The sequence below is a fragment of the Sandaracinaceae bacterium genome (assembly GCA_016706685.1).
In the GTDB taxonomy this organism is placed as follows: Bacteria; Myxococcota_A; Polyangia; order Polyangiales; family Houyiibacteriaceae; genus JADJJE01.
The window spans coordinates 172682-229011 of the sequence record JADJJE010000004.1; the positions used below are offsets into that span (position 1 = coordinate 172682).

The 56330-nt window shown below is 71.4% G+C and carries 53 protein-coding genes (2 of these 53 running past the window's edge); 32 read left to right on the forward strand and 21 right to left on the reverse strand.

Annotation, left to right across the window (positions count from 1 at the left end):
• Positions 1–824, forward strand: partial view of a SulP family inorganic anion transporter gene (locus tag IPI43_08560; GenBank protein ID MBK7774179.1) — the 3' portion only. 607 nt of this gene lie to the left of the window's left edge; 824 of the gene's 1431 nt are visible here — the last part of the coding sequence; its start codon lies beyond the left edge, outside the window; its stop codon occupies positions 822–824.
• A 72-nt stretch (positions 825–896) separates the two neighbouring features.
• On the opposite strand, the gene IPI43_08565 is transcribed toward IPI43_08560, so the two are convergent.
• Complete coding sequence (locus tag IPI43_08565; protein MBK7774180.1) at positions 897–2327, reverse strand: sigma-54-dependent Fis family transcriptional regulator; 1431 nt, start codon at positions 2325–2327, stop codon at positions 897–899.
• Between the two features lie 107 nt (positions 2328–2434).
• On the opposite strand from IPI43_08565, the gene polA reads away from it, so the two are divergent.
• On the forward strand, positions 2435–5122 hold the full coding sequence (gene polA, locus IPI43_08570; protein MBK7774181.1) for a DNA polymerase I: 2688 nt from the start codon (positions 2435–2437) through the stop codon (positions 5120–5122).
• A 479-nt stretch (positions 5123–5601) separates the two neighbouring features.
• Here polA and IPI43_08575 read toward each other — a convergent pair whose 3' ends face one another.
• Entirely contained in the window at positions 5602–6807 is a 1206-nt protein-coding gene (locus tag IPI43_08575) for a glycosyltransferase (GenBank protein ID MBK7774182.1), read from the reverse strand.
• A gap of 54 nt (positions 6808–6861) precedes the next feature.
• On the reverse strand, positions 6862–7539 hold the full coding sequence (locus IPI43_08580) for a hypothetical protein (protein ID MBK7774183.1): 678 nt from the start codon (positions 7537–7539) through the stop codon (positions 6862–6864).
• Positions 7540–7640: 101 nt separating this feature from the next.
• Between IPI43_08580 and IPI43_08585 the strand changes: the two genes are divergently transcribed.
• Positions 7641–9119 (forward strand): serine/threonine protein kinase, encoded by a 1479-nt coding sequence (locus tag IPI43_08585; protein MBK7774184.1) that lies wholly within the window; start codon positions 7641–7643, stop codon positions 9117–9119.
• Positions 9120–9123: 4 nt separating this feature from the next.
• Here IPI43_08585 and IPI43_08590 read toward each other — a convergent pair whose 3' ends face one another.
• Positions 9124–10515 (reverse strand): putative metal-binding motif-containing protein, encoded by a 1392-nt coding sequence (locus IPI43_08590; protein ID MBK7774185.1) that lies wholly within the window; start codon positions 10513–10515, stop codon positions 9124–9126.
• 23 nt (positions 10516–10538) lie between these two features.
• Positions 10539–11372, reverse strand: coding sequence for a tetratricopeptide repeat protein (locus IPI43_08595; protein MBK7774186.1), 834 nt, complete (start codon positions 11370–11372; stop codon positions 10539–10541).
• A gap of 88 nt (positions 11373–11460) precedes the next feature.
• On the opposite strand from IPI43_08595, the gene sppA reads away from it, so the two are divergent.
• The 3 genes from sppA to IPI43_08610 are packed head-to-tail and all read left to right on the forward strand — an operon-like array spanning position 11461 to position 15296.
• A complete protein-coding gene (gene sppA / locus IPI43_08600) occupies positions 11461–13956 on the forward strand; it encodes a signal peptide peptidase SppA (GenBank protein ID MBK7774187.1) in 2496 nt (831 codons plus the stop codon).
• An 11-nt stretch (positions 13957–13967) separates the two neighbouring features.
• Entirely contained in the window at positions 13968–14771 is an 804-nt protein-coding gene (locus IPI43_08605) for a methyltransferase (GenBank protein MBK7774188.1), read from the forward strand.
• Between the two features lie 51 nt (positions 14772–14822).
• Positions 14823–15296, forward strand: coding sequence for a hypothetical protein (locus tag IPI43_08610; protein MBK7774189.1), 474 nt, complete (start codon positions 14823–14825; stop codon positions 15294–15296).
• A gap of 22 nt (positions 15297–15318) precedes the next feature.
• On the opposite strand, the gene IPI43_08615 is transcribed toward IPI43_08610, so the two are convergent.
• Positions 15319–15840: a hypothetical protein gene (locus IPI43_08615; GenBank protein ID MBK7774190.1), complete on the reverse strand. Its 522-nt coding sequence runs from the start codon at positions 15838–15840 to the stop codon at positions 15319–15321.
• Positions 15841–15863: 23 nt separating this feature from the next.
• On the reverse strand, positions 15864–17168 hold the full coding sequence (locus IPI43_08620) for a TonB family protein (GenBank protein ID MBK7774191.1): 1305 nt from the start codon (positions 17166–17168) through the stop codon (positions 15864–15866).
• 69 nt (positions 17169–17237) lie between these two features.
• Between IPI43_08620 and grxD the strand changes: the two genes are divergently transcribed.
• Positions 17238–18155: a Grx4 family monothiol glutaredoxin gene (gene grxD, locus IPI43_08625; protein MBK7774192.1), complete on the forward strand. Its 918-nt coding sequence runs from the start codon at positions 17238–17240 to the stop codon at positions 18153–18155.
• On the opposite strand, the gene pilB is transcribed toward grxD, so the two are convergent.
• Positions 18156–19859, reverse strand: coding sequence for a type IV-A pilus assembly ATPase PilB (gene pilB, locus IPI43_08630; GenBank protein ID MBK7774193.1), 1704 nt, complete (start codon positions 19857–19859; stop codon positions 18156–18158).
• Between the two features lie 680 nt (positions 19860–20539).
• Here pilB and IPI43_08635 point away from each other — a divergent pair.
• The 6 genes from IPI43_08635 (at position 20540) to IPI43_08660 (ending at position 25537) form a co-directional block, all read left to right on the forward strand.
• Positions 20540–21181: an FHA domain-containing protein gene (locus IPI43_08635; protein MBK7774194.1), complete on the forward strand. Its 642-nt coding sequence runs from the start codon at positions 20540–20542 to the stop codon at positions 21179–21181.
• A 79-nt stretch (positions 21182–21260) separates the two neighbouring features.
• A complete protein-coding gene (locus IPI43_08640; protein MBK7774195.1) occupies positions 21261–22304 on the forward strand; it encodes a serine/threonine protein kinase in 1044 nt (347 codons plus the stop codon).
• Between the two features lies 1 nt (position 22305).
• Entirely contained in the window at positions 22306–22464 is a 159-nt protein-coding gene (locus tag IPI43_08645; GenBank protein MBK7774196.1) for a hypothetical protein, read from the forward strand.
• A 50-nt stretch (positions 22465–22514) separates the two neighbouring features.
• Entirely contained in the window at positions 22515–23405 is an 891-nt protein-coding gene (locus IPI43_08650; protein ID MBK7774197.1) for a hypothetical protein, read from the forward strand.
• A gap of 1 nt (position 23406) precedes the next feature.
• Complete coding sequence (prmC, locus tag IPI43_08655; GenBank protein MBK7774198.1) at positions 23407–24276, forward strand: peptide chain release factor N(5)-glutamine methyltransferase; 870 nt, start codon at positions 23407–23409, stop codon at positions 24274–24276.
• A 52-nt stretch (positions 24277–24328) separates the two neighbouring features.
• Positions 24329–25537, forward strand: a complete 1209-nt coding sequence (locus IPI43_08660) for a hypothetical protein (protein MBK7774199.1) — start codon at positions 24329–24331, stop codon at positions 25535–25537.
• Between the two features lie 10 nt (positions 25538–25547).
• On the opposite strand, the gene IPI43_08665 is transcribed toward IPI43_08660, so the two are convergent.
• The 6 genes from IPI43_08665 to IPI43_08690 form a co-directional block, all read right to left on the reverse strand.
• A complete protein-coding gene (locus IPI43_08665) occupies positions 25548–26570 on the reverse strand; it encodes a sulfotransferase (GenBank protein MBK7774200.1) in 1023 nt (340 codons plus the stop codon).
• 7 nt (positions 26571–26577) lie between these two features.
• The gene (locus IPI43_08670; GenBank protein MBK7774201.1) at positions 26578–27411 is read right to left on the reverse strand and encodes a class I SAM-dependent methyltransferase; all 834 of its coding nucleotides are present in this window, start codon (positions 27409–27411) and stop codon (positions 26578–26580) included.
• A complete protein-coding gene (locus IPI43_08675) occupies positions 27408–27962 on the reverse strand; it encodes a hypothetical protein (GenBank protein ID MBK7774202.1) in 555 nt (184 codons plus the stop codon). Before IPI43_08675 ends, IPI43_08670 begins: the two co-directional genes overlap by 4 nt.
• Positions 27963–27993: 31 nt before the next feature.
• Positions 27994–28806: an HAD-IIB family hydrolase gene (locus IPI43_08680; protein MBK7774203.1), complete on the reverse strand. Its 813-nt coding sequence runs from the start codon at positions 28804–28806 to the stop codon at positions 27994–27996.
• Complete coding sequence (locus IPI43_08685; GenBank protein MBK7774204.1) at positions 28806–29987, reverse strand: class I SAM-dependent rRNA methyltransferase; 1182 nt, start codon at positions 29985–29987, stop codon at positions 28806–28808. The genes IPI43_08680 and IPI43_08685 overlap by 1 nt, the downstream gene beginning before the upstream one ends.
• A gap of 1208 nt (positions 29988–31195) precedes the next feature.
• Positions 31196–32299: a hypothetical protein gene (locus IPI43_08690; protein MBK7774205.1), complete on the reverse strand. Its 1104-nt coding sequence runs from the start codon at positions 32297–32299 to the stop codon at positions 31196–31198.
• 361 nt (positions 32300–32660) lie between these two features.
• Here IPI43_08690 and IPI43_08695 point away from each other — a divergent pair, with 361 nt between their 5' ends.
• From IPI43_08695 to IPI43_08705, 3 genes are read left to right on the forward strand one after another with little or no spacing between them, the layout of a single operon-like run.
• Complete coding sequence (locus IPI43_08695) at positions 32661–32900, forward strand: twin-arginine translocase TatA/TatE family subunit (protein ID MBK7774206.1); 240 nt, start codon at positions 32661–32663, stop codon at positions 32898–32900.
• Between the two features lie 7 nt (positions 32901–32907).
• Positions 32908–33789, forward strand: coding sequence for a nucleotidyltransferase family protein (locus tag IPI43_08700; protein MBK7774207.1), 882 nt, complete (start codon positions 32908–32910; stop codon positions 33787–33789).
• Positions 33786–34706 (forward strand): NTP transferase domain-containing protein, encoded by a 921-nt coding sequence (locus IPI43_08705; GenBank protein ID MBK7774208.1) that lies wholly within the window; start codon positions 33786–33788, stop codon positions 34704–34706. The genes IPI43_08700 and IPI43_08705 overlap by 4 nt, the downstream gene beginning before the upstream one ends.
• A 4-nt stretch (positions 34707–34710) precedes the next feature.
• Here IPI43_08705 and IPI43_08710 read toward each other — a convergent pair whose 3' ends face one another.
• A complete protein-coding gene (locus IPI43_08710; protein MBK7774209.1) occupies positions 34711–35487 on the reverse strand; it encodes a hypothetical protein in 777 nt (258 codons plus the stop codon).
• 18 nt (positions 35488–35505) lie between these two features.
• Positions 35506–36237 (reverse strand): Stp1/IreP family PP2C-type Ser/Thr phosphatase, encoded by a 732-nt coding sequence (locus IPI43_08715; GenBank protein ID MBK7774210.1) that lies wholly within the window; start codon positions 36235–36237, stop codon positions 35506–35508.
• A gap of 240 nt (positions 36238–36477) precedes the next feature.
• Here IPI43_08715 and IPI43_08720 point away from each other — a divergent pair, with 240 nt between their 5' ends.
• The 6 genes from IPI43_08720 to IPI43_08745 all read left to right on the forward strand — a co-directional run bounded on the left by IPI43_08720 (position 36478) and on the right by IPI43_08745 (position 42513).
• A complete protein-coding gene (locus IPI43_08720) occupies positions 36478–37314 on the forward strand; it encodes a uracil-DNA glycosylase (GenBank protein MBK7774211.1) in 837 nt (278 codons plus the stop codon).
• Positions 37311–37895, forward strand: a complete 585-nt coding sequence (locus tag IPI43_08725; GenBank protein MBK7774212.1) for a hypothetical protein — start codon at positions 37311–37313, stop codon at positions 37893–37895. The genes IPI43_08720 and IPI43_08725 overlap by 4 nt, the downstream gene beginning before the upstream one ends.
• Positions 37896–38490: 595 nt before the next feature.
• Positions 38491–38871 (forward strand): hypothetical protein, encoded by a 381-nt coding sequence (locus IPI43_08730; protein ID MBK7774213.1) that lies wholly within the window; start codon positions 38491–38493, stop codon positions 38869–38871.
• 61 nt (positions 38872–38932) lie between these two features.
• On the forward strand, positions 38933–39445 hold the full coding sequence (locus tag IPI43_08735; GenBank protein ID MBK7774214.1) for a hypothetical protein: 513 nt from the start codon (positions 38933–38935) through the stop codon (positions 39443–39445).
• Between the two features lie 5 nt (positions 39446–39450).
• Positions 39451–41319, forward strand: coding sequence for a hypothetical protein (locus tag IPI43_08740; GenBank protein MBK7774215.1), 1869 nt, complete (start codon positions 39451–39453; stop codon positions 41317–41319).
• Between the two features lie 36 nt (positions 41320–41355).
• Entirely contained in the window at positions 41356–42513 is a 1158-nt protein-coding gene (locus IPI43_08745; GenBank protein ID MBK7774216.1) for a serine/threonine protein kinase, read from the forward strand.
• A 29-nt stretch (positions 42514–42542) separates the two neighbouring features.
• On the opposite strand, the gene IPI43_08750 is transcribed toward IPI43_08745, so the two are convergent.
• Together IPI43_08750 and IPI43_08755 are read right to left on the reverse strand one after the other, a co-directional pair.
• Positions 42543–43715, reverse strand: coding sequence for a hypothetical protein (locus IPI43_08750; GenBank protein MBK7774217.1), 1173 nt, complete (start codon positions 43713–43715; stop codon positions 42543–42545).
• 4 nt (positions 43716–43719) lie between these two features.
• A complete protein-coding gene (locus IPI43_08755; protein MBK7774218.1) occupies positions 43720–43956 on the reverse strand; it encodes a hypothetical protein in 237 nt (78 codons plus the stop codon).
• A 103-nt stretch (positions 43957–44059) separates the two neighbouring features.
• Between IPI43_08755 and IPI43_08760 the strand changes: the two genes are divergently transcribed.
• Positions 44060–45157, forward strand: a complete 1098-nt coding sequence (locus IPI43_08760) for a DUF697 domain-containing protein (GenBank protein ID MBK7774219.1) — start codon at positions 44060–44062, stop codon at positions 45155–45157.
• Between the two features lie 19 nt (positions 45158–45176).
• Here IPI43_08760 and IPI43_08765 read toward each other — a convergent pair whose 3' ends face one another.
• Positions 45177–45755 (reverse strand): hypothetical protein, encoded by a 579-nt coding sequence (locus IPI43_08765; GenBank protein MBK7774220.1) that lies wholly within the window; start codon positions 45753–45755, stop codon positions 45177–45179.
• A gap of 46 nt (positions 45756–45801) precedes the next feature.
• On the opposite strand from IPI43_08765, the gene IPI43_08770 reads away from it, so the two are divergent.
• Complete coding sequence (locus tag IPI43_08770; GenBank protein ID MBK7774221.1) at positions 45802–46371, forward strand: methylated-DNA--[protein]-cysteine S-methyltransferase; 570 nt, start codon at positions 45802–45804, stop codon at positions 46369–46371.
• A 3-nt stretch (positions 46372–46374) separates the two neighbouring features.
• On the opposite strand, the gene IPI43_08775 is transcribed toward IPI43_08770, so the two are convergent.
• Positions 46375–47676: a serine/threonine protein kinase gene (locus IPI43_08775; protein ID MBK7774222.1), complete on the reverse strand. Its 1302-nt coding sequence runs from the start codon at positions 47674–47676 to the stop codon at positions 46375–46377.
• A gap of 112 nt (positions 47677–47788) precedes the next feature.
• On the opposite strand from IPI43_08775, the gene IPI43_08780 reads away from it, so the two are divergent.
• The 6 genes from IPI43_08780 (at position 47789) to IPI43_08805 (ending at position 53034) form a co-directional block, all read left to right on the forward strand.
• Entirely contained in the window at positions 47789–48124 is a 336-nt protein-coding gene (locus tag IPI43_08780; protein ID MBK7774223.1) for a carboxymuconolactone decarboxylase family protein, read from the forward strand.
• Between the two features lie 2 nt (positions 48125–48126).
• The gene (arsS, locus tag IPI43_08785; GenBank protein ID MBK7774224.1) at positions 48127–49206 is read left to right on the forward strand and encodes an arsenosugar biosynthesis radical SAM protein ArsS; all 1080 of its coding nucleotides are present in this window, start codon (positions 48127–48129) and stop codon (positions 49204–49206) included.
• Positions 49207–49238: 32 nt separating this feature from the next.
• Positions 49239–49646 (forward strand): cobalamin B12-binding domain-containing protein, encoded by a 408-nt coding sequence (locus IPI43_08790; protein ID MBK7774225.1) that lies wholly within the window; start codon positions 49239–49241, stop codon positions 49644–49646.
• Positions 49647–49660: 14 nt separating this feature from the next.
• Positions 49661–50617, forward strand: coding sequence for a cupin domain-containing protein (locus IPI43_08795; protein MBK7774226.1), 957 nt, complete (start codon positions 49661–49663; stop codon positions 50615–50617).
• An 8-nt stretch (positions 50618–50625) separates the two neighbouring features.
• The gene (locus IPI43_08800; GenBank protein MBK7774227.1) at positions 50626–51561 is read left to right on the forward strand and encodes a hypothetical protein; all 936 of its coding nucleotides are present in this window, start codon (positions 50626–50628) and stop codon (positions 51559–51561) included.
• Between the two features lie 396 nt (positions 51562–51957).
• Entirely contained in the window at positions 51958–53034 is a 1077-nt protein-coding gene (locus tag IPI43_08805; protein ID MBK7774228.1) for a segregation/condensation protein A, read from the forward strand.
• An 862-nt stretch (positions 53035–53896) separates the two neighbouring features.
• Here IPI43_08805 and IPI43_08810 read toward each other — a convergent pair.
• Positions 53897–54415, reverse strand: coding sequence for a hypothetical protein (locus IPI43_08810; protein ID MBK7774229.1), 519 nt, complete (start codon positions 54413–54415; stop codon positions 53897–53899).
• A gap of 32 nt (positions 54416–54447) precedes the next feature.
• On the opposite strand from IPI43_08810, the gene IPI43_08815 reads away from it, so the two are divergent.
• Positions 54448–55377, forward strand: coding sequence for a glycine--tRNA ligase subunit alpha (locus IPI43_08815; GenBank protein MBK7774230.1), 930 nt, complete (start codon positions 54448–54450; stop codon positions 55375–55377).
• A gap of 3 nt (positions 55378–55380) precedes the next feature.
• A protein-coding gene (locus IPI43_08820; protein ID MBK7774231.1) for a glycine--tRNA ligase subunit beta crosses the window boundary here: on the forward strand, positions 55381–56330 show its start. 1114 nt of this gene lie beyond the right edge of the window; the window shows 950 of its 2064 coding nt (coding positions 1–950); the start codon lies at positions 55381–55383; the stop codon falls past the right edge of the window.

The window sequence follows — 56330 nt, forward strand, 5'->3', positions numbered from 1 at the left end:
GCGCACTCATCGCGGCGTTGCCGCGCCCTGACCTGGCAGCCCTCGGCGCGTCAGCCACCTGGGTCGCTGCGGTCACCGTCGCGGTCGTCGCGAGCATCGAGACCCTGCTGTCCATTCAGGCTGTGGACCGCATCGACACGCTGCGCCGGAAGAGCCCGCCCGACCGCGAGCTGCTCGCCCAGGGCGTCGCCAACGTCGCGTCCGGCCTCGCCGGTGGGTTGCCGGTCACGGCGGTCATCGTTCGAAGCGGCGCCAACGTGGCGGCGGGCGGACGTGAGCGCTGGTCATCCATCTTCCATGCGGTGCTCCTGATGGTCGCCGTGCTCGCGCTCGGACCGCTGCTCAACCGCATTCCGCTAGCGTGCCTCGCGGCAGTGTTGATCAAGGTCGGCTTCGGGCTCTGCAACCCGCGCTTGTTCCGTGCGCAGTACCGGCTCGGCATCGACCAGCTGCTTCCATTTGGGGTAACCATCGCTGCGATCCTGGCCACCGATCTGCTGGAAGGTGTGATCATCGGGATCATCGCCGGCGTGATCTTCGTCCTTCGCCAGAACGCGCGCGACGTCGTGCGAATGGAGCAGGTCGACGGAACATGGAATCTCACCTTTCATCGTGATGGAACCTTCGTCGCAAAGCCGGCCATCCAGAGTGCCATCGACCAGATCGGCGACGGAGACAGGGTGCGCATCGACTGCACCGGTGAGTACATCGACCCTGATGTGAAGGAGCTGCTCGCCGCGTTTCAGGTCGAAGCGGCTTCACGGAGCATCGTCGTCGAGGTGATCGGCGTCGACCTCACTCAAGTGAGTGCGAGCGCCCATTGATGTAGGCGTGCGCGCCCGCCGTGGCGAGTCGATGCCATCCCCGGAGAGGGGTGGCAGGAGGCGGGTAGAGCCTCAGCTCGCTGTCCCCGGGCGTGACGATCCACGCTCACCCTCCCACTCGAGCAGCTTGCGATACAGCGTCTTGCGGCCCATCCCGAGCACCTCGGCGGCCACGGTGCGGTTCCCGCCGCACGCGTCCAGCACGTGCAGCACGTAGCGGCGCTCGATGACCTCGAGGGGCAGGAGCGCGTCGATGTCGCGCGACACCACCACGAGGTGCCCGGGGTCGAAGTCGCGGATGCGCTCGGGCAGGTCGGCCAGCGAGATGTGGTCCGTGCGTGAGAGCGCCACCGCACGCTCGATGCAGTTCTTCAGCTCGCGCACGTTGCCCGGCCAGGTGTACTCCAGCAGGCGCTGAGCGGCGTCCGGCGAGAGGCTCAGCTCGGGGCGCTTGGCGGCGCGCGCCAACGGCTCGAGGAAGTGCTGCGCCAGCGTGAGCACGTCGCGCCCGCGTGCGCGCAGCGGTGGCGCGTGGATGTCGAGGACGTTCAGCCGGAAGTAGAGGTCCTCCCGGAAGGTACCCTCTTCCACGCGCGCGGCGAGATCCCGATGGGTGGCCGCGATGATGCGGACGTCGAAGCGCACGTCGTGCTCGCCGCCCACCGGACGCACGGACCCCTGCTCGAGCGCGCGCAGCAGCTTGGGCTGGAGGTCGAGCGGCAGCTCGCCCACCTCGTCCAGGAAGAGCGTCCCGCCGTTGGCCTGCACGAAGAGCCCGTCGTGCTTGCCATGCGCGCTGGTGAACGCCCCGCGCGCGTGCCCGAAGAGCTCGCTCTCGATGAGCGTGGCCGGGATGGCGCTCATGTTCACGGCCACGAAGGGCCCCTTCGCGCGGACGCTGTTGGCGTGGATGGACTTGGCGATGAGCTCCTTGCCCGTGCCGCTCTCGCCGAGAATGAGCACCGCGGCGTCCGAGCGAGCCACGCGGTCGAGCGTGGCGCGCAGCTTGCGCATGGGCTCGCTCTCCCCCACGAGCGTCCCGAACGCGCTTGCCCGCGCCACCGACGCGCGCAGCGCGCTGAGCTCCGACTGGATGTCGCGCAGGTTGGCGGCTCGCCGCAGCGCCAGCACCAGCTGCTCCATCTTGAACGGCTTGGTGATGAAGTCGTAGGCCCCGGCGCGCACTGCGCCCACCGCCGCGTCCAGGCTTCCGAACGCGGTGATCAGCACTACCGGCAGCGTGGCGTCCAACGCGTGCACCCGCTGACACAGCTCGATGCCGTTCACGCCGCCGAGGTTGAGGTCCGTGACCACGGCATGCACCGACTCGGCCTCCAGCTCGAGCAGGGCCGAGGCCGCGTCCGCCGCGGTGAACACCTCGAACCCCTCTTGCTGCAGCGTCTCCTCGAGGAGATCGCGCATCGCGGCGTCGTCTTCCACGACCAACACACGCTGGCCTGCGGCAGATGGCTTGCGAGCACTCGGCGACGTTCCGGTCGGCATGGCTCGTCAGTATACCGCGCCGCTTCCTGCGTGGCGCGCGCGAACGCCCTGCCACTCGGGAGGAGGTTGGGTTGACCCCGCGCGGTGCCCGCGCGATCTTCGCGCGGATGATCGACCAGGCCGCGACGCTTCCTCCCAAGGGGGACCCCAAGACCCTCTACCTGATCGACATCAGCTCCTACGTCTTCCGCGCGTACCACGCGCTGCCGCCGCTCTCGAACAGCCGTGGCGAGCCCACGCACGCCGTGCAGGGCGTGACGTCCATGTTGCTCAAGCTCATCAACGAACATGAGCCAGCGTACGTGGTGGTGGCGCACGATGCGCCCGGGCCTTCGTTCCGGAAGGCCATCTTCGCCCCCTACAAGGCCACCCGCCCGCCGGCGCCGCCGGACCTCAGCCAGCAGATGGTGCGCGTGAAGGAGGTGGCCGCCGCGTGGGGGCTTCACCCACTCGAGCTCCCCGGGTTCGAGGCGGACGACATCATCGCCAGCATCACGCGGCAGGCGCGCGAGGCAGGGCTCAGCGTGGTCATCGTCAGCGCCGACAAGGACCTGCTCCAGCTCGTGACGGAGGGCGTCACCATGTACGACACCATGCGCGAGAAGGTCTTCGGGCGCGCCGAGACCATCGAGCGCATGGGGGTACCGCCCGAGCAGGTTCGCGACCTGCTGGCGCTGATGGGCGACTCCTCCGACAACGTGCCCGGCGTGAAGGGGGTGGGCCAGAAGACCGCCGCGAAGCTGCTCGAGGACCACGGCTCGCTCGACGGGATCTATGCGGCCATCGACGAGATCAAGCAGAAGGCGCTGAAGCAGAAGCTCATCGACCACCGGGAGGAGGCCTACCTGTCCCGCGAGGTGGTGAGCCTGCGCTACGACGTGGACGTGCCGCTGCGCCTGGACGCCGCGCGCTACGACGGGGGCGACGCCCTCGCGCTCCGCAAGCTCTTCACCGAGCTGGAGTTCACCCGCATGTTGGCGCAGATGGACCCCGTGCCCAGCGTGGAGGGCCACTATCAGCTGGTCACGGAAGAAGCGGACCTCGAGCCTCTGGGCGCCGCGATTCGCGAGGCTGGGCAGCTGTCCATCCACAGCGTGGTCGCGCGCGACGACGCGCGGCGCGGTGAGCTGCTGGGGGTGGCCCTGACCGCGACCGAGGGTGTGGGTGCCTATGTCCCCGTGGCGCGGCTCGGGCACGCGGGCGTGGCCCAGCAGGCCCTCGAGGCGTTCCTCGCGCCGCTGCTGGCCAACTCGCTCCTGCCCAAGATCGGCGACGTAAAGCGCGAGCATCTGGTGTGGGGGACGCGTGGGCTCGTCCTGCGCGGCGAGCGCTTCGATCCCACCATCGCCAGCTACCTGCTGGATCCCGGGCGCCACGCGCACGGGCTCGGTGACATCGCGCGGGCGGAGCTCGACGCCGAACTGGTGTCGCTCGAGAGCGTGCTGGGGAAGGGCAAGGGCAAGGTCGCCATCGAGGACCTGACCGGCGCGGAGCTGGTGGACTACGCGGGGCAGCGTGCGGACTTCCAGCTGCGCCTCGCCAAGCTGCTGGCGCCCCGCATGGACCAGGGGGACTTCCGGCGGCTGATGTTCGACATCGAGCTGCCGCTGGCGCGCGTGCTGGCGGGCATGGAGCGCGTCGGCATCCAGCTCAACGTGGCGCCGCTCGCGGCCATGACGGAGACGGTCACGCGCGAGCTCGCCGTCCTCGAGGCGCGTTGCCACGAGCTCGCGGGGGTGCGCTTCAATGTGGGCTCACCCAAGCAGCTCGAGAACGTGCTCTTCGACGTTCTAGGGCTGCCCGTGGTCAAGAAGACCAAGACCGGGCGCAGCACGGACTCGAGCGTGCTCGAGGAGCTGGCCCCGCTGCACCCGCTGCCCGACGCCATCATGGAGCACCGCTCGCTCGCGAAGCTGCTGAGCACCTACATCGAGGCCTTGCCGCGCGAGGTCGACCCGCACACCGGCCGCGTGCATACGCACTACAACCAGGCTGTGGCGGCCACGGGGCGCATCTCGTCCAGCGACCCCAACCTGCAGAACATCCCCATTCGCACGCCCATCGGGCGCAGCATCCGGGAGTGCTTCGTGGCGGCCGACGGCTGCCTGCTCATGGCCGCGGACTACTCGCAGATCGAGCTGCGCGTGCTGGCCCACCTGAGCCAGGACCCCGAGCTGCTGGAGGCCTACCAAACGGGCAGCGACGTGCACGTGCGCACGGCCACGGCGCTCTTCGGCGTGCCGGCCGACCAAGTGACGCGCGACCAGCGCGGCCAGGCCAAGACGGTGAACTTCGCGGTCATCTACGGGCAGACCCAGTTCGCCCTGGCACGCAACCTCAAGATCGAGCGCGGCGAGGCCAAGCGCTACATCGACGCGTTCTTCGAGCGCTACGCCGGCGTGCAGCGCTACATGGAGCGGCTGGTGGAGGAGGCCCATCGCACGGGCTTCGTGACCACCGAGCTGGGCCGCAAGCGCACGCTCAACGACATCCGCAGCCGCAACCACAACCTGCGCGCCGGAGCCGAGCGCATCGCCCGCAACACCCCCATCCAGGGCACCGCCGCCGACATCATCAAGATCGCCATGGTGCGCATCGAGAGCGAGCTGCGCCGCGCCCACCTCGCCACCCGCATGCTGCTCAGCGTCCACGACGAGCTGGTGTTCGAAGTCCCGGTGGCAGAGCGTCAGGCCGCCGAGGCGTTGGTCCGCCGCTGCATGGAGGGCGCCATGACGCTCAGCGTGCCGCTGGTGGTGGACATCGGCGTGGGCGCGAACTGGGTGGTCGCTCACTGAGGCTGAGGGGCCACTGCTTCAGGCTGACGATTCCACACATATCCTGAGGGGGTGGATTCGGCCTGCTGCAAGTTCCAAAGGGCACCCCCGGCTGGAAGCCGGGGGCAGCAGACCAGGCCTGGGCGACCTGAAAGTCCGCCCTGCGGGACGGACTAAATGGCGGTGAAGTTGGGGGCCGTTCTCCCAAGGGTACTTGGACACATTCAGTCCGCCCTTTGGGCGGACTGGGTGGTCGACAATGGGGTGTGGTCTACCGAGGGTGGCCGGACGCTGTGTCTGAGTACCCTTGGTAGGGCAAACCCTGCTGCCAGCCATCTAGTCCCCGCAGGGGACTTTATGCCCATCCAAGGCTGGTTTGCTGCCCCCGGCTTCCAGCCGGGGGTGCCCATAGAACCTTGCAGCAAGGCCAATCGGCCTCCTCGCAAGATGTGTAGGATCATCAGGCTTCAGCGCTTCAGCCGTTGGAGCCTGGTGCCGATTCAGCGCGGCTGTTCGCCCGAGAAGATCCGCCGCGCCACCCGCACGGGCAGGGTGCCGTCGTCCTGGCGGAGCTGGCTGCCCTTGCCGAAGCGCAGCTTCTTGCCGCGCCAGGTCACGCTGCGGGAGAACGCGCTGTAGAACCAGACGAAGCCCATGAGCAGGTCTTTGAAGGGCGCGATGAGCAGGAAGCGCACCGGCATGGCGGTGCCGCGGCAGACGCGCACGAGGAAGGCGTCGCCCACGCCCTTGAGCACCACGGCCAAGCCGAACGCGGCCAGGGCACGACGGTCGAAGTCACTGGCCAGCACCGCGGCGGCCGACAGAAAGACGGGGTTGGCAAAGATGTCCGCCACGAACGAGCCCACGTGGATGACCACGCGCATCTTCAGCCAGCGCGAGTGCCGCGCCAGGAAGGCCTCGAGCGAGAGCACTTCGTTCACGTTCTCGACCGTGTGCGACGACAGCACCAGACGCTTGCCCGCCGCGCGGTAGGTCTCACCGAGAATGAAGTCCTCGCACAGGATGTCGCGCACCAGCTCGAGGCCCCCGAGCGCCTCGAGCTCCGAGCGGCGCAGCAGCATGGACTTGCCGATGACGCAGGTGACGCCGGCGACGTGCAGCGCCGTGCAGGTGGCCGGGGCGATCATGGCGCCCAGCTGCAGGTTCTCCATGGCGGCGGTGACGGTCTTCTCGCCCACGCCTACCACCATGCTGCTGAGCAGCGACGCGTCGTGCGAGACCAGCTCGCCCACGATGTCCCGCACGTAGGTGGGGCGCGCACGCACGTTGGCGTCCGACTGCAGCACCAGGTCGTACTGGGCGGCGTCCATGGCGCCCTTGAGGTTGGCCACCTTGGGGTTGAGGCCGAAGCTCACGTCCGAGCGCACGAAGGTGACCGGGACGTTCGGGTAGTCACGCGCCACGCGGCGGGCGAGCGCGATGCCCGGGTCGCCGTCTTCACAGCTGGCGAAGACCAGCTCGAAGGGGGCGGGGTAGTCCTGCTCGAAGAAGCTGCGCAGGTTCTGCTCGAGCGCCTCTTCGGTGCCCTTGATGGGCTTGAGCAGCGAGATGGGGGGGTACGCCGCTTCATCCGCGAGGGTGGGGATGGGCAGCGACGTGTGCCGCACGGTGGACCACACCCCCAGATAGAAGAAGGCGAGGGCGCCGGCGGCGCAGACCAGCAGGATCGTTGCGAGGATGCCCATGGGGGATACGCGCGAACTATGGCACCAACTGGGCACCCGGCCAAGTCAGCGACCTCACCCCGGCGTGAGCATCTCGCGCAGGGAGACCCGCTCCATCAGCGCCCAGCCCAGCTCGCCGCGGATGCCCGCAGGCCCGGCTGTCTGAGCCAGGAAGCGGGTGACCTCCGGTAGCGCCAGCGCGTCGAGGGCCAGCCGAACACTGGGGAAGGCCAGCACGCTCAGGGATGTGGCCTGGAGCGGGGGCGGGACCGAAGCGGTTAGCGGGTGGGGCGGGAGCGCGTTGAGCGTGGCCTCGAAAGCGCACGATCCGCCCAGGTGGGAGTGCCCTCCGAGTAGCGCGCAGAGGGCCCGGGAGCGCTCGTGGGCTTGGTCCGTGAGCACCCACGCCGCGCGCACCTCCCGCCAATCGCCGGGGGCCTGCGTGACGGACCCGAGCGAGATCTGCAGGCCCGACACCCCGCGCCGCTGGAGGGGCCCCATGGCCAGCAGCAAGGGCGAGCAGCGCAGCGCCGAGAGCGACCCTTGGCTGGGGTAGCGGGCCACCCGGACGTGGTCGAATTCGTCGGGACCGGCGATCGTCCGCAGCCTCCGGAGCGCCATCCCCAGGCGCCCCCCCACCATCACCCGCTGGCTCAGCAGGGCGGCGAAGTACAGCTGCGACGCCCCCCGGTGGGCCACCGTGGACGCCGACACCACGTAGCGTGCGCCCGAAGACGTGTCGGCCAGACTCACGCAGCGAGTCTTTCATGGGTCCGCAGGCGGTGCTACGGTCTCTGTAGCGAATGCGCATCTGCCCCACATGCGGAACATCCTTCGGCGGCGGTAGAGAGAGCGTGTGCCCACGTGACGGCACTCCTCTCGAGGACGCGCCCGGCTTTCGGGACGGCATCCCCGTGGACCTGGCCGAGGACCTCGAAGGCAAGCGCTTGGCCGACCGCTTCGACGTGGGCGAGATCGTCGCCACGGGCGGCATGGGCACGGTCTACCGCGCCACGCAGCTGGGCCTCGGGCGGGCGGTGGCGCTGAAGGTGCTGCGCCAGCACTCGGCCTGGGACCGCGACACGGTGCAGCGCTTCCACCGCGAAGCCAAGACCATGAGCCTGCTGGTGCACCCCAACACGGTGCGCGTCATCGACTTCGGCGAGACGCCCGAGGGGCTGCTGTTCCTGGCCATGGAGTACCTCGAGGGGCGCACGCTCAGCCAGGCCATCCGTGACCGTGAGCTGGGCGTGCAGGACGCCGTGGACATCACCGCCCAGATCCTGAGCTCGCTGAAAGAAGCCCACGACAAGGGCGTGATCCACCGCGACCTCAAGCCGGACAACATCTTTCTCACGGAAGACCCGGCCTCCGACGAGCCGCTGGTGAAGGTGCTGGACTTCGGCATCGCCAAGATCGTGGGCGGGGACATCAGCGTGGACGCGCTCGAGACCCAGGCCGGCACGGTCTTCGGCACCCCCAAGTACATGTCGCCAGAGCAGGCGCAGGGGCACGAGCTCGATGGGCGCAGCGACCTCTATGCCGTGGGCGCGCTGCTCTACGCCATGCTCACGGGCTCGCCGCCCTTCGACGACCCCGACGCCGTGGTGGTCATGGCGCAGCACATCCGCAAGATGCCCGTCTCGCCGCGGCAGCGCGTGCCCAGCGCGCCCATCCCGCCGGCCCTCGACCGCGTGGTCATGAAGGCCCTGGCCAAGTCTCCGGAGGATCGGTTCCGGGACGCGGGCGCCTTCCTCGAGGCGCTCAATGCCGCGAGCCCCGCCGTGCGCGCGTTCGCCTCGGCCAGTCGGGTCACGCGCGCCATCGACCGCGCGTGGCGCCAGCCCAAGGTGCGCCGCGCCGGCGTGGGAGCGCTGGCCGGGTCGCTGGCCGTGGTGGCTTTGGCGGCGCTGGTGCTCACGCTCACGTTTCGTGAGGATGCTCGGGTGACCGCGGCGGCCGTAGCCGCGGAGGCTCCGAACGTGGCAGACGCGGCGCTAGTGGGGGCCTTCGCCGACGTGAGCCAGCCCTCGCGAGCCGGCGGTACCGTTCAGGTGAACGCCACGCTCGAGACGTCTCCGCCCGGCGCCGAGGTGTGGGCGGACGGCGTGCTGATGGGCACCACGCCCATCGTGGCTCCGCTTCCGGCGGGCGCGGCGTTGGAGGTGGAGCTGCGCCTCGAAGGGCACACGCCGCAGCGTCACCTGTTCGCGGCCATCGAGGCACCACAGCGTGTGACGCTCACGCGTGCGCGTCGTCGTCCGGCGGGCCGCGAAGCGGCCTCGCCCAGCGCCATGCGCCCGGGCGCCTCTGCCTACGAGCGCTTCGACTGACACATCAACGCGGGATGCAGCGCATCTCGTAGTCGTCGCGCCCGCGGTTGACCGGCTCACACGCGAAGCCCACCGGGCACTGCGTGTCGGAGCAGCACGTGTCCGCGCACAGGCCACCGATGCAGGCGAGATCACGGCATGACCAGGCCATGGAACACGCCACGCCGGTCAGCGCACCGCCCGGGTGGAGGCGCGGCTCGCACGCCTGCACGTTGGTCTGGGCCGCGTCGGGCCCGCGCACGCTCACGCTGCCGCAGTACATGTCGCTCGGGCAGTCGGCCGACGTGTGACAGCCGCCGAGGCAGATGGACTCACCGGACTCGATGCGCAGCACGCACATCTTGGAGGCGCAGGGGGCGGACGGCGTGCAGGCCGCCCCAATCTCGCCGCCCGTGATGTCCACACACGAGAGGGCCTGTGCCGGGTCCACGTCTTCGCTGGGCAAGAGCGCGCACGAGTCGCCCCCATCGCAGTCCGCGTTGCGCCCGCAGGTCTCCCGGCAGAGCCCGTCGAGGCAGCGCGCGCTCGCGCACTCGGCCGAGGTGCTGCAGGTGGCGCCCAGCGGCGAAGTCCCCCTCGCGGACCCGATGGCGCTCGGGAGCACGCACGCCCGCGCGCCGCTCGGAGATGCCCAGCAGATGCGGCCCGCGGGACACTGTGCGTCCTCGCAGCACGCCTTCGCGCAGACGCTGCCTGCGCCGCCCGTCAACGCTCGGCTCGGGACGCACGCGCCCTCTTCGCACTGCGCCGAGACCACGCACGCCGAGTCGAGCGGCAGGGGGCGCACGCAGGACCCGGTGGCCGCATCGCACACCTCGGGGGCCATGCAGCTCTGTGGGGTGCATACGCCCGTCACGCAGGTGGGCGGCGCCGCGTCCACGTCGCACGCGTCGCCCGCGTCACACTCGAACCCGGGGTAGGTGCAGTCCGGGACCGCGCAGCCCACCCCTGCGAAGCACTGCTCGAGCGCAGCGCAGAGGCTGCCACGGTCCTCGTCCACGCTCTCGTCACAGTCGTTGTCACGCGAGTCGCACAGCTCGTCTGCCTCGGCGATGGACCGCCGCACGCTCCCGGGGTGCACGTCCGTCCGTGTATCGTCGCAGTCCGCTTCGTCGGCCAGTCCGGCGCCGCACCATGAGAAGCCGTCGCCGTCGTCGTCGTGGCCCTCGTCGAGGAACGTGTCGCAGTCGTCGTCGAGCCCGTTGCACAGCTCCGTGGCGGGCACGCACACGGGCGCGGGCACGCAGAACCCGCTGATACACACCCGGTCACGCGGGCATGGGTCGGCCTCACCGGCGACCGCCTCGCAGCGAATCGGGTCGTCCGAGACCAGGAACGCGCAGCCCGGGACGGCGAGCGCGGACGCCAGGAGCGCAGCAATCGCAACCCAAGACATCGCCACACGACCCTCGGCAGCCCTCAAAGCAGGCCCCCAAGGTGCAGCGTGGCGCCGCGCGCTGTCGGCTCGATCGTCAGCCGCAACGACCGCGCGGTCTCGTCGTGGGGGTGGCGTTCACGTAGGTAGTACAGCAGCAGCGCGCTGACCCCCGCCGCCACGCCCGTGCCCAGCAGGAGGTCTGCGCCGATGGCCATGCGCCGCGCGCTGGCCTGCGCGTTCGACCGCGCCCGCGCCGTGTGGTTGGGGCCCACCACCCAGTCGTCCGCTTCGTTGTCCCGGCGCAGCGCGTAGAGGCCCAGCACCGTGCCGCCGCCCAGCGCGCCGATGCCCGCGAAGGCGCTGGCGTAGAAGGCCGCGTCGGCCCGGCCGCGCACCCGGAGGCGGGTCTCGGTCTCGATGGTGGCCTGCTCGCGCGCCAGGCGCAGGTCTTCTTCGCGCTGCCGCGCGTCTTCGGCTTCTCGTTCGGCCTGGGCGGCCTCGTCCGCCGCGCGCTGCGTGTCGATCGCGGCCTGTGCCCCTCGCACCCGCTCTAGCGCGGCCAACGCGGAGACGTGCTGCTCGTCGCTGGGAGGGGTCATCTCGATGAGCCGGGAGTAGTAGAAGACCGCGCGCTCGAAGTCGTTCATCAGCTCGTACACGCGCGCCAGGTTGTAGGCCAGCGTGGGGGACTCCGGATCCAGTGCGTGGGCACGCTCCAGCTCTTCGGCGGCCTCGCGGTAGCGCCCGGCTTGGTAATGCTCGCGCCCGCGCTCGTAGTGGGTGAGGGCTTCGCGTGACTGGGCCGCCGCTTCGGGCGTTCCGACCCAGCTCGTACAGACGATGAGGATCGCGCAGATGACTGTGCGGGGGCGCATTCCGAGGTGAGTATAGCCCGAGGGGCCGCCTTGGCACTCAAGTACCACCGGGGCGGGATCCCTGCCGTTCCACGCGCTACTGTGCGGCATGCTCTGCACCCGTTCGCTGCTCTTCTCGGCACTCGTCATCCTTTTCTCGCCGCTCGGGTCACTGGGGGCCCCGGCCTCCGCTCGAGCGCAGACGCGGCCCGCCACGGCAGGCATCGAGGGGCCCGCGCGGCTCTGGACGGCGCCACAGGGGGCGCTGTCGGTGGGGACGCATCCCGCCGCGATGGCCTGGACCGACGGGGTGCGCGTGCGGTTCCTCCACGTGGGGAACCTGGGCGGAGCCAACCTCGACGTGGGCCGCGGCAACGGCCTCTACGCCGTGGGCGGCCTGCCCTACGGCATCGGGCTCGGGTTCTCGGCCGAACGAGTGGACGGCGTCACCCTTGCGGGCGATGACGCGGACTTCGGGCGCCTCGCCATCGGGCTCGCCTGGGCACCCGGGCGCACCTTCGCCATCGGCGGCACGCTCCACTATCTGGCTGGCGGCAGCTTCGGCGGGGTGACCGGGCTCAACCTCTCGGTGGGCATGCGGCCCAGCCGCTTCCTGGAATTCAGCCTCGTGGCGCACGACGTGCTCGGGCCGCTGGGCCTCACCACCTCCACGCGCGACGTGCCGGCCACCTTCCACTTGGCGGCTGCCCTCATCGCCGGGGACACCGGCGTACGGGTGGAGGCCGGCGTCGCTCGCTCCACGGACAACCGGCTGGGCGTGCGTGGTGCGGTGCTGGCGCGCGTGCCGCGCTTCGGGGACCTCGTGGCCCAGGTCGAGGTGGACGACCTGCGGGAGACGCGCGGACGTCAGCGAGAAGTGCGCGTCACGGGTGGTGTGGAGGCGCGCCTCGGCAACCACTCGGTCGGCGGCGGCGCCACCGGGCGCTTCAACCCGGACGGCGCAGAGGGCAGCAGCTACTTCGTCACGGGCGAGTTCGGGGGCCCCTGGGCGCGCGGGCTTCCCGAGCCACGCTACGTGGCCGAGCTCGAGATTCGGGACATGAGCGCGCGTGGGCTGGTGCGCGTGGTGCACCTCCTGGACCGTGCCCTGCACGAGCGTGAGGTCGCAGGGGTGGTGCTCCGCCCGCGCGTGAAGCTGCCGCTGGCCCACGCGCAGGAGCTGCGGCTCATGGTGGACGCGCTCATGGCCGCGGGGAAGCCCGTGGTGTGTCACCTCGAGTCGGCGTCCGCCGGCGAGTGGTATGCCTGCGCCGGCGCCGCGCGCACGTGGATAGACCCCGCGGGCTCGGTGCAGCTGATCGGGCCGTCCATGGAGATGATGTCGCTCGGCGCGCTGCTCGAGAACGCCGGGGTGCGCGCCGATTTCGTGCGCATCGGCGACTACAAATCGGCCCCCGAGCAGTTCACGCACGAGCGCATGAGCGCCCCCGCCCGCGAGCAGTACGACGCGTTCCTGGACGACGTCTACACGCGCTTCACGGCGGACCTGGCGCGCGACGCCGAGGTGTCGGTGGCCCACGTGCGCGGCTGGGTGGACAGCGGGCCCTACGTGGCCCCCGAGGCGGTCACAGGGCAGTTGGTGGACGGCGCGCTCGGCGCCGAGGACCTGCGGGAGAGCGCGCGCGAGGTGCTGGGCACCCGCAGCATTCGGCCGGGGCTGCGCACCTACCGCGACGAGGACGGGCCGCGTCAGGGCATCGGCATCGTGGTGGTGGACGGCGCCATCGTGGATGGCGAGAACGTGGACATCCCGCTCATCGACATCCACCAGAGCGGCGCGCGCACCATCATCGCCACGCTGGACGCCTACGCGCGTGACCCGAACATCGCCGCCATCGTCCTGCGCATCGACTCGCCGGGGGGCTCGGCGCTGGCATCGGAGCAGATCTGGCGTGCCATCCGGCGCGCCCGGGAGCACAAGCCCGTGATCGCGTCGCTCGGCGCGGTGGCCGCCAGTGGGGGCTACTACATCGCGTCGGCGGCGGACGAGATCTGGGCGGATCCCGCCACGCTCACCGGCTCCATCGGCATCTACTACGGCAAGGTGGACTTCCAGCAGCTGGCCGAGCGTGTGGGCGTCAACGTGGAGATCATGGGCCGCGGTCGCCGCAGCGGGGCCACCTCGCTCTTCCGCCCGTTCACGGACGACGAGCGGGCGCGGCTGCAGGAGATGATCGCGGTCATGTACCAGCTGTTCCTCACGCGCGTGGCCGAGGGCCGCGACATGACGGTGGAGGAGGTCGATGCCCTGGGGCAGGGCCGCATCTTCTCCGGCGACCGTGCCCTGCGGAACGGGCTGGTGGACCACTTGGGCGGGCTCGGCTCGGCGCTGGCGCGCGCACGCGAGCGCGGGAACGTGGCGCCAGGTTGCCGGGTGAGCGTGGCTCCGGGTCGTCCGGACGAGCTGCTGGACTACGTGCTGGGGGACGCGGCGGCCAGCGTGGAGCTCGGCCGTGGCGGGCGCGTGGATGGCGCCGCGCAGCCGGCCATGGCGAGCAGCGCGCTCGAGTGGATGGTGATGATGTCGCAGATTGGCGAGCTGGGCGCGCTGGCGCATCTCCCCGAGCTGGGCGCGGTCGAGTGAGCGAGGAGGGCGTGCCTCACCCGGTGGATGCCCCCGCGGACTGGCCGGCGGACGTCACGCACGACCGGCTGATCGGCGACGTGTTCATCTACCAGCGCAGGGGCGGTCATCGCACCGGCACGGATGATGTGCTGACGGCCTATTGGGCCACGCAGCGCACCACGCTCGCGCCGCACGATGCCTACCTGGACCTCGGCTGTGGCGTGGGATCGGTGCTGCTCATGACCGCCCACCGCGCACGTCCGGCCGAGTGCGTGGGCGTGGAGGCGCAGGCCGAGAGCGTGGCCCTGGCCAGCCGCGCCGTGCGTGAGCTGCCCGCAGGGTTCGCGCCCACCCGGGTGGTCCACAGCGACTTCCGCGAGCTCGCGCTGGGGCGGCGCTTCGCGCTGGTCACGGGGTCGCCGCCCTACTTTCCCACGAACGCTGGCGTGCTTCCGCAGGATCCGCAGCGCCTCGCGTGCCGCTTCGAGGTGCGCGGGGGCGTGGAGGCCTACTGCGAGACGGCAGCAGCGCACCTCCTGCCGCATGGGCGCTTTTTCCTGGTGCATCAGACGGCCTGCGACGCACGGGTCCTCACGGCAGCGCGCGGGGCCGGGCTGCATCTGCACAGCGTGCTGGATGCCCGCATGCGCGAAGATCGGGATGGCGCGTTCCTGAGCGTCTACGAGCTGGGGTGTGACCTCCCCGCTGGCGCCGTGGAGCGCGAGGAGCTGAGCATTCGCGGCCGCGACGGGGAGTTCACGCCGGCCTACCGAGAGGCGCGTCGGGCACTAGGAGTGGAGGCGCCCGCTTCCTTGGTTGCAGCGTTGGTGTAGTTTTACACCGCCGAGGCTTCCCTTTTGCCCGATTCTTGGACACTCTAGAGGGTGATGATCCTCCCCCAGACGAAGGCGCTCGATCTCACTCACTTTCCGCTGGTGGTGTTGGTCCTCCCGCCGACGTTGGACGGCTCTTACGCGGATGTGTTGGAAGCCGATACGCGCGCGCTGCTCGGCACGCGCGCACAGTACGTGTCCGTCTCCGATGCCACGGCCGTGTCGGGCATGAGCGATGCCAAGACCCGCAAGCGCATGGGTGAGTGGGCCAAGTCCCGGGAGGAGGACTTCAAGCGCTGGCAGGTCGCGAACGCGCTCTACGTCGGCTCCGGCATCGTGCGCGCTGGCATCTCGGCGGTGCACTGGTTCGCGCCGCCGGTGGTGCCCACGGTGGTGGAGACGGACCTGGGCATCGCCCTCGACTTCCTGCGGGGTCATGCAGCGCGCGCCGGCATCGATACCGCCGGCGTGGATGCCTACGCGCGGGAGCGCCGCGCTCGCCTCTCGGGCACGGGCGGTCGCTGACGCGGTCCCGGCCCGCTCCGGCTCAGAGGTTGCTGGCCTGGAAAACGCGCACCTCGAAGGCGCCCTGGCCGCGTGTGGCGGTCACGCGCAGGCGATAGGCCTCGGGGCGCATGGGGCAGATGGCGTCACGAATGCCTAGGGTGGCCATGCGCGACGGGTCGCGGTCCAGCAGCAGCAGCACGTCCTGGTCGTCGATGAGCTCGAGGTCCAGCTCCTCGATGGAGTCCTCGCCAGCGCCGGCAACGATGTAGCAATAGGTACCCCGCAGGGTGAGCTGGAACTCGGCGGCGCGCCCCGCGTCCAGGTGTCCGACCAGCGGCTCTAACGTGGGCTCGTGCTGCGGTGAGGTGCCCGCCACCAGCGCGGCGATGCGTTCTTCGAGCGAGTGACCCGGCGCAGCGAGCGTCTCACTGGCCTGCACCATGGGGTGCACGGGCGGCACATAGCGCGTGGGGTCGTCACAGGCAGCCAGGAGGGTGGCTGCTGCGACGAGGCCGCGGCTCAGCTGCCGAAGGACAGGACGGGGAGAGGGTGACGCTCGCATCGGATGCCGAGTGTACCCCTAATCTAGCGCACCATCGGATTGCTGAAGTTCAGGTGCATGCGCACGGGCAGCTCCGTGCGGTCCTGCATGAGCTCGCTGGGAGGCGGCGCGGTGGGCAGGGTCTCGCGGATGGCGCGCAGAGCGGCCGCGTCGATGTCTGCGTACCCGCTGCTGCGCGAGAGGCGGGGGGCGCCCACCAGGTGCCCGCTGCGGTCCACGCTGAACGTGTAGACCACCACGCCCTGGTCCATCTGCAGCTGCCGCTCGCGCGGGAACACCATGGCGCCGTACACGCGGCGACGCTGCGCCAAGAGCCAGGACTGGTAGCGCGAGTCGCGCGTGTCGAGGGCCCCTCGCCCACCGGGACCGGGGGCGTGTGGGGTGGCCTCGCCTCCTTGGGTGCGCCCGCCCCCCGAGCCAGCGGGCCCCCCGCCGCCCACGCCGCCGTTGCCCGCGGCGCGCTCGCGGGCCGTCCGTGGAGACGCGTCTACCCACGACTGCATCAGCTGGGTGGCCAGCTGCTCGGAGTCCGTGTCGTCGCGTGGCCGCTCGCGGGCGGTGGCCAGCGTGGCGGCCGGGCCCTCGTCCACCGCAGGGCGGCCCGTGGCCACGCGCGCGGCCGCGCTCTCCCGCGCGCCCTGGCCTCCCGCGATGCCGGTGCCCGGGCTGGGCTGTGCAGAGCCCAGCGGCGCTGCGGTGCTGTGGGCGTCGGCGGGAGCGGCCCCAGCCGTGCCTCCCACCGTCAGCGGGATTCTGGATTCGGCCAGCACGGAAGCCGACTCACGGCCCTCGGCGCTCCGTGCAGGCGCGCGGGGGGCGCCCTCGTTCGGCTCGAGGATGGACACGCGCCGACGCTCGCGGTGGCTGCCGGTCCCCGTGGCCAGGAACGGTTGATCGTGGGGGTTGGGGGTGGCACGGCGGTTGTCCCACGACGCACGCGAAGCGTCGGTGTGGATGCGCTGCACCTGCGCCACGCCCACCGCGTTCCACGGCGCATCTTGCAGGCGCACGTCGTCCACGTTCATGGCGAGCAGCACGCCCTCTTCCGGGGCGCGTGCTTCACCGCCACCCCCGGGCAGCCCGCGGTCCACGTTCTGGGCGCTGTCGGGGCCACCAAACTCCACCGGGATCTCGTCGGCTCGCACGTCGCCCCGGGCAGCGTCAGCGCGCACTCCGTCGGGCCCCACGCGTTCCAGGCGCGCTTCGTGCGTCATCCACGCGTGCGCATGAGCCGGGTCCGGCAGCGCACGGTCGAGCCAAGCCATGAGCCCCAGGTGCAGGCAGCCCGACACCAGCACGGACACGAGGGCGGCGACATCGCGGCGCATCGTCGAAGCATAGCCACTCGCCGCCTACGCGGCTTGCGCGAAGTGGGGTTCCCGTGCTTGCTTGGGGCCATGAGCACCCAAGAGTCCCTCCGCAAGCTCGTCCAGGACAACGAAGTCGTCCTCTTCATGAAGGGCACCCGCAGCGCCCCGCAGTGCGGCTTCAGCGCCACGGTCATCGCCATCCTCGACGACTTCCTCGACGACTACGCCACGGTCAACGTGCTGGCCGACCCGGACGTGCGCGCGGGCATCAAGGAGTTCTCCAGCTGGCCCACCATCCCGCAGCTCTACGTGAAGGGCGAGTTCATCGGCGGCTGCGACATCGTGAAGGAGCTCAACGCCTCGGGTGAGCTGGCCGGCGTGCTCGGCCGGCGCCCTGCGGAAGTGGCGCCCCCCGAAGTGGCCGTGACCGAGGCCGCCGTGACGGCCCTGCGCGAGTTCCACGACGGCCCCGGGCCGCTGTCGGTGCGCATCCAGATCAGCGGGCGCTTCGAGTACGGCATGGACTTCGACGACGAGAAGCCGGGCGACCTGGTGGTGACGGGCCCCGGGCTCCAGCTGCTGTTCGACCGCGCCAGCGCCAAGCGCGCCGACGGCATGGTCATCGACTTCGTGAAGGGCCCCAACGGCGAGGGCGGCTTCAAGATGGACAACCCCAACGAGCCCGCCAAGGTGCGTCAGGTGCCGCCGCAGGTGGTGGCGTCGTGGCAGGCCGAGGGCAAGTCCTTCGAGTTCTTCGACGTGCGCACGCCCGCAGAGCGCGAGACGGCCGCCATCGCCGGGACGCAGCTGCTGGACGACGCGGGTCGGGCGCTGCTCGAGAAGCTCGAGAAGGACACCGTGCTGGTGTTCCACTGCCACCACGGCATGCGCAGCCAGGCAGCCGCCGAGCACTGCCTGCGGCTCGGCTTCACGCAGGTCTACAACGTGGCCGGCGGCATCGCCGCCTGGTCGCGTGACGTGGACCCGTCCATCCCGCAGTACTGATCAGTTGGTGTCCGAGGTGGTGCAGCGCAGCACCTCCTCCACCGTGGTCATGCCGGCCCGCACCTTGGCGAGGCCGGCCATGCGCAGCGAGGTGATGCCGATGCGGATCATCTCCTGCTTGAGCTCGGCCGTGGAGCAGCCCTGTAGCACCAGCTCCTTCAGCTGGTCGCGGAAGGGCATGACCTCGTAGAGGGCCACGCGGCCCTTGTAGCCCGTGTCGCCGCACGTGGCGCAGCCGGTGCCCTTCATGAGCTTCAGGTCCTTGAGCTCGGCCTGCTTGAAGCCCACGTCCAGCATGGCCTGGTCGGTGTAGGTAGTGGGCTGCTTGCAGTCCGCGCAGATGCGGCGCGCCAGGCGCTGCGCCACCACGAGGTTGACCGAGGCCGTGACGAGGAAGGGCTCCACGCCCATGTTCAGGAGGCGCGTGACGGTGCTGGGCGCGTCGTTGGTGTGCAGAGTGGACAGCACCATGTGGCCGGTGAGGGCCGCCTTGATGGCGATCTCGGCCGTCTCGAAGTCGCGAATCTCGCCGACCATGATGATGTCCGGGTCCTGACGCAGGAAGCTGCGCAGCGAGGCGGCGAAGTTCAGGCCGATGTCGTCGTGCATGTTCACCTGGTTGATGCCCGCCAGGTTGAACTCGACCGGGTCCTCGGCCGTGCTGATGTTCGTGTCGATGGTGTTCAGCTCGGCCAGAGCCGAGTAGAGCGTGGTGGTCTTGCCCGAGCCGGTGGGGCCCGTGACCAGCACCATCCCGTACGGGCGGTGGATGTTGTCCTTGAAGTCCTTGAGCGGCTCGGGGTCGAAGCCCAGCTTGGTCATGTCCAGCTGCAGGTTGGACTTGTCCAAGAGGCGCATGACGATCTTCTCGCCGAACAGGGTGGGCAGCACGGACACGCGGAAGTCCATCTCGCGCCCCTTGCCCATCTTCAGCTTGATGCGTCCGTCCTGCGGCAGGCGGCGCTCGGCGATGTCCAGCGAGGACATGATCTTGATACGCGACGAGATCGCGTTCTTCATCTTGAGCGGCGGCCGCATCTCCTCGCTGAGCACGCCGTCGATGCGGTAGCGCACGCGCAGGCTCTTCTCGTACGGCTCGATGTGGATGTCGGACGCGCCCTTCTTGATGGCGTTCAGCAGGATGGCGTTGCAGAGCCGGACCACCGGCGCGTCCCCCGACGCGCGCTCGAGGTCCATGATGTTCACGTCCTCTTCGGTGCCCGTGAAGTCGATGTCCTCCTCGTCGAAGCCATCCATGATGTCGTCGTAGGAGATCTCGGGCGCGGCGTTGCCCGTCTCCAGCTTCGCGAGGATGGCGGCCTCCGAGGCGACGACCGGCTCCACGTTGTAGCCAGTGAGGAACTTGATGTCGTCGATGGCGTGGAGGTTGGACGGGTCCACCATGGCCACGATCAGCGCCGAGCCGGCGCGCGAGACGGGCACCACCTTGTGGCGGATGCAGACCTCGTGGGAGATCAGCTTCATCACGTCGGGGTCGATCTCGTAGTTGCTGAGATCGATGGACTGCACCCGGTACTGGGCGCTGAGGAACTCGGTGATCTCGTCGTCCGAGATGACACCCTGGCGCGCGAGCGCGTATCCAAGGCTGACCTTGTCGCGCCGCTGAGTCTCCTGTGCTGTGCGCAGCTGCTCGAGGCTGATGCGCTTTTCACGTACGAGAAGCTCTCCGAGGCGATTGCTCATGAACCGATGACTCCGTGGCGGGGGGAAGGAGCTGTCGTGGTGCGGACAGCCGTTCGGAGGATACCTCAAACAGCGACAGGAGCGGATCAATCCTCACGTACGGAACCTGGCCGGGCCTGCTAGGATCGCGCGCGATGAGCTTCCTGCGACGCGTCTTCGACGGGACGTACCGCCGCGCACGGCGGGCGGAGGGCCGCGGCGAGTACCGCGAGGCCGCCGAGCTGTATGCCGAGGCCGGCGCGGACGCCGAGGCGGGCGAAGCCTGGCTGTTCTACGCCGCCCGCCTCACGGGGGTGGAGGAGCGGGTGGCGGCCTACCGCGATGCGCTGCGCTGGTTCCCCGAGGGCTCCCCGAAGGCGCGTGAGGTGTGTGGCCACATCGGCATGGCGCGGCTCGAGGATGCGCAGCGCCGCGGGGTGCACACCGCCGACGAGCGCCGGGTGCTGGAAGACGCGGCGGCTCACCTCGAGCGCGCGGACCGGCCGGCGTATGCGGCCACGGCCTACGAGCTGCTGGGCATGCGCGACGCCGCCACCCGCTGCCTCGAAGCCGCCGGTGAGATCGAGCGCCTGGAGGCCCTGCTGGAGCAGGGCGCGCGCGAGGCTGCGGGCGAGCGGGAGCGGCGCTCTGCGGTGCGTGACTACGAGGTGGCCATGGTGGTGGGCCAGCGGCGCGAGGCCATGGCGGCGCTCGAGCGGGCGGTCACGGGCGCGCGGCTACGGGCGCAACAGGCGGAGTCGTCGGCCGACGCGGAGGTGCGCGATCTCATGCGACGCCTCGAGGCGCGCCGCACCGCCCCGCTGCGCTGCACGCTGCGGGTGGGTGCCGTGAGTGTGGCCCTGTTCGGGTCGCTGCCCGTCACGCTGGGGCGGGAGGCCGACGTGTGTGTGCGGGGTACGGGGGTGTCGCGCACCCACTGCCGCGTCAGCTTGGGGCCGAACGGCTTCGTCCTCGAGGACCTGGGCAGCAGCAACGGCACCCTGGTGCGGGGCGTGCCGCTCGGAGCGCCGCTTTCCCTCACCGGCCCCCTCGAGGTGGGCCTCGGCGATGATGTGTCCATTCGCATCGAGCCCAGCGAGGGGGCGCTCATCCTCCGCGTGCTGTCGGGGCTCGACTCGGGCTCCGTGGCGGTGGTGGGTCCGGGTGCGCTTCTGCTCCCCGGCGTCGCCGCGCACGTGCGCTTCGAGGCGGGCTTCGGCGTGTTGACCGGGGCCGCGGGCGGAAGCGTCCAGCTCGCAGGGCAGCGCTGCATGGCGCCCGTGGACCTGCTGCGCGAAGACGTGCTCTCGGTGGACGGGGTGCGCGTCGAGGTCACGGCGTGAGCTTCTGGCACCGCGTGCGGCGCGCCATCCGTGGCGAGGGTGAGCCAGCCGGTGAGGGCCAGCCTCCGGGCATCACGGCGTGGGAGCGGGTTCCCCGCAGGCCTCCTCGGGCGCGGCGTCACACGCAGCGCCCGCGGTCGCGCTCACCCCCGAGCAGGTGCTCCGCCAGATGGCGGACGACCCGAGGCAGATCGACGAGGCCGCGGCGGTGACCGCCCTCGAGCGCCTCGAGGCCGAGGGCAGGGCGGGCAGCGCGCTGAGCCACGCGTCGGCCGTGCTGGTGCACGGCGTGCTGCTGCCACGGCTGCGCCTGGCCATGGCCGAGACCTTGAGCGCGCGGGCAGACGACGCCGAAGCTCTCCTGGTGCTGGCTCCGCTGCTGCGGGACGTCGACTTCAGCGTGCACGCGGCGCAGCTGAGCGCCGAGATCCACGAGCGGGCAGGGCGCGACGGCGAGGCTCGTCAGCTCTACGAAGCCATCCTGGCGCGCGACGTGGGGCACGCGCGGGCGGCCACGCGCCTCGAGCGGCTGGGGCAGCGCGGCCAGGCGTCTGCCGGGGGTGCCACGTTGGTGGCCGAGGGGGCCATGGCGCGCGGGCGCTACCGTATCGAGCAAGAGCTGGGGCGCGGCGGCGCGGGCACGGTGTTCCTGGCGCGCGACACGCGGCTGAACCGGCTGGTGGCGCTCAAGGTCTACCATCGACGGGGCCGCGCCGAGTGGGAGCGCCTGCTGGTGGAAGCCCGCACGCCGGCGCAGATCGAGCACCCGCTGGTGTGCCGTGTGCTGGACCTAGAGGAGTCGCTCTTCGGGTTGGCGCTCGAGTACCTGCCGTCCGGGTCGGTGAAGGCCGTGCTCGATCGCCGGGGCTATGACGTGCCGCGCGCGCTCGGGCTCCTGGCCACCGCAGCCGAGGGCTTGCTAGCCGTCCACGCGGCGGGCTTCGTGCACCGCGACATCAAGCCCAGCAACCTGCTGCTGCGGCGCGATGGGCGCGTGGTGCTCACGGACTTCGGCATCGCGCTGCCCATCGGCGCCACCTCCTCCAGCCCCACCGCCGAGAGGGTACGCTCCAGTACATGCCCCCGAGCAGAAGGCGTCTGCGCCGGCCCAACCCGCGGCTGACGTGTTTGCTCTCGGGCGCGCGGCGAACGAGCTGCTGGCCGGCGCCGACGGGCAGGTCCCGCCCGCGCTCGCGTCGCTGCTGGGGGCGTCCACGCGCGAGGTCCCACGTCAGCGTCCCAGCATGGCCGAGCTCGCCGCGGGGCTCGCCTCCGGCGGCTGAACGGCCTCTGCCAGCTTGCCCCAAGTGTCCCTCCGGGGTAGTCCCAGCCCGTGGCAAAAAAGGGCAAGAAGCTGGAAGCCGGTAGTGAGCGCGTGGACCCCAACGAGGCGCTCCGCCAGGTGGAGCGTCCGCGCGCAAACTGGCGCGTCATTGGTCTCATCCTCCTCGGCTTCGCCGTCCTCTGGCTCTTGGCCTTCATGGCCATTCCCGTGGTCAGCTACGTCGGCGTCGTCGTGGTGGGCCTGCTCAGCGCGGCGGCCATCGGCTTCGGCGTCTACATCTGGCGGATGACCCGCCGCTCGTCGGCCATCGTGGACATCATGAAGGGGGCCACGGACGCCGAGGGTCGCGCCAGCGCCCTGGCCGCGCTCGCGGCCCAGTCCCCCGAGGGAAAAGACGCCATGAACGTCCTCGCGCAGGCGCAGATCCTCGCCCAGGACGACCCGCAGGCCGCCATCGCCAAGCTCGAGACCATCGACATCGAGAAGGCCCCGGCCATCCTGCGCAACGACATCCGCGCCCAGCTCGGGCTGATGTACCTGCTGACCAACAAGCCCAAGAACGCGCTCGACCTGGCCCGTGACATCAAGCCCGACGCGCAGCCCCAGGTGAAGCAGAAGGCGCTCTACGCCGCCGTGCGCGCCGAGGCGTTCGCCCGCAACGGCAAGCCCGAAGACGCGCGTCTGGCCCTCGAGGGCATCAAGGAAGCCGACCCGGAGATCGCCGAGGTCCGCCCGCTGGTGCTGCGCGCGCAGGTCTTCACCTTCTTCGCGCTGAAGAAGCGTGGCCTGGCCGCCGAGGCCATGGAGCGCCTGGTGCTGGTGGAGCCCAACATCGTCATGTCCATGGCGAGCAAGGGGCACCCCGAGATGAAGCAGCTGGCCATCGCCACGCTGCAGCGTGCGGGCGTGGTGCCGAAGCAGCGCGTCAGGATGCGCTAGCTTGTCTGCGGACACCTGGACCCTTCAGCAGCTGCTGACGTGGTGCACCGACGACTTCCGCAAGCGCGGCATCCCGAGCCCGCGCCTCGACGCCGAGCTGCTGGTGGGGCACGCGCTCGGCATCGATCGGGTGCGCATCTACCTGGACTTCGAGCGGCCGCTCACGCCGGAGGAGCGCGCCAGCATCCGCGCGCTGGTGGAGCGGCGCCGTCGCCGAGAGCCGGTGGCGTACATCATCGGCGAGCGCGCGTTCTACGGGCGCACGTTCGCGGTGGGGCCGGGCGTGCTGGTTCCGCGGCCAGACTCCGAGACGCTCGTCGAGCGCGCGCTCGAGCTGCTGCCCAAGGATGAAGCGCAGACGGTGCTGGACGTGGGCACGGGGAGCGGCTGTCTGGGGATCACGCTGGCTGCCGAGCGGCCGCTGGCGCAGGTCACGCTCGTGGACATCTCGGAAGACGCGCTGCGCGTGGCGCAACAGAACGCCCAGCGCCTGGGCGTGAGCGAGCGGGTCACCACGCTGCGCTCCGACCTCTTCGCGGCCGTGACCGCGCCGGCGGGGGGCTTCGACCTGATCGTGTCGAACCCACCGTACATTCCCACGGGCGACTTGGCCGGGCTGATGCCCGATGTCATCCAGCACGAGCCCCGGCTGGCGCTGGACGGTGGCCGGGACGGGCTCGACTGCGTGCGGGCGCTCGTCACGGGAGCCCGGCAGCAGCTGCGCGCGGGTGGGGCGCTGCTCATCGAGATCGGCATCGGGCAGGCGGACGCCTGTGTGGCGCTGCTCACGGCGGCGGGCTTCACCGACGCCTGCGCGCACAAGGATCTCGGCCGCATCCCGCGCGTGGTCGAGGGTCGCAAGCCCGCATAAGTTGATTCGGCGCGGTGCCCGGACGCACCATGGAGGCTCCGAGAGCCATCGAATGAGGTCCCGTCGCATCGTGTGGAGCGTGTTGGGGGCAGCCTGTGTGCTGGCCGCCGCGCTCCCACGCCCGCATGCCGCGGCCACGGAGGGTGACGCCGAGACGGCCGAGGGCGCGCCGAGCACGGCCCCCGCAGCGCCGAGCACGGAGACCCCAACGGGTGGCAGCGTCCAACCGGCGCCGGTGGTCGGCGAGCTGAGCCCAGCGGGGCGCGCTGCGCGTGGCATCTACGTGAACTCGTTCGCCATGCGGCGCATGAGCGCCCGCAGCCTGGAGCGGGATCTGCGTCAGCTGCGCATGGACGCGGTGGTCATCGACGTGAAGGACAGCAACGGGCACGTGGCCATCGACACGCGCGTTCCCGCGCTGCGCGCGCAGTCGCCCGTGCGGCGCCGTATCCGCCACCTGGGCCCCAAGCTGGCCGAGCTGAAGGCCGCGGGCGTCTACACCATCGCGCGCGTGGTGTGCTTCGCGGACAACCAGCTGCCACGCCGCCGGCCCGACCTCGCCGTGCGGCGTCAGCATGGCCGTGCGCCGTGGGTCTCGGCGGGCACGGGCGGCACCTGGCTCGACCCGCACAACGAGGAGAACCACGCCATCCTCTTGGCGCTGGCGCTCGAGGTGCAGGCGCTGGGCTTCGACGAGATCCAGCTCGACTACGTGCGCTTCCCGGTGGACGACGCCACGCGCTGGGCCGTGTTCCCGGCCGAGGGCGAGCGCTCGCGCGTGGACTCACTGGTGAGCTTGCTGCGGCGCCTGGACGCAGGCCTGCGCATCCCGCTGAGCGTGGACGTGTTCGGGCTGGCCGCGTACCGCGAGGGCGACCCGGCCGGCCTCGGCCAGGACCTGGTGCAGTGGGCGGAGCACGTGGAGGTCATCAGCCCCATGCTGTACCTCAACGCCATGCGCAGCTGGCAGGTGGGCAACCGCAACCGCGCGCAGAACCTGGTGCAGAACGGGGTGGCCGCGCTGCGCGGGCGAGTGGGCGAACAGGTGGTCATCCGCCCCTACCTGCAAGCGTTCTCCGAGGGGGCCGACGAGTTCAACCCGCGCTTCATCGCCGCGCAGATCCGCGGCGCGCGCAGTGGCGGCTCGGACGGCTTCCTGTTCTGGAACACCACCAGCCGCTACGTGATGCTGGAGCAGAGCGCCCGGCGCATCGCGGACCTGCACCCGTTCCCGCGGGCCCTCGGCCAGCCCGAGCCGTGAGCGGCGCGCGTCACTCGCGCAGCAGCACGTCGCAGTAGTACTTCATCTTGCGCACCAGCTTGCCGTGCGGGCGCGTGTCGATGTCCTTCTTGAGCGCCAGCATGACGCGGCGCTGGAAGGTGTAGCTGTTGAGCGTGCGCTTCGGCGCCTGGCTGCCGGTCTCGCGCTCGTACGGTGCCCACAGCGACTGCTCGTCGAAGCCCCACTCGGCGAGGTCCAACGGGTCGCAGCGGTCCAGCATGCGGCGCGCGAGGTCCAGCTTCTTCGGGTCGCCGCGCAGCTCCTGGGTCCACTTGCCGATGGAGCCGGTGACGGGCCGGTCGTGCTGCTGCACGCCGATCGGGTCGCCCATGCCCTTCTTCATGGCGGGGCCCTTGCCGTACTCCTCGGCGCCCTCTTCGTTCTCGAGGCCGCAGTAGGCGAACATGCGCTCGAGCGACTGCGCGGGCTCCTTCACCAGCGCCTCGTAGCGCGCATGGTAGAGCGGCACCGGGCGCTCGCGCAGCATCCGGCCGAGGGCCCCCACGTAGCGCTCCACCACCGGGTTGAACTCGTAGGCGGTCTGCCAGTCGCCGTCGAAGAAGCTGTTGGCGAAGCTCGAGAACACGGCCAGCGGGTGGCGCGTGAGCACCAGGTACTTGGCGTGCGGGTACAGCTTGGTGAGGAACGGCCACACCAGGCTGTTGGCCGGCGTCTTGTCCAGGAAGCGCGCCTTGCCGGTGGGCGCCAGCATGCGCCCGTACATGATGTCCGTGTAGGCCCGGAGCGCGTCCAGGTAGTCCTGCTCACCGCGCGGCAGCTCCGCCACGAACGACTTGAGCGCCTCAGCGGCGTTCACGTGATCGAACGCGGCCTTGTCGATGTTGTCGTAGTAGCCCAGGTGCGCGATGGGCGAGATCAGGTGCGGCTCGGGGTGCGTGTAGATCTGCGAGTGCCCGCCGATCATGCGCTGGAGCAGCGTGGAGCCAGAGCGAGGAGCCGAGAGCAGGAAGATGAGCTGGTTCTGCACCCCGATGGGATGCCCCGCGCTCACGTGGGCGTCAACTTCCGGACCGGCGGCAGACCCAGACCTGGCTCTCCGCATAGGAGCTGAGTGGCTCGTCCTCGAAGTCGCCGAAGCGCTCTACGGTCTCGAACCCCGCGTGCTGCAGCGCGGCCTCGAGCTCCATGGGGAAGTACTGGCGGTGCGTGAGCAGCTGCACGCGCACGTCGCGGGGGTCGTCCAGGTTGTGCAGCTCGATGGTGATGGCCATCACCTGGTGCACCGCGTCGTAGTCGAAGCTCTCGCGGTAGGCGTAGCGCTGTCCGTTGGGGTGACGCACCGCGCGGCCCTTGTAGACACGGGCCGGGTCGCGGGCCAGCAGCACGGGGTCCGGCAAGAGCACGTCGAAAACGAAGTGCCCGCCGGGGCGTAGGTGCCGGTGCACGCCTCGCAGGGTCTGTGCGAGCTCGTCCACCGTGTAGAGGTGCATGAGCACGTTGAAGGGCGCGATGACGGTGTCGAAGCGCTGCCTCAGGTTGAGGGCACGCAGGTCGGCCTGCTTCAGGGTCACGCGCTCGCGGGCCACGCGGGGCAGCTTGCCGAGACGCTCCTCGGCCACGTCCAGCATGGAGCGCATGCTGTCCACGCCGGTCACCGTCACCCCCGCCTGCGCGAGGGGCAGGGTGATGCGCCCGGTGCCGCAGCCCAGCTCCAGCACGCTGCCCGGGGTGCGCTCGCAGAAGGCCGTGTACCAGCGCACGTCCACCTTCCGGTGCTGGTACGTCCGCTGATAGAAGGGCGCGTCCTCGTAGTGCGTGACGGTCCCGCGCTCGAGGAACGCGCGCTCGGCCTCCTCGATGAGCTTGCGCTCGCCCTCGCTGATGGGGCTCATGGCGCCTCCGGTGTGGCCGAGAACGGGTCCTCGGCGCCAGGGAAGTCCATGGCTTCCACCTTCCACTCGCCGTCCGTGTCGCGGCGCAGCTCGAAGCGCACCGCGTTGGCGTAGTCCTGATTCAAGAAGTGCCCGCGGGCGACGGCGGCCAAGATCACGTGGTCCGCGTCGGGGGCCTCCCGCTCGCGGATCTCCAACGTCAGGCGGTGCTCGGCCATGGTGTTCCAGAGCATGGCGGCCGTCTCGCGTTCTTGCTCGCTCATGGCGCTCTCCCGGCGCCGGCGCGCCTCCACCTCGGCCGCTGCGCGCGCCACGCTGAGGGCCATGGCCACCTCGTAGTCGCGCTTGCGCCAGGCATCGAGGAAGGTCTCGGCCACCGCCTCGGGGGTGCCGCGCCGCACGTCCACCTCGGGCCGCACGGCGCCGGGCAGCTCCTCTTCGGGTTCTGCGCCGTCGCTGAACCGTGGGCTCAGGAACGCGGCTGCCCCAATGGCCAGCATGGTGCCGGACAGCACCAAGACGAGGGGGGTGGGGATACGCGCGCTGCCCATGTGCGGCAGGTAACGCGAGTGGCCGGCCCGGTCAATCCCGGGGGCTGCTCGCTCTGGCTGCCAGGATGGCGTCCGCCAGCTCGGCGAAGCCCTCACCACGCGGGGCCTGAGTCACGTAGCGCGGCTCGTGCACCAGGGGGAATTGGTCGCGCACGTTGGCCACCCCGAACGACAGCGGGAAGTAGGCAAACGCGGCGGCGTCGTTGCCGCTGTCGCCGATGAAGGCCCAGCGCTCGGGGGCGGCTTCCACGTCCTCACCCAGCAGCTCGCGGGCGGCCCGCACGATGCCACGGGCCTTGTTCCAGTCGCCCGGCACCACGTGCGCGTGCACGCTCGACACCACCACGCGGGCGCCCTCGGCTTCGATGAGCTGCACCAGCGCGCGGATCTCGCTGGCCGGCAGGTGCGCCTCTTCGCCCACGTCGAAGGCCAGGTCGCACAGCCGCCCGCCTTGGTCGTTGGACTTGAACACATGTGGCATCTGCTGCTTCACGGCCCGCTCGACGCGCTGCAACAGCAGGTCTTGCTGGGCGCGCGTCTCGGCGTCGTCGAAGAAGCCCACGGGGGGGATGCCCGGAGCGCGGTGATGAGCGCCGGGGTACCAGCCCGCGCCGTTCTCGCCGATGGCCACGTCCACGGGCCAGTGGCGCGCCACCACGTTGGCCCAGCCGAGCGGCCGGCCGGTCACGGCGATCAAGCGCACGCCCGCCGCGTGCAGGCGCCACATGGCGGCGAACGCCTCGGGCTGCAGCTTGCCGCCACGCGTCACGGTGTCGTCGATGTCGAAGCACAGGCCGCGCAGGCCGCGCAGCGCCTCGGTGGACACGTGGTCGAGCGGCAGCATCAGGTCACTCCCAGGAACGCGGTCTTCAAGTACGAGCCCTCCGAGAAGGCGGGGGGCACCGGGTGGTCGGGCGCTTGCTGGCCCAGGTGCAGCAAGGTCACCTCACGCCCCACGTCGCGCGCGGCGATGCTGATGGTGCGCAGGAAGTCTTCGGCCTGCATGGCCGCCGAGCAGGAGCAGCTGACCAGCAGGCCACCGGGCGACACCAGCCGCAGCGCGTTCTGGTTGAGCTTGCGGTAGGCCTCGCGGCCGCGCTCGAGGTGGCGCGCGCTGGGGACCAGCTTGGGCGGGTCCACAATGACCAAGTCGAAACGGCGCCCGCCCTGCTGCAGCTCGGGCAGGGCTTGCTTCGCGTCGCGCGTGAGGAACTCGTGGCGGTCCGCGAAGCCGAGCCGGTGCGTGATGGCCACGCCCGCCGTGGTGGCGGCCACCGAGCTGTCCACGCTCAGCACCGAGCGGGCCCCGCCGCGCGCCGCCGACAGCCCGAACGAGCCGATGAACGAGAACGCGTCCAGCACGTCGCGCCCCTTGGACAGGGCCTCCACGCGGGCGCGCTGCTCACGCTGGTCGAAGTAGTAGCCCGTCTTCTGGGTGACGCTGGTGGGCACCTCCATGGCGAGTCCGCGCTCGAAGAAACGCAGCGCGTCCGTGCCCTCGCCGCGCACCACCTCGAGCGCCTGGGTGAAGCCCTCTTGGGCCTGGCGGTCGGCGGCCTGCGCCACCACGCGCTTGGCGCCGGTCACGCGCGCCACGTGGGCGTACACGTCCTGCGCCAGGCGCCACATGCCGATGGTGCCGAACAGCACCGTGGCGGTGTCGCCGTACACGTCCACGATCAGCCCGGGCAGCGCGTCGCCCTCGGCGTTGATCAGCCGGTAGCCCGTGTCGGTGGCGCTCGGGAAGCCCAGCGTGTGGCGCAGCGCGGCGGCGGCGTCGATGCGCCGGGCCAGCCAGCCTGCGTCCAGGTGCTCGCCGTCCACGTGGCTGGCGATGCGCACCACCAGCGCGCTCTCGGGGGACCAGAAGCCGCTGCCCAGGAAGCGGCCGCCTTCGTCCACCACGCGCACGGCGTCGCCCGGCGCAGGCGCCCCGCGCAGCGTCTTCACCGCTTGGGCGAAGACCCACGGGTGGCCCGCCCAGACCGGGCGCACGCGCCCCTTGTTCAGCACCACTTCAGCCATGGGGGGCGCACAGTACCACGGCGCTGCGGGAGCGCCGCCGAACTTCCCCCCCCCCCCCCCCCTCTTCGGGAGCTCCCAGGCCCCCGGAGGCGCCGCGGTAGCAGCCACCGGCCGGCGCCCCCCCGGGCCCCCCCCCCCCCCCCCGGCCCCTCCCCCCCCCGCCTCTTCGGCCCTTCCCCGCCCCCGGGGGGCGGGGCCGCCCCGCCGCCCCCCCCCGCAGCAGGGGCGCGCGCCCCCGCCGCCCCCCGCCGCCGCCGCCGCCGGCGGGGTCGCCCACGCCCGGCGGGGGGCACCGCCGCGCCCGCGCCCCCGGCGACGCCCCCCGGGGCGGCGGCCCGCGCGCCCCGCCGGCCGGCGCCGCGTTCGCCGGGCCCCCGGGCCCGGAGCCCCCGGGGGCCGCCCCCCGCCCGGCGACGAACCCGCGCCCGCGGGGCCCCCGCCGGCGCCGCCCCCGCGGCCGCCGCCGACCCGGCCGCAAACCCCGCCCCCGCCGGGGCCCCCGGCCGCGGGCGCCCGCCCCCCCGGAGGGGGCGCCGGGCAGCCCCCGCCCCGCGGCCCGGAGGGGGGGCCGCCGCCGGACGCCCGCGCCCCGGGCCGCCGCCCCCGCCCCCGCCGCCCGGCCCCGGGGGGACGGCGCCGGCCCCCCGCCCGCCCCCGCCCCCCCCCCCCGCCGCCCCGCCCCGCCCCCGCCGCGCCGGGGGCCGCCCGCGGGGCCGCCGCCGCCGCCCCGCCCGCCCGGGGCGCGGCGCCGCCGCCCCCCGGCCCCCGCCGCCGCCGCCCGGCCGGGGCCCGCGCGGCGGGGCCGCCGCCCCCGCCCCGGCCGCCGGCCCCCCGCGGCCCCGGGGTCGCCGGGGACGCGGCCGCGCCCCCGCCGCCGCGGCGCGCCGCCGCCCCCAGCCGGGGGACGGGGCGCCGCCCCCGCCGCCCCCGGGCGCCGCCCGAGCCCCGACCACACGCGCCCGCACCCCCCCGCCGCCCGCCCCCCCCCCGGGCGGCGGGGCGCACCGCCCCCCCCCCCCGCCGGGGCGCCGCCCGGGCCGCGGGCCCCGCCGCCCCCGCAGAAGAAGGCCCCCGCCCGCGCCCCGGGGCAGGCCCCCCCCCGCCCCCGCCGGCCGCCCGGCCCCGGCCGGAAGACGAGCAAGCGCCGAGTCGACCAGGCCGAAGACCCACACGAGACCACGGCAGCAACACGGGCGCACGCGGGGGCGTCACGGAGCGGGCGGCGCGCAGCCCCATGCGATGTGGTCGGGTGAGGTCAGCGTCGAGCAGCTCGGCCACGGGATCTCGCCGGTCTGTGGGTCCTGGTCGTGGTCGTAAGACTGCTGTGTCGGGTCCAGGCAAAGCCCGACGCCCGGGACAGCTTGACTGGGGTTGTCCGCGAGGAACGAGAGGAAGCGGCACTCTTCCGTCGTCGCGACTGCGCCGCGTGCCGGGCAGGTGTGGGGGGCTGCCCCCTGCCGCTGCGCGTCGTTGCCCATCAGGGTCTCCACGGGGGTGCAGAACGCGCGGCACACGTAACCGGTGGGGCCCAAGAACGGCGCGTAGCCGGGAGCGCATCCAGAAATGAACACACCGCCGCCAGGTGGGCCGACCGCGACCTCGCCGTGTGTCTGAGTGGCAGCGCCTTGAGCTGGCCGGTTGCACGTGAAGGGGCCGCTGGCGAATCCGTAGCACCCAAGCGTGGGCGTGCCCGGCATGGGCGAACCGCAGGCGGGCGCGTCGTCGTGGAGACGTGTCTGAGACACCGGGTCGCAGCGAGGCACGCACACCCCGGTGGTGGTGTCGTCGACGAAACCCACGAACCGAGTGCACACGAAGTCCGCGCCACAGCCCTCGACCGTCGAACAGAGCTGTAGGCAGAGCCCGGTCAGGCAGAAGTGGCCCGCGGTGCAGGCATCGGGTGCCCCCGAACTCGCTGCAACACACTCGCCGAGGAGGGGGATCGCCCCATCGCTCTCGCACGTGGCTTCGCCGCCGCCGAGGTCATCTTCGATCCATGTGCAGCGCTGGTTGACCCCGCACCCGGTCTGGTCGACCAGGCTGCACGTCCCAACAGCCGCGTCGGTGCCACTGTCATCGGTGCCGCCGTCATTCGAGCCCCCAGCGTCGGTGCCGCCATCTAGGCCGGGACCACACGAGCAGGCGCCGAAGCCGGTGCCCTCCGCGTTGCAGACCTGACCTCCAGAGCACCCGCCGGTGCCCACACACGCGACGGACGCGCCCGGTGTGCACAGCGGTTCGTTGCCGTCACCTCCGCAGCCAGCGATGCAGAGAGAAAGAGTGAGCGCGGCGAGAAGGGTTCCCCTGTTCATGGGGATTGCCTAGCACGTGATCCCCGAGCGTGTCGCCCATACACTTCCGGTGTGAGGAACGTTTCATGACCCAGCGCCCCGATGTCGACCACGCCCCGCTGGGGCAGATGCTCCGGGAGTCAGCCGCAGCCACCGCCTCCGTCCGCGTTGCCCGGCAAGCACTCGGCGGACCACCCGTCGCACGGCCGACGGACAGCTCGAAGTGCGCTGCGTGGGCTGCGGCAGCGTCCTCACCACGGCGCCGCCCGCCAGCGCCCCGGGCGACTTGCCCTAGTCATTCTGCTGACGTAGCTTGGAGGAACGTGCACCGGTTGGTGTGCCGAGCCGACCCCGTCGGCCCCCAAGGCAAAGAAGAACGCATATGCCAAACCTCGGAATGGGCGAGCTCATCGTCATCTTGATCATCGTGATGCTGGTGTTCGGCGCGAGCCGGCTCCCGCAGCTCGGCGAGGGTGTGGGCAAGGCGATCCGCAACCTCAAGCGCGGCCTGGCCGCGGACGACGACATCGACGTCACCCCGGCGGAGAAGCAGGTCAAGCCCGCGTCCAGCGCCCGCAGCGCCACCGAAGAGGTGCGTGACGCCGAAGTCGTCGAGCGCTGAAGCACGCATGACCCAGCGAGTGCCCCGTGCCGCGTTGGGCGCGTGGGCCGTGCGCGAGACCGCCAGCTACCACCTACAGCGCATTGCCCAGGCGTTCAGCCAGGCTGAGCTGGACCTGATGGTGCTGAAGGGGATGTGGCTGCAGGCGTATGCCTACCAAGACCCGGACGAGCGTCCCTTCGCGGACCTCGACCTCCTGGTGAGGCGCAGCGAGCTCGCGGCCGCCGAGGCGGTGCTGGTGCGGCTCGGCTATCGCCTGCAGATCGACGCGCCCGGCGACGTGGCGCGCCTATACGTCTCACGCGAGGGCTTCCAGATCGACCTGCACTACGACCTGTTCCCGGACGGGCTCTTCACGCTGCGGGGGGAGCACCTCTTCCTGCGAGGGCTGCAGGACACGCGGCTGGTGGGTGTGCCGGTGCGCATCCCGGACCCGTACGACGGCTTCGCCCACCTGGTGGGGCACTTCGCCAAGGGCCGGCACGGGCCCAGCGACACCAAGCTGCTGCGCGACTTCGAAGAGCTGGCGCGCGCGTTTCACCTGCTGCCGTCACGTGCTGCCGCGCACCTGGTGGCCGGCGGGCTGAGGCGCGCCGGGCTGTATGCCCTGCAGTTTCACCGGGACCCGGACAGCTTCGCGTCCCGCACGCGAAGGGCGCTGCCGGCCGACGCGCTGGGACATGCGTTGGTCGGCGCCATCGGTGTGCCCCGCCGCGCAGAGGAGGAGCAGCGTGTGAGTGACCGGCTGTTCGCGTTCGCGCTGGACCATGGCCTGCCGCAGGGCGTCATGGCGTGTGGGCGGCGGGTGCGCGCGTTGTGGCGAGAGGGTGGGGCCCAGCGTGTGTGGACCCCCGCCGACCATGTGCACGAAGGGAGCTCGGTGCGATGAGCGGGCAGCACGAGTTCACTCAGGCCGTGGTGCTGGGCGCGGGCCTCGGAACCCGCCTGCGCCCCATGACCGAGCACCTGCCCAAGCCCGGCGTGCCGCTCGCACACGTTCCAGTCGCCGCCCACACCATCGCGCACCTCGTGGCGGCGGGGGTGGACGCCGTCGCGGTGAACACGCACTACCTGGCCGAGGCGCTCGAGGGCGCGCTGCCACAGCACGTGCCGGCCGGGCTGACCCTGCGCTTCTCGCGCGAGGCCGAGCTGCTGGGCACCGGCGGCGGCATCCGCGCGGCGTGGGCGCTGCTGGACCCGGCGAAGCCTCTGCTGGTGATGAACGGGGACATCCTGTTCCGGCCCGACCTGCGGCGCGCGACGGCCATGCACCGAGAGCGGGGCGCGCTAGCCACCATGATCGTGCGTGAGCACCCCGAGGCCCACCGCCTGGGCGCCATCGAGACGGCCGCGGACGGGCGCGTGGTGCGCTTGCTGGGAGCGCCTGCCCAGCGTGTGCCCGACAGCGTCTGGATGTTCACGGGCGTGCACCTGCTCTCGCCGGCGGCGTTCCACGACCTCCCGCAGGAGGGCTGCATCGTGCGGCAGGCGTACCGCCATTGGGTGGACGCCGAGCGCCCGGTCTATGCGCTGCCCAGCGAAGCCAGCTTCCGCGACGTGGGTACGCACGCCGAGTACCTCGCCGCCCACCTCGACGCCCTGGACGCCGAGCTGCTGGCCGAGCCCGTCCACCCCAGCGCACAGCTGGGGGAGGGGGCCGTGGTGACCCGCAGCTGGGTCGGGGCCGAGGCTCGCGTCGCACCCGGAGTGCACCTCCACGAGTGCGTGGTGTGGCCCGATACCGAGGTCCGCGAGAGCGCCTCGCGGGCCATCATTGGCCCTTTCGGCGTCGTCGAAGTCGGCTGACGGCTCAGCGGCGAACCCACTCGAGCGCCCTGTCGCAGCCCTCCTCGAAGACCGCGAGCGCGTGATCGGCGAACGCCTCGACGCTGGGCAGCTGTCCCACCTGAGCGCCGTGCTCCACCAGCAGCACGCTGCCGTCCGGCAGGAGCAACGGGCCCTGGGCCTGGTCCTCGCCACCAATCACCGGCAGCCGGCCGATGCCCAGCGCCGTGCCGCGATAGGCGAGCTGCGCGCGAAGGGGTGGGAGGGTGGAGAACCCCGCGAGCCCGCGCACCCAGCCATCTTCCACGCTGTACATCACCGAGGCACCCACCTGAATCGAGGTGCCCATGCGGTTTCCATCCCGCGTCACGCTGGCCGACGCGCCACACGTCCCGCTGCACAGGAGGTCCCGCATCGCCGCCGGGAGGGCAAAGCCCATGTTCTCCTCGACCCAAGCGAGCGTCTCCTCGGTGGTAGGGATTCCCCAATACACCGCGCCGTCAGCGACGATTCCAGACCCAGCGTTCGTCTCCCCCTCGATCCGCCGAGCCACGCGCTCAGCGCGGTACAGCCGCTGCAGCCAAGCGTCGTCGTCGTGCCGCGTCACCACCTCGAAGCGCCCCCGCACCAGCCACTTGTGCAGACGCCTCTCCGCGTCCGCCAAGGCCTCCGCCCGCGACGCGAACGTCACTGGCTCCACCCGCTCCGCCTTCAGCCACCGGCTCTCCACCACCAGCACCGCATCCCGCACCCGCAGGAACACGTCCTTCCGGCTCCGCTTCTCGCACAGGTGGACGATCATGGCCCCCTTGGCCGGAGATCAGCCTACTCCGACGACTTTGGCTAGAACCGCGGTAATGTTGTCCGGCCCGCCGTTGCTGTTGGCCTTGTCGATGAGCGCCTTGGTGGCCGTCTTGAGGTCGGAGTGGGTGTTGACCACCTCTTCGATCTCCTTGTCCGTGGCCGGGCCGCAGAGGCCGTCGCTGCACAGCACGTAGATGTCGCCCGGCTGGGGCTTGTCCAGCATGGTGTCTACCTTGACGTGCTCCTTCATGCCGAGGGCGCGCACGATGACGTTCTTGTGCGGGAAGTTGGCGATCTCTTCCTCGCTCAGGCGCTTCATCTTGATGTAGTCGTTGAGCAGCGAGTGGTCCTCGGTGAGCTGCTCGAGCTTGCCCTCGCGGATGCGGTACACGCGGCTGTCGCCGACGTGAGCGATGAGCACGCCCTCGTCCACGACCAAGATGCCGCAGATGGTGGTGCCCATGCCGCGCAGCTTGGGGTCCCGCTGGGCGGCCTCGTAGATCCGCAGGTTGGCGAGCTTGATGCTCGTCATGAGGCGGTTCTCTTCGTAGCCCCGCGACTTGTCCATCTTGTATGGCCAGGTCGCCTCGGGATCCGCGTGGGTGGCGCGGAAGAACTCGCGCAGGGTGTCGATCGCCATCTGGCTGGCGACCTCGCCCGAGGCGTGCCCACCCATTCCATCGGCGACGACGTAGAGGTTGTACTCGTCGATCACATCGAAGTTGTCTTCGTTGTGGGCTCGCTTCATGCCGACGTCGGTATGTCCGACGGCCAGCACACGGGCACGGGATGCCATTTGGTTGTCGCCTTGGCTGAGCAGCAGTTCCACCGGACAGCAGCGCCCGGTTGCGCGAAGGTACAAACGATGACGCCCTGACGTCAATCAACTGCTTGAAGCGGGGCCGTATTTTGGGACGCCCGGCGGATTCCGGCTACAGAAGGAAGTCCAGGCCTTGCTGTCCGTCCCCGGGCCGTGTACCTGAGGTCCATGCCGGAAGAGATCAAGCGCGAGCTGCTGGCGATTGCAGACGCACTCGATGGACTGCTGCACTGGGAGACCGAGCTGTCGGGTGACGGCTTCCCCACGGTGAAGGCGGGCGAGGTGCTGCGCCCGTCCGCCGCGCCCGCCGAGACACGGCATGTGCAGGCTGCAGCTGCAGCCCCGGCTCCGGCCGACCAGCCGGCGCGTCCTGTGCCCACCCTTGCAGTCCCCGAGCCTCCCGCCACCGTGAGCGGGGGTGTCGCCGCCCCGGCACGGCCCGTCGAAAAGCCCCCAACGCTGCCCGTGCTGCAGGCCCAGGCGGCGGTGTGCACGGCCTGCGGGCTGCACTCGGGCCGCACCACCAGCGTGTTCGCGCGCGGCAACCCCGAGGCCGAGCTGGTGTTCGTGGGGGAGGGGCCCGGCTACCACGAGGACCAGGCCGGGGAGCCCTTCGTGGGGCAGGCGGGGCAGCTCCTGGACAAGATGATCGTGGCCATGGGCTACGGCCGAGACGACGTCTACATCTGCAACGTGGTGAAGTGCCGCCCGCCCGACAACCGCACGCCGCTCGCCGAAGAGGCGGCCGCCTGCGAGCCCTACCTGCGCGGCCAGCTCGCCAACGTGAACCCGCGCGCCATCGTGGCGCTGGGGAAGTGCGCCACCGAGGCGCTGGGCTGCATGAGCGACGGGCAGAAGCGCTGGCGCGGCGTGTGGTCCGAGTACGCGGGCATCCCGGTCATGCCCACCTATCACCCGGCTTTCCTGCTGCGCAGCCCGCAGTTCAAGCGGGACGTGTGGGAAGACCTGCAGGTGGTCATGACCAAGCTGGGGAGGCCACGATGACGTCGCGCTCCACGCCGCCGCCCGCTCTGCCGCCCAGCCTGCCGGTGCAAAGGCGCCGCCCGCCCAACCCGCGCGAAGAAACCTACCTCGAGGACGAGGGCGCGCTGCTCCACGGGCTGTTGCTGGACGAGGACGAGGTGATCGGGCTGGACGACGCGCCCTCGCGGCTGGACGACCCGGCCGAGTCATTGCCGCATGACGGCGACCGCGATGGAGACACGCTCCAGCGCTGGCACGACGTGGGACCCGCCGAAGACGCGGTGGACCTCGCCTCGGCGCTGACTCCCGACGCCGACGAGAGCGGCTACACGCGCGAGGGGGACGCGGTGGGCATCGACGGGGACCTGGCCACGGAGGACCTCTTCGCGGGGCTCGCCGGACGCTATGCGGGGGACGATGACCCTGCGGTGCTGGGGGACGAGCTGCTCTCGGACCTGGCGCTGCCCGCGCTGCCCGCGCTCTCGTCGGACGACGATGGCGACGCCGAGCTGGGCCCGGACGAGGACGTGGACGCGCTGGCCGCGGCCATGGTGCGACGTGCCGCGGATCGGCGAGGACCACGGGGCGCCGGCGAGGGGTGACGTCGCCGGGCGCCGAGCCGCGCGTCGCGCGCCTGGTTCACGCTCTGCGTGTGGGCTTGGGCGCGGCCGAAGACTCCGTTCGCACAGAACTCGGGCTGGCCGCCGAGACCGACGATCGAGACGTGGCCCACACGCTCGTGCAGATCCTGTCGGCGTGCCACGCGGGCGTCCTGCAAGCGGTTCCGGTGGCGGCAGAGCGTGTCGCAGAGCACGAAGTGGAGTGGCCATCGCCCTCAGCCGGAGCGCTCGCGGACTCGTCGTTCATGGGGCAGGTGATGGCGCCGGGGCGCTCCGCCATCGTCGTGGAAGCAATGACCGACGTGAGCACACTGCTCGCGCTGGGACGGGGCGGCACGCTGATGCAACGCCGCGCGGCGCTCGGCCGCCTGGGCACGTTGCTCGACGAGCGGGCCCTGAGTGGTGAGCCCCTGCGCGCCGCCATCGACGGCATCTCCGAGAACCGCGACGTGGCGCTGGCGTACGAGCTCTTGGCCGTGCGAGCGCGGCTGCCCGGGGGGGGGGGGGGGGGGGGGGCGGGGGGGGGGGTGGCGGGGGGGTCCTCGGGTGGCGGGCCCGCCGAGGGCTGGCCTGGCCCTTGCCCGGCTCTGGCGTGCGCACGGGGCCGGTGGGCTACGAGGGCATCTTCGCGCGCGCCGATCGTGCCGTGTCTGACGTGCGGGGGCGCTATCAGAGCGCGCTCACGGGCCACCCTGGGCTGGCCGAGCCGTTCGTGGTGTTCGCCCCCGCGCGCCTTTCCCGTGAGGCTGGCCTCGCGCTCGAGGACGCCACCGGCGCCTCCCTTCCGCTGCGCGACGCCGACGGGGAGGGCCGCAGCGCCGCGCTCGAGCGCGCCATGATGGGCAGCCTGGAGTGGGTGGTGGGGGCCCTGCACGACCAGGGCGGCCAGCTGGCGATCGACCCGCACGGCTTCGGTGCGCGGGCCGACGGGACCCCGCGCTACGTCCGCCTACGCTGATGGCTGGCTGACCTGGGCGAAGGCGTTGCCCAAAGGGGGCGCCTCTGGCACCTTCGCCGCGATGCTCACGCCCCAAGACCGCCCTGGCCACCCTCACGCGACGCTGCGCCACACGGGCGCCTCCGCGCTGCTGCTCGTGCTCGCGGGGCTCTCGCTGATGACGGCGGCATGCGCCGGCACCACCGCCGCCGTGCCGTTCCGCCGCGCCAAGCTCACGGCCGCCGAAGAGTTCGACTGCGCCCCCGCCGACATTCGCGAGACGGGCGGGCAGGAGTGGCACGAGGGCGCGCGCTACGCGCTCGAGGCCTGCGGGCAGCGCTACACCTACGAGTGCGACGACGAGGGCTGCGAGCGCGCGTGCGACTACGTGCCCGTGGCCTCCACTTTCAGCGGTGAAGGCCCGGCCGAGGGCGATCACGGCGAGCTGGCGCACCACTGGGCGCTGGCCGAGTTCGACTGCCACGACGTGCGCCAGGCCGAGCGCTCGGGAGACCGCTACACGCTCTTCGTCTGCGGCCACGAGGTGGTCTACGACTGCGACGAAGACGAAGGCTGCGAGCGGCGCTGCGATTGAGTGGGATGACGCTGACGCCCGCCGAAGAGGCAGTGCGCCACGCGGCGGTGGAGCGGACCGAGGCGTGGCGCGAGCGCGACGGCGAGCGCCGCTTGCGAGGCGTGGTGCACACGCCCTCCGAGCTGGCGCGGGCCATGGCGGAGCGTGCGCATGCCGCGCTGCTGGGGCTGGGCGCCGCGGGCGGCCTGGCTGACCCGAGCGTGCACCTGGTGGACCCCAGCTGCGGCACGGGCACTTTCCTGGCGGCGGCGCACGGGGTGGCGTCGCTGCGCTCGGCAGCCGGCTCGCGCCCGTGGCGGGTGACCGGCTGGGACCTCGACGCGGCGGCGGTGGAGAGCACGCGGAGCGCGCTCACGGGGGTCTTCGCAGACACGACGTGGCCGTTGGTACTCGAGACCGGCGACACGCTCGCACAGCACGTGGAGCCCGGCCCGGGCGGACGGGTGGTGGTGCTGGGCAACCCGCCGTGGGCGGCGCGCTCCGAGAACCGCGGTGACGCGCGCATGGAGGCGCTGCTCGAGGACTTCCGGCGAGACGCCGACGGCGAGCGCCTGAGCGAGCGCAAGCTCGGGGTTCTCTCGGACGCCTACGTGCGCTTCCTGCGCTGGGCGTGTGAGGCCGTGTTGGGTGCGCCGCAGGGTGGGGTGGTGTCACTGGTCATGAACGCCTCGTTCATCGACGGGCCGGTGCACCGCGGGTTGCGCGCTGCCCTGTGCCGCTGGTTCGAGGGGGTCTCCATCTGGGACCTGGGGGGGAGCGCCCTGATCGCTCGGCAGGGTGAGCGCGACGACAACGTGTTCGGCGTGCGCCCCGGCGTGGCCGTGCTCACAGCGTGGACCGGCGGCGCGCCGAGCGGTCCTCATCCGGCCGTGGTGCGTAGCTGGCGGCTGCGCGGCACGCTCGACAGCAAGTGGGCTGCTCTGCGCGAGTGGTCCACGCACGAGGGGCCGCCGCACGCGCCCCAGCCGCCGCACTTCGCCTTCGGGCCGCAGCTCGGCGAGGACTGGCCCACGAGCTATGTGGCGCTCCCCAGCCTCATGCCTTTCCATCAGGAGGGTGTGCAGACCAACCGTGACGAGCTGGTGGTGGACCGCAGCGCGGCGCGGCTTCGAGCGCGGGTGGAGCGCATCGTCGCCGGCCGTGACGACGCGGACCTGGCACGCGCCTACGAGGCGAGCGGGCACTACTCCCCCACACATGCGCGCGAGGTGCTGGCGCGCGCCTGGGCCAGCGATGAAGCGAGCTGTGTCGCGCCCATCGCCTACCGCCCCTTCGAGCCGGGATACTTCATCCCCGTGGCGCCGCTCTGCCACCGCCCGCGCCCCGAGCTGCTGCGGGCCATGGCCTACAGCCGGCTGGCGCTGGTCACGGTGCGCAAAGACCGTGGCGAGCGGCCGTGGGCGCACGCGCTCGCGGTCAGCGCCATCCCGGACAACTGCCTGTTGTCGTCGCGCTCGTCCTGCCGTGCCCGCGCGTTCCCCACGCATGACCCCGAGGGCGCGCCCAACCTGGATGCCGACGTCGTGCGGAGCTGGGCCGCGGCGCTCACGGCGCCCCCCACGCCCGCCCAAGTGGTGGCCTGGGGGCTCCTGTGGCTCATGGCCCCGGCCTACCGCACGCGCTTCGACGCGCTCTTGAAGCAGGACTACCCGCGGCTCCCACCGCCGCTGAGCGACCACGAGTGGCAAGCGGGCGTGGCCGTGGGGCAGGCCCTGGTGGATCTCTGCACCCGCGACGACGGCACGCGGCTGCCCGAGCGTATTGACCTGGGCCACCACCGTGAGGTGCGCGCGCCCTGGGGTTTCCTCCGTGCGGTCGCGGCGGCGGATACCTTCGTGCAGGCCCGATTCGCGTGCCCCGACCAGCCCGATTGACGGAACCGTGACGGTCCCCTAGCGTAGGCTGACGTCGTGCTGAAGCCTGAGCGAAAATCGAGTATTTCCGTGCGATTGCGGCGTGCCCCCACGCAGTACAAGCCGGTCTCGCGCATCGCGGTGGGTGGCATGGCGGAGGTGTGGCGTGGCACCGCCACCTTCGAGGGCGGCGACGAGTATCCCGTGGCCATCAAGCGCGTGCTGCCGCACATCACGGACCCGCTGTTTCGCGCCATGTTCAAGGACGAAGCGCGGCTGGGAATGACCCTGCGCCACCCCAACATCGTGCCGGTCTACGACGCGCGCGACATCGGCGGCACGTACCTCATGATCATGGAGTTGGTGGACGGCGACTCGCTGAAGGGCCTGCTGGATCGCGCGTTCGAGGCCGCGCGCCCCATGCCGGAGTCCACCGCGCTGTACATCGCGCAGCAGCTCGCCGCCGGCATCGCGTACGCGCACACGGCCGTGGATGCCAATGGCAAGCCCATGAACATCATCCACCGCGACGTCTCACCCCACAACTTGCTGCTTGGCAAGAACGGCGTGGTGAAGCTCACCGACTTCGGGCTCGCCGACGCGGCAGACAACAGCGCCCTCGGCGAGGGCATGATCGGCGGGAAGTTCGGCTATCTCGCGCCGGAGATTGTGCGCCAAGAGCCCCATGGTCAGCCGGTGGACGTGTTCGCGCTGGGCGTCATCCTCTGGGAGATGCTGGCCGGACGGCGCTTGTTCCATGGCCGCGACGACGCCGAGACCGTGCGCAAGGTGGCGGCGTGCGAGGTGCCGCCGCTGCCGGCCGTGAACCCGCGCGTGAGCGGTGCCGTGGACGAGCTGGTGCGGCACACCTTGCAGTCGCAGCCGGTCAATCGCATCCCCAGCGCAGCTGACTTCTCGGACGAGGCACTGGGGCTGCTGGCACGCATCGATAGCGAGGTGGGGCCCAAGGACGTGCAGCTGCTCATGGGGCTGCACTCGGCCATGAAGGCCCGCAAGGTCGAGGCGCGCTCGGCGGCGTCGCTCCAAGAAGAGATGGACGTCGCCCAGATGCTGTCCGGCGAGCTCGATGCCTTTGCCGCGGCGCAGCAGGGCAAGACCGTGGAGCTGGGCGCGCAGCCCCTCGACCCGAACGCGTTCGGCATCGCGTCGCTGTTCGGTGGCGGCAACGTGGGGCCGTTCACTCCCAAGCGCTGAGCGCACGGGCGCGGGCTGTCTAGCGCGGCCTACGCTCGAGGCAGGCGCAGCGCACGCGCGCTGATGGGATGGGGCGCGCGCGCCATGAGCTCGCGGGCATAGCGCTCGAGGGCGGCGTGGTCTTCATGCGGGGCGAACAAGATGGTGTCGCGGTGCGGGATGACGGCTACGGCCACGCCGGGCAGCAGGGTGCGCGCATGCGCGTGGGCCTCTGGCAGGACGATGCGCGCCGCGTCGAGGCCGTCGCCCGACTTGCCCGCGAGCCATGTGTGGCCCTGGGCTTCGAGCCGCTCGAACCGCATGGCCCCGGACCGCTGCTGCAGGTTCCGCAGCGCGGCGGCGTGGACCAGCGCCGCGCCGCCGAGCGCGGGGAGCTCCTCGGCGCGCAGGAAGCGCGCGCGGCCGGCGTGCTGCTCCACGTACGCCAGCAGGACGTCCGCCTCGAGCGCCAGCGTGGCGAGCTCCACGCCCTCCGGGAGGTCGCCCGCGAAGCCGACGGACACGGGCCGTGGCAGGAGGCGCGCGAGGCTCTCCGACACCTCTGCGGGGGTCTTGGCACGCGCCGCACCGGTCGCCCCACGGCGCGGCAGCATGGCCACCAGCCGCTCGGCGTCACGCAGCAGGCGCCGCTGTTCTTCCTCCGTGTGCGGCCAGCCTAGGCCGCTCGCCAAGCGGCGCAGGTCGATCTGGGTACCGTCGTCCAGCTCCACGTCCAGCTCGAAGCGCTGGACCGCGTGAGCCTCGGGGTAGTCGCGCGCGAGCGTGGCGTAGAGGGCCGCCAACACGCGTGAGACGGGGCCTCCGTCGTGCGCTTCGGCCTCGGCCAGCGCCAGGCTGTCGGCCAGCGCCAGCAACGGCTGCTCGGCGTCCAGCGCCGCATCGATGGCCGCGAAGGGGTCGAACCAACCACGCGCGCCGAGGCACACGCGATGGCGCCCCTCGGTCTGGCGGTGACCCGCACCACCGTGTGCGTCCAGCGCGAGCAGCCCCAGGTACGCCCCCGCGCCCTCGATGAAGCGGTCCTCTTCGTACGGGTCGTCGCCTTCGGCTTCGTGGCAGAAGGCGTCCAGCGTCCGCCCGAGCGCCTCGGCAGCCTGGACGCCACGCGCATTGGGGTCGAGCGAGCGCCAGGCGCAGAACGTGAGCGCCGCCGCACGCAACGGACCGGCGCGCTCGCTCAGCTCGTCCAGCCAGCCCGGCATGCGCTCACTGTCCCTGCAGCAGCCCCACGACGATCGCGCCGCCGATGAGGACGGCGATGATCAACAGGAACACTCCGGCGCCCTTGCCGCCCTCGGGCGGCCTGTCGTAGGGGCTCGGGGCGTGGGTGGGTACCTCGCTGCCGGGGGACGATGTGGGTGTCGCCACGGAGGCGGGCAGGCTGTCCGCCGGGCCCTCGGTCGGGGTGGTGGTGCTGGGCTTGGTTTGCTTGCCTTTGGCCATGTCTCTTTCCGGATAGCACATCTTCTCGCGGAGGGGCTCGCTTGCCGGCCACTCGTTCGCGTCTGGCCCTTGCGTTCGGTCCCCTCACCGCGATGATGCGGAGATGGCAAGCTCCTCTTCCCTCGCGGACATCTTGGCTGTGCTCGAGCGCGTGCCCTTCCTGGGGGGCCTCAAGCGCGACGCCGGCGCGCTCCGCCGCGTGGTCTATTTGCGTCGCGTGCCGCGCGTGCTGGTGGTGGGTCCACGGGGCGCCGGCAAGACCAGCCTGCTCAACACGCTGCTGGGGCGGCCGGCGCTGCCTCTCGACGCAGCGCTCAGTCATGGCGCTTGGATTGGTGTGGACGCTGCGGGCGCCAAGGTGGACTGGCTGGAGCTCGACCCGCTCGACCCGGGCGCTCCGCGTGCCATGCGTCTGGCTCTCGACGAGCGCGCGGTGGACGTGGTGCTGTTCCTCGCGGATCCGGCCCAGGTGGAGGCGGGGCTGGGCGACGCGCTCGATGGCTTCAAGCGGTCGCTCGCCACCCTCGAGCTGCGCGAGCGGCCCACCATCCTGGCGGCGCTCACCAAGGCGGACCGCGCCGCGAAGCAGGCCGGCGGTTTCGGCGACGCGCAGCGCATCACCATCGATCTCTTGCGCCAGCGCCTCTCGCGCCAGCTCGGTGAAGCTGGCATCCAGCCCGCGGACGTGTTCGCCGTGTCCCGTGAGGCGGCCGCCGAGGACGAACCGCCCTACGGCACGAGGGAGCTGTCCGAGGCCATCGTGTTGGCGATGCCCGACGAGGCCATCATCGAATGCGCGCGCTCGTTCTACCTGGCCCGCGAGGGCCGCGAGCGCGTGGCGCAGCGGGTGGTCCAGGCCAGCGGCACCCTGGCCGTGACCGTGGCCATCACCCCCGTGCCGCTCTCGGACATGGCCATCATCGCGCCGCTGCAGGCCATGATGGTCACCGCGGTGGCGTACATCTCGGGCCGCCCGTGGGACCTCCGCACGGCAGCGGAGTGGGCCACGGGCCTCGGCGTGGTGGGGGGCGCGGGGCTCGGCCTGCGCTGGACCGCCCAGCAGTTGGTGAAGCTGGTTCCGGGCGCCGGCAGCATCGTGTCGGCCACCATCGCGGGCGCCGGCACCACGGCCCTGGGCAAGAGCGCCATGGCCTACTTCCTCGGTGTGCCGGGCAACACACCCGTGCTGCCGGCCGCTTGAAGCGCGCGCTCGGCGGGCGTCAATAGCAGGCGGCCTGGCACCTGCGGTACTGGGCCTGGCAGGCGCTGTGGCAGGCGCGGGTGCGGTCGTCACAGCGCGGGATGCACTCCTCCCAGCTCACTCGGCAAACGGGGTCGCACGCGGTGGTCACGGTCACGGGCGGGGGCGGGCGGTAAGCGGCGCGCACCTCGGGAGAGTCCGGGCGGGGCGGGCCAACGGGGCCCGCGTCGGTTCCGGCCGCGACGGCGCCTTCCAGGAGGGGCTCGGGGGTGGCGCCATCCAGCAGTGCGGTGGCTTCTACGCCCGCGTCGCTGGCTTCGGTCGTTTCTGTCACGGGGGGCAGGGGGCTGCCCGGCAGCGGCGGGGCCACTTCGCCGGCCTCGAGGGCGGCCAGCCGGCTGCGCGCGTGGGCCACGCGGTCGGGCGGCTGGCCCGGCGTGTAATGCTCGAGCCACAGCGCCCAGCACTCACGGCGGGTGTCCACGGTGATCTGCGGATCCACGTCGGCTGCGTAACAACGCTCGTAATACGTGTCACTCTCGTGAATCATCCGCAGGCTGGGCCCGCACGCGAGCGCGAGCCCGAGAGCGCCCACCATGAAGACCCGCGAAACCGAGAAGCAAGAGCGCCGTGCAGCCAAGACCATGAGCGGCGACCCTATCATCGAAGCGCCCAAACGAGAAGGTCGCGCGCCCGTGGCCGCGGTCGGTCGCTTCACCGGGAAGGCCTTCGGGTCCCTGTGGTTGGCCTGGAGCGAAGCCGGACTGGTCGAGGTCTCGTTCGGCCCGTTCGAGTGGCTGGAGACGGTGGGGGTCCCCACGCGCGCGGTGCCCAAGGAGTTCGCGGACGCGTTCAAGGCGTACTTCGCCGGCGAGGACGCCCAGCTGCACGCGCTCCCACGCGACGCACGCGGCACGCCCTTTCAGCATCAGGTCTGGGAGGCGCTCTGCCGCATCCCGCGCGGCGCGGTGCGCAGCTACTCCGGCGTGGCCAGCGACATCGGCAACCCGCGGGCCATGCGCGCCGTGGGGCTGGCCAACGGGCGCAACCCGCTGCCCATCGTGGTGCCGTGCCACCGCGTCATCGCGGCCTCGCATCAGCTGGGCGGCTACACCGGTGGGCTCGACCGCAAGCGCGCGCTCTTGGCGCTCGAGGGCGTGCGCATCGAGGGCGACCTCGTGCGCCCGGGCCAGCTCACGCTGTTCGAGGGCTGACGCTCACACGGCGTTTCGCGCGCGCCACCACTCCTGCAGCTCCGTCACGAGCAGGGGTGCCAGCGCCAGCGCGTCCACCACCACGGGCACGGGGCCACCAAAGCTCCGGGCCAGCGCGAGGCCACCGAGCACTGCCAGGCCTCGCGTGAGGGCCTCGCCGCGTGCCAGCGCCCACTCTTCGAGCGCCAGCGGGCTCTCCCCACAGCGACGGTAGGCCTGCCGCAGCGCAGCCACCCAGGCGCCGCCGAGCGCTCCGTAGGCCAGCGCGAGCGGGACACGCAGGCTCACTTCGCGTGCGAGCGTGCCGAACGCCACGGCGCCCACGAACAGCAGACCCAGCGCTAGCGTGAGCCCGCCCCGGAGGCGCGCGCGCTGATAGCTGCGCACCCGCGGGAGGCTGCGCTTGGCCACCGGCTTCGCGCCGCTCGGCTCGATGGCGTCGATGGCGCGCAGCATCTCCGACGCGCTCGCGAAGCGGGCCTCGGGGTCGCGCATCATGGCGCGCTCCACCAGCGCGCTGACCTTCTCCGGCAGCTCGGGGGCCATCTTGGCGAGCGGGGCGGGCGGACCGCTCAGGACGCTGCGCAGCACGCTGTCCGCGTCGCCGCTGTAGGGCGAGCGCCCCGACAGCATGCGGTAGAGCACTGCTCCGGTGGAGTACACGTCGCCGCGCGCGTCCACGGGGCGCCCAGCGGCCTGCTCGGGAGGCATGTACGCGGGCGTGCCCACCACGGCGCCTGCCTTGGTGATGCCGGCGGCGTCCTCCAGCTTCGCCACCCCGAAGTCCAGCACGCGCACGTGGGGGCTGCCTTCGCTCGGCGAGAGGAAGATGTTGGAAGGCTTGATGTCGCGGTGGATGACGTGCGCGGCGTGGGCCGCCTCGAGCCCACGCAGGACCTGCCGCACGATGTCGAGGGCCAGCGGCACGGGGATAGTCTTGCGGCGGCTCAGGTGCTGCTGCAGGTCCTCACCGGTGAGCCGCTCCGTCACCACGGCCGGGCGACCGTCGGGCGTCTCCACCAGGTCCACCACGCGCAGCACGTGGGGGGCGTCCAGGCGGGCGGTGGCCAGCGCCTCACGCTCGAAGCGGGCCCGCGCGATGGGGTGGCTCGCGTAGCGCTGACGCAGCACCTTCACCACCAGCGGCGTCCGCAAGCGCGTGTGCTCGGCCGCGTAGAGCACCCCCATGCCGCCGCGGGCCAGGATGTCCCCCAGGAGGTAGGTGTCGGACAGCACGAGCCCCTCGAGACCCTCACCCGCAGGGTGCGAGGCCGTCACGCGGGCCGTGGTCGAAGCCGGAGACATGGAGCCACTGTCCAGGACGCCCCGCGGCAGCGCAACAAAGCGACATGCCGTGCCCCCCAGGAGGAAGAGCTGCGGTGCGGTCGTGCGAGCGTGCTGCTATGCACGCGTAACCATGAGCGAACACTACTACTGCGCCCACGACCTCGCTCGCTTCGGCGAACTGGGTGAGAACGTCCCGGACCTCACCCGCAAGTTCTTCGACTGGTACGGCGCGGTCTTCGCAGACGGCGCGCTCTCGGCGCGCGAGAAGGCCGTCATCGCGCTGGCCGTCGCCCACGCGCTGCAGTGCCCCTACTGCATCGACGCCTACACCACGGGCGCCATGGAGAAGGGCGCCGACCTCGACCAGCTCACCGAGGCCGTGCACGTGGCCGCCGCCATCCGCGGGGGCGCCTCGCTGGTGCACGGCGTCCAGATGCGCAACATCGCCACCAAGATCGGGATGTGAGCGTGAGCGCGAGTGCACCGGCTCGACGCTTGCCCGTGGCGCCCTCGCCAGCCCGCACCGCGCTGCCCTCGGCGCGCGAGCAGCTGGCCGCCATCGGCCGCGCGGCGCCTGCGGCAGACTTCGAGGCGGCCCTGCGCAGTAGCGGGCTGTCGCCGCTGCGCCCGCTCGCGCTCGAGGTGCTGCAGGTGAACGTGGGCAAGCTCTGCAACCAGACGTGCCGGCACTGTCACGTGGACGCCGGGCCCGACCGGACGGAAGAGATGATGGACGAGGCCACGGCGCGTGCGTGTGTCGACGCGCTGCTCCGCACCCAGGCGAAGACGCTCGACATCACGGGCGGCGCACCCGAGCTCAACCCGCACTTCCGGATGCTGGTGGTGGAGGCCCGCAAGCTCGGCTGCCACGTCATCGACCGCTGCAACCTCACCATCCTCGAGAGCGGCTCGCAGTGCGGCCTGGCCGAGTTCCTGGCCGAGCAGCAGGTGGAGGTGGTGTGCAGCCTGCCTCACTACCGCCGTCTGAACACGGACCGGCAGCGCGGGGATGGCGTCTACGAGAAGAGCATCCGCGCGCTCACGCGGCTCAACGCTCTCGGCTACGGCGTGCCGGGCTCGGGGCTCGAGCTCACGCTGGTGACCAACCCGGTGGGCGCGTTCCTGCCACCGGCGCAGCCCTCCCTCGAGGCCGAGTGGAGGCGCGAGCTGCTGCGCGAGCACGGCATTCAGTTCAACCGTCTCTTCACCATCACCAACATGCCCATCGCGCGGTATCTCGAGTGGCTCGAGACCAGCGGCAACCTCGAGGCGTACCTGGGGCGCGTGGTGGCGGCCTACAACCCTGCCGCCGCAGCTGGCGTCATGTGCCGGACCATGGTCTCGGTGGGCTGGGATGGGCGCCTCTACGACTGCGACTTCAACCAGATGCTGGAGCTGGGCTGTGAGGGGGAGGGCTTGGGGCACGTCTCCCAGCTGGGCCGGGAGGCTGCGCTCGCGCGCACCATCGTCACCGATCGCCACTGCTTCGGCTGCACGGCGGGGCAGGGTAGCAGCTGCGGCGGCGCCACGGTGACGGCGAACGGTTGACCGGCTCTCTGGACGTGGCCATCCTCCGCGTCATGTCTGCGTCGAAGATCCGTGTGTTGGTGGCAAAGCCCGGGCTCGATGGGCATGACCGCGGGGCCAAGGTGGTGGCCCGCGCGCTGCGCGATGCGGGCTTCGAGGTCATCTACACCGGGCTGCACCAGACCCCGGACATGATCGCGGCGGCTGCAGTGCAGGAGGACGTGGACTGCGTGGGCCTCTCGGTCATGAGTGGGGCGCACAACACGCTGTTTCCGGCGGTGATCGACGCGCTGCGGGCGCGCGACGGCCACGACATCCTGGTGTTCGGCGGCGGCATCATCCCCGAAGACGACATCGCGCGCCTCAAGGAGCGTGGCGTGTCGGCGGTGTTCACGCCGGGGGCGCCGCTCTCGGACATCGTGGACTGGCTGCACGCCAACGTGGAGCCCCGCAGCCTGTGAGCCCAGGGGCTCGCGTGGGACGCTCGAGCCGTGCGTGGCGGACGCTGTCCGCGCTGGCCGTCGTGACCGCGCTGGGCGGTGTCCTCCTGCCGGGCTGCGCCACCCCGCGAACTGCGGGCAGCGCGTCTGCCACCCCTGCCACACCGCGCACACGGGTGCTGGGGAGCGGGCCACGGGTGCTGCTGGCGCAGGTGCTGCTGCCGCCCGGCGCGCGCTTCACCCTGCCCACCAGCGTGTGTCAGGACGTGCTCGTCTACGTTCGGCACGGCGCCACGGAGCTGGACGGCGGGCGCCCGCTGCTGCCGGGCCGCGCCGTGCGCTTCGGCCTGGACGGGGCCGCGCTCGGAAACACCAGCGGGCGGGACGCCGAGGTCTATGTGATCGTGAGCCGCAGCGTGGCGCGCCGCTTCGGGCCCGACGCCACGCTGGACATGCAGCTGGCTCCCGTGGACCCGGCTTGCGGTGAGGCCGCGCCGGCCACGGGGCTGTCGGACCTGGGCGCTCAGCCGCTGGTGCACGCGGGCGGTGAGCTGCGTGTGAACATCCTCCTGGACGAGCAGGGGCAAGGGGCCCGCCACGCGGCGCTCACGCGTCTGGACGCCAGCGCGGCGGCGGGCGTGCCCCTCCACACCCACGAGGACTCCGCCGAGGTCATCTTCATCGAAGAGGGGGAAGGGCGCATGCTCGTGGGAGACCAGCACGTGGCGGTGCGTCCCGGCACATTCGTGTACATCCCACCGCGCACGCCGCACTCGTTCACCCCGTCGGGCAACTCGCCGCTGCGGGCGATGCAGGTGTACGCGCCGGCCGGCCCCGAGCAGCGCTTCCGTGAGCTGCCGCCCCCACCGGCTCCAGTAGCGGATTCAAGTGTGATGCCTGTATCCGATGTGAATCCTGCTCCGGTCGATCCCAACGCACTCTCCGTCCCCGACTGGGGCGCCACGCGGCCTGTGGCTCCCGCGAACCCCTGAGGAACCCGATGGACTTTGCTCCCGACGAGCTGCTGAGCGCCATCCAAGGCACCGCCCAGCGCGTGGCCCAAGACCAGCGCGCGGCCACCCCGGCGGAGCGCGAGCGCGTGGGTCGCGAAGGCGCGCTGCACGCGGGGTTGTTGGAGCTGCTGGTCGGAGAAGACCCCGACGAGGTGGCTGGTCCCACCGCGTTCGTGCTGGCCCTCCACACGCTGTCGCAGACCGAAACCGGCCTCGCGCTGTGGGTCTGGGCTCAGAACGTGGCCCAGAGCGCGGCCGGCGCGGTCTCTCCGGACTTCGCCCGCGCGTGGCGCGACGGAGCCTCGGTGGCCGTGCCCCTGGACCTCGAGCTCACCACCGGAGATGGCTGGCACGTGTCCTGTGGGGCACCCCACGCGCTCGCCCATCAGGCCGGCGCCTGGTCCTTGCAAGCCGGCCAGGCGGGCACCCGCACCAGCGTGGGCGTCGACGGCGCCGACATCGGGCTGTTCGTCGCCGGCCGCGAACTGGGCCCCCTCCACACACCCGACATCGCGCTTGCCGTCACCGGCCTCGCCGCCATCGCCGCCGGCGTGGCCCAGCGTGCCACCCGCGCCACCGCCGAGTACGCCCTCGTGCGTCAGCAGTTCGGCCACCCCATCGCTGAGTTTCAGGCCATCCAGTTCATGCTGGCCGACAGCCAGACCGGCGCCGAGGCCGCCCGGCTCATGTCCCTGGCCAGCGCCAGCCAGCCCGACCTTCCGGCTGCCGCACGCGCACTCTCCTGCGCCGCCGCCGCCGCCCGCGCAGCCGCCGACGTGGCCGTCCAGGTCCACGGAGGCGCCGGCTACACCCGCGACTACCCGGCCGAGGCCCTCCTCCGCGACGCCAGCATCCTCCAGCAAGTCGCCACCCGCCGCTTCACCGCCAGCGCCCTCCCACCCTTCGCCCAAGCCCCGGCCTAGCCTCTGCCTCCAAGCGGGCGGAGCATTCACGTCGAGGTCAGTCGCATCCCCGCAGAAGCCCCGGGTTCGGCGCGCCAACCTCGCGCCCACCCGAGTCCGCTGGCCGCAAACGTCACCATGGAGGGTGAGGGGCGTCCTGGGCAGCGGGGCTTGATGGGCCCCAGAAAGCAAACGGAGCGCAGCGCAGTGCCGCTTTCAGGGAGGTATCAGAGCGAGCGCCAGCGCGAGCGCACCCGCAGACCAGGATGCCCTTCGCCCTCCCATCGATCACCCCCTGCAGGCGCCCACCCCACTCAGCTGCAGCCGGGTTTGACACGTCGGACCCAACACGGCACGATCGCGCCCCGCCCGACGGGCCCGCCCCGTCTCCATTCCATGCTCCGAGCCCTCTCCTGAATGTCCGCCGATCCGCCCCTGGCACTGGATCCGAATTTTCGCATCGAGTTGCCCAATTTCGAGGGGCCGCTCGATCTGCTGCTGTACCTGGTGCAGAAGCACGAGCTGAACGTCCTGGACCTGCCCATCGCCTTCGTGACGGAGCGCTACCTGGCCTACATCTCCGTGATGCAGAGCCTGAACCTGGACATCGCGGCGGAGTACCTGGTGATGGCGGCCACCCTGGCGCACATCAAGAGCAAGATGCTCCTGCCGAAGCCGCCGGAGGACCAGGACGACGATCCCGAAGAGGAGCTGGACCCGCGCGCGGAGCTCATTCGCAGGCTGCTCGAGTACCAGAAGTACAAGCAGGTGGCCGAGGAGTTGGGTGCACGAGGCGTGGCTGGCCGCGACGTGTTCAAGCGTGGGGCGCCTGGTGAGTCCGCTTCGGGTGAGCCGCCGCTGGCGTCCCTGAGCCTGTTCAAGCTCATCGACGCGTTCCAGAAGATTGCCAAGCGCGTGCAGGGCGAGGTGTCGCTCGAGGTGGACGCCGAACGCATCACCATTCAAGAGCGCATGAATCAGGTGGTGGACATCCTGAACACACAGGTGCGCTGCCGCTTCGAGCAGCTGTTCGAGGGCCTGACCACTCGCTACGACTTGGTGGTCACGTTTCTGGCGCTGCTCGAGATGGCCAAGATGCAGCGCCTGCGCATCTACCAGTCGGACCCCGAGGCACCCATTCACCTCGAGTACCGTGAGGCGCCTGCGGACGGAACGCTGGAGGACCCGAACGAGCAGGGCACGCCGTGGCGCCCCAGCTCCGACGATGACCACGCTGTGGGCGTGGTGCCGGCTGCCGCGTGGGAGCCCGAGGACGCCGGGGAAGACTACGACGAGTCCCTCGACGACTTCGGCCTTGGCGAAGAAGACTCGCACGACGAGGACGAAGACTCGGACGACGAAGTCGAAGCGGGTGAGCAACTTGATGCGGACGAGCTTTCGTTGCATGACCCCGACGGCGCGCCCGGTGGCGCGGACCTCTCGAAGCCCCAGGCGCTTGATGACACCGATGACGCGAGCGAGGAGGACCTGTGAGCGGTCCGAATGAACCCGACGACGACTCCGTCTTCGAGCACACCCAGCCGTCCATCGAGGCTCCGCTGGAAGACGTTCCGCTAGGCCAGGCCCCCCTCGAGGACGATCCCACCGGAGATGCCCGCGCGCCGCTCTTCGAGACCGACTCCGGTCCGAGCTTCCTCGGAGAAGACTCGGCTGATGAAGACACCGCGAGCGGCGATGACTCGCCCGCTCCCGACTCCGATGACGATGCGCCCGACGAGGACACGCTGGTGGGCTCGAGCGCTGGACTGATCGACGCCGCCAGCGAGCACCGCTCCGGTGAGTCAGAGTTCGAGCTGGAGCTAGTGGGAGACGGTGAAGAGGGCGAGGGCTTCCCACTGCCTGGAGGCGACCACCCCGGTGGTCCGGGCCTCGAGCGCGCTGGGCTGGCGCCCCCGCCTGATCCCGCGCGCCTCAAGTCCATTCTCGAGAGCCTCATCTTCGTGGCGGAGAAGCCGCTCACCGAGAAGCAACTGGCCACCGCGGCGCGCGCCTCGCTCGGGGAGATTCGCCCACTGCTCATCGAGCTGACCAACGACTACGAACAGCGCGGTATCAGCCTGGATCTCGTCGCAGGTGGGTATCAGTTCCGCTCCGCTGCGCGCAACGCCGCCTTCGTGCGGGAGCTGGTGGCGGCCAAGCCGGTGCGCCTGTCGCGTCCGCAGATCGAGACGCTGGCCATCGTGGCCTATCGCCAGCCCGTGACGCGTCCCGAGGTGGATGACATCCGCGGCGTGGACTCGGGCTACGCGCTCAACGCGCTGGGCGAGCGTCAGCTCATCAAGGTGGTGGGCCGCAAGGAAGAGGCCGGGCGCCCGCTGCTGTATGGCACCACCGCTTACTTCCTCGAGTTCTTCGGGCTCAACAACCTCTCGGACCTGCCCACGCTGAAGGAGTTCAGTGACCTGAGCGAAGAGAGCCGCGCGCTCTTCGAGCGGCGCATGGGCGAGCCACTGGATCTGGCCAGCGTGGAGGCGCAGTCCAAGGCCGCCGTGGAGGAGGCCACGGACCGCGAGTTCACCGACGAGAGCGACGATGACGGCGCCCCCGAGCAGGTCTCCGAGGAGCCCCGCGAAGACGGCGATGATGAGCCCGATGCGCGTGGCGGCGACGCCGAAGTGGGCGACGACCACCACGCGGAAGACGATGAGGCCGATGCACGGGGTGGGGACGCGGAGGTCGACTCGGGCGACGACGATTCGGACGACGACGACGACTCGGACGACTCGGACGACGACGACGATGACGATGACGACGATTCGGACGACGACGACGACGATTCGGACGACGACGACGACGACGATTCGACGACGACGACGACGACGACGACGACGACGATGATGATGATGATGATGATGACGAAGAGGAAGACGACGAGGACGACGACGAATGACGTTTCAGGATCTGATCCTCACGCTCGGGAAGTTCTGGGCGGATCACGGCTGCCTGCTCGTGCAGCCCTACAACTCGGAGGTCGGCGCGGGCACCTTCAACCCCTCCACGTTCCTGCGGGCCATCGGCCCCGAGCCCTGGAACGTCGCCTACGTCGAGCCTTCGCGGCGTCCCACGGACGGTCGCTACGGTGACAACCCGAACCGGCTGCAGCAGTTCCATCAGTATCAGGTCATCCTCAAGCCGGCGCCGCTGAACATCCAGGAGCTCTACCTGGAGTCACTGCGTGCCCTCGGCACCGACCCGCTGCAGCACGACATTCGCTTCATCGAGGACGACTGGGAGTCGCCCACGCTCGGCGCCTGGGGCCTCGGCTGGCAGGTGTGGCTGGACGGCCTCGAGATCAGCCAGTTCACCTACTTCCAGCAGTGCGGCGGCGTGGACTGCAAGCCCATCAGCGGCGAGCTCACCTACGGGCTCGAGCGCATCGCCATGTACCTGCAGGACGTGGACAACGTCTACGACCTCGAGTGGAGCCAGGGCGTGCGCTACGGTGACATCTGGAAGCGCGCCGAGTGGGAGTGGAGCAGCTACAACTTCGAGCGCGCCGACGTGGCGCTGCACCAGCAGTTCTTCGACGCGTACGAGCAGCAGTGCATCCGCCTGCTCACGCTGAGCGACAAGCGCGCGAAGGGCGGCGCCCTGGCCTACGAGCGCGAGCCCCTCGAGCGGCTGGTCCTTCCGGCCTACGACTGCGTCATCAAGTGCAGCCACTACTTCAACGTGCTGGACGCGCGCGGCGCCATCTCGGTGACCGAGCGTCAGCGCTTCATCGGGCGCGTGCGTCACATCGCGCGCGCCACCGCCGAGTCCTGGCTGGCCCAGCGCGAAGCCCTCGGCTTCCCCCTGCTCCGCGAGGCGGTCTAGCCCATGCCTAACGAACTGCTTATCGAAGTGGGGCTCGAGGAGCTCCCGGCGTCCTTCCTGAAACAGGCGCTCTCGTCCATCGAGGCCGCCGCCCACGAGCTGCTGGCCGGCGCACGACTGACGCCCACGTCCATCGAGGTGCTGGGCAGCCCGCGGCGCATCGCGCTGCGCGTGCGTGGCTTGCCGGAGCGTCAGCCCGATCGCCAAGAGGTGGTGCAGGGGCCGCCGTGGGCCGCCGCGTTCGACGACGCCGGCGTCCCCAAGAACGGCGCCGTCGGCTTCGCCAAGAAGCAGGGCGTCCCCGTGGAGTCGCTCATCGCGGTGGAGACCGAGCGTGGCAAGTACGTGGCCGCGAACGTCTTCGAGCCCGGACAGGAGGCCAAGGCAGTCCTCCCCGAGCTGCTCCACACGCTGTGCGGGCGCATCTCGTTCCCGAAGTCCATGCGCTGGGGGGAGGGCACCTTCGCCTTCGGTCGCCCCGTGCACTGGCTGGTGGGGCTCTTCGGCGCCGACGTGGTGCCCTTCCAATTCGCGGGCCTCACCGCAGGGCGCAGCACACGGGGTCACCGCTTCCTCGCGCCCGACGCATTCGACCTCGCCGACGCCAGCGAGTACGAGGCGCGCCTCGCCGCTGCCCACGTGATCGTGGACATGAAGCAGAAGAAGCAGCGCATGCACGAGGCCCTGGTGGCCGCGGCCACGGCGGCCGGGGGCGAGTTGCTTCCCGACGACTTCCTCCTCGAAGAGTGCACTTCGCTCGTGGAAGAGCCCTTCGTGGTGCCCGGAACCATCGCCCAGCAGTTCCTCGAGCTGCCCGACGCCGTCATCGTCTCGGTCATGCGGGATCACCAGCGCTACTTCGCCGTGCGGAAGCTGGATGGCTCGCTGCTGCCCACGTACCTCAACGTGGTGAACACCGCGTTGGCCCCGGCCACCATCGCCAAGGGCAACGA

Excerpts from the sequence above, each read along its gene's own strand:
- IPI43_08565 (MBK7774180.1), bottom strand. The coding sequence starts at position 2,327 with ATGCCGACCGGAACGTCGCCGAGTGCTCGCAAGCCATCTGCCGCAGGC.
- polA (MBK7774181.1), top strand. The coding sequence starts at position 2,435 with ATGATCGACCAGGCCGCGACGCTTCCTCCCAAGGGGGACCCCAAGACC.
- IPI43_08575 (MBK7774182.1), bottom strand. The coding sequence starts at position 6,807 with ATGGGCATCCTCGCAACGATCCTGCTGGTCTGCGCCGCCGGCGCCCTC.
- IPI43_08590 (MBK7774185.1), bottom strand. The coding sequence starts at position 10,515 with ATGTCTTGGGTTGCGATTGCTGCGCTCCTGGCGTCCGCGCTCGCCGTC.
- IPI43_08595 (MBK7774186.1), bottom strand. The coding sequence starts at position 11,372 with ATGCGCCCCCGCACAGTCATCTGCGCGATCCTCATCGTCTGTACGAGC.
- sppA (MBK7774187.1), top strand. The coding sequence starts at position 11,461 with ATGCTCTGCACCCGTTCGCTGCTCTTCTCGGCACTCGTCATCCTTTTC.
- IPI43_08615 (MBK7774190.1), bottom strand. The coding sequence starts at position 15,840 with ATGCGAGCGTCACCCTCTCCCCGTCCTGTCCTTCGGCAGCTGAGCCGC.
- IPI43_08620 (MBK7774191.1), bottom strand. The coding sequence starts at position 17,168 with ATGCGCCGCGATGTCGCCGCCCTCGTGTCCGTGCTGGTGTCGGGCTGC.
- grxD (MBK7774192.1), top strand. The coding sequence starts at position 17,238 with ATGAGCACCCAAGAGTCCCTCCGCAAGCTCGTCCAGGACAACGAAGTC.
- pilB (MBK7774193.1), bottom strand. The coding sequence starts at position 19,859 with ATGAGCAATCGCCTCGGAGAGCTTCTCGTACGTGAAAAGCGCATCAGC.
- IPI43_08635 (MBK7774194.1), top strand. The coding sequence starts at position 20,540 with ATGGCGGCGCTCGAGCGGGCGGTCACGGGCGCGCGGCTACGGGCGCAA.
- IPI43_08660 (MBK7774199.1), top strand. The coding sequence starts at position 24,329 with ATGAGGTCCCGTCGCATCGTGTGGAGCGTGTTGGGGGCAGCCTGTGTG.
- IPI43_08670 (MBK7774201.1), bottom strand. The coding sequence starts at position 27,411 with ATGAGCCCCATCAGCGAGGGCGAGCGCAAGCTCATCGAGGAGGCCGAG.
- IPI43_08675 (MBK7774202.1), bottom strand. The coding sequence starts at position 27,962 with ATGGGCAGCGCGCGTATCCCCACCCCCCTCGTCTTGGTGCTGTCCGGC.
- IPI43_08680 (MBK7774203.1), bottom strand. The coding sequence starts at position 28,806 with ATGCTGCCGCTCGACCACGTGTCCACCGAGGCGCTGCGCGGCCTGCGC.
- IPI43_08685 (MBK7774204.1), bottom strand. The coding sequence starts at position 29,987 with ATGGCTGAAGTGGTGCTGAACAAGGGGCGCGTGCGCCCGGTCTGGGCG.
- IPI43_08690 (MBK7774205.1), bottom strand. The coding sequence starts at position 32,299 with ATGAACAGGGGAACCCTTCTCGCCGCGCTCACTCTTTCTCTCTGCATC.
- IPI43_08695 (MBK7774206.1), top strand. The coding sequence starts at position 32,661 with ATGCCAAACCTCGGAATGGGCGAGCTCATCGTCATCTTGATCATCGTG.
- IPI43_08700 (MBK7774207.1), top strand. The coding sequence starts at position 32,908 with ATGACCCAGCGAGTGCCCCGTGCCGCGTTGGGCGCGTGGGCCGTGCGC.
- IPI43_08705 (MBK7774208.1), top strand. The coding sequence starts at position 33,786 with ATGAGCGGGCAGCACGAGTTCACTCAGGCCGTGGTGCTGGGCGCGGGC.
- IPI43_08710 (MBK7774209.1), bottom strand. The coding sequence starts at position 35,487 with ATGATCGTCCACCTGTGCGAGAAGCGGAGCCGGAAGGACGTGTTCCTG.
- IPI43_08715 (MBK7774210.1), bottom strand. The coding sequence starts at position 36,237 with ATGAAGCGAGCCCACAACGAAGACAACTTCGATGTGATCGACGAGTAC.
- IPI43_08720 (MBK7774211.1), top strand. The coding sequence starts at position 36,478 with ATGCCGGAAGAGATCAAGCGCGAGCTGCTGGCGATTGCAGACGCACTC.
- IPI43_08725 (MBK7774212.1), top strand. The coding sequence starts at position 37,311 with ATGACGTCGCGCTCCACGCCGCCGCCCGCTCTGCCGCCCAGCCTGCCG.
- IPI43_08735 (MBK7774214.1), top strand. The coding sequence starts at position 38,933 with ATGCTCACGCCCCAAGACCGCCCTGGCCACCCTCACGCGACGCTGCGC.
- IPI43_08740 (MBK7774215.1), top strand. The coding sequence starts at position 39,451 with ATGACGCTGACGCCCGCCGAAGAGGCAGTGCGCCACGCGGCGGTGGAG.
- IPI43_08750 (MBK7774217.1), bottom strand. The coding sequence starts at position 43,715 with ATGCCGGGCTGGCTGGACGAGCTGAGCGAGCGCGCCGGTCCGTTGCGT.
- IPI43_08755 (MBK7774218.1), bottom strand. The coding sequence starts at position 43,956 with ATGGCCAAAGGCAAGCAAACCAAGCCCAGCACCACCACCCCGACCGAG.
- IPI43_08760 (MBK7774219.1), top strand. The coding sequence starts at position 44,060 with ATGGCAAGCTCCTCTTCCCTCGCGGACATCTTGGCTGTGCTCGAGCGC.
- IPI43_08765 (MBK7774220.1), bottom strand. The coding sequence starts at position 45,755 with ATGGTGGGCGCTCTCGGGCTCGCGCTCGCGTGCGGGCCCAGCCTGCGG.
- IPI43_08770 (MBK7774221.1), top strand. The coding sequence starts at position 45,802 with ATGAGCGGCGACCCTATCATCGAAGCGCCCAAACGAGAAGGTCGCGCG.
- IPI43_08775 (MBK7774222.1), bottom strand. The coding sequence starts at position 47,676 with ATGTCTCCGGCTTCGACCACGGCCCGCGTGACGGCCTCGCACCCTGCG.
- IPI43_08780 (MBK7774223.1), top strand. The coding sequence starts at position 47,789 with ATGAGCGAACACTACTACTGCGCCCACGACCTCGCTCGCTTCGGCGAA.
- IPI43_08790 (MBK7774225.1), top strand. The coding sequence starts at position 49,239 with ATGTCTGCGTCGAAGATCCGTGTGTTGGTGGCAAAGCCCGGGCTCGAT.
- IPI43_08800 (MBK7774227.1), top strand. The coding sequence starts at position 50,626 with ATGGACTTTGCTCCCGACGAGCTGCTGAGCGCCATCCAAGGCACCGCC.
- IPI43_08805 (MBK7774228.1), top strand. The coding sequence starts at position 51,958 with ATGTCCGCCGATCCGCCCCTGGCACTGGATCCGAATTTTCGCATCGAG.
- IPI43_08815 (MBK7774230.1), top strand. The coding sequence starts at position 54,448 with ATGACGTTTCAGGATCTGATCCTCACGCTCGGGAAGTTCTGGGCGGAT.